Origin of the sequence: Haliea sp., from assembly GCF_040221975.1 — a bacterium.
In the GTDB taxonomy this organism is placed as follows: Bacteria; Pseudomonadota; Gammaproteobacteria; order Pseudomonadales; family Halieaceae; genus Haliea.
The window spans coordinates 1-57671 of record NZ_JAVJWR010000004.1; the positions used below are offsets into that span (position 1 = coordinate 1).

45 protein-coding genes and 2 pseudogenes (1 of these 47 running past the window's edge) are annotated in these 57671 nt (G+C 64.3%); 32 read left to right on the plus strand and 15 right to left on the minus strand.

Annotated features, from left to right (window positions below; genetic code table 11):
- The coding region (locus tag RLO07_RS00875; RefSeq protein WP_462290243.1) for a choice-of-anchor K domain-containing protein at positions 1–2374 on the plus strand (2374 nt) is incomplete at its 5' end.
- Between the two features lie 66 nt (positions 2375–2440).
- Complete coding sequence (locus RLO07_RS00880) at positions 2441–2755, plus strand: hypothetical protein (RefSeq protein WP_462290244.1); 315 nt, start codon at positions 2441–2443, stop codon at positions 2753–2755.
- A gap of 50 nt (positions 2756–2805) precedes the next feature.
- On the opposite strand, the gene RLO07_RS00885 is transcribed toward RLO07_RS00880, so the two are convergent.
- Positions 2806–4728 (minus strand): bifunctional diguanylate cyclase/phosphodiesterase, encoded by a 1923-nt coding sequence (locus RLO07_RS00885; RefSeq protein ID WP_462290245.1) that lies wholly within the window; start codon positions 4726–4728, stop codon positions 2806–2808.
- Between the two features lie 26 nt (positions 4729–4754).
- A complete protein-coding gene (locus RLO07_RS00890) occupies positions 4755–5432 on the minus strand; it encodes a transglutaminase-like cysteine peptidase (protein ID WP_462290246.1) in 678 nt (225 codons plus the stop codon).
- Positions 5433–5679: 247 nt separating this feature from the next.
- Between RLO07_RS00890 and RLO07_RS00895 the strand changes: the two genes are divergently transcribed.
- Positions 5680–7503, plus strand: coding sequence for a TolC family outer membrane protein (locus RLO07_RS00895; protein ID WP_462290247.1), 1824 nt, complete (start codon positions 5680–5682; stop codon positions 7501–7503).
- 96 nt (positions 7504–7599) lie between these two features.
- Here RLO07_RS00895 and RLO07_RS00900 read toward each other — a convergent pair whose 3' ends face one another.
- From RLO07_RS00900 to RLO07_RS00910, 3 genes and pseudogenes are all read right to left on the minus strand, one after another.
- Positions 7600–9477 (minus strand): TonB-dependent receptor, encoded by a 1878-nt coding sequence (locus RLO07_RS00900; protein WP_462290298.1) that lies wholly within the window; start codon positions 9475–9477, stop codon positions 7600–7602.
- 180 nt (positions 9478–9657) lie between these two features.
- A pseudogene (locus RLO07_RS00905) lies at positions 9658–9810 on the minus strand (TonB-dependent receptor plug domain-containing protein); the annotation flags it as partial.
- 71 nt (positions 9811–9881) lie between these two features.
- Positions 9882–10193, minus strand: a complete 312-nt coding sequence (locus RLO07_RS00910; protein ID WP_462290248.1) for a hypothetical protein — start codon at positions 10191–10193, stop codon at positions 9882–9884.
- 353 nt (positions 10194–10546) lie between these two features.
- Between RLO07_RS00910 and RLO07_RS00915 the strand changes: the two genes are divergently transcribed.
- The 6 genes from RLO07_RS00915 to RLO07_RS00940 all read left to right on the plus strand — a co-directional run bounded on the left by RLO07_RS00915 (position 10547) and on the right by RLO07_RS00940 (position 16238).
- On the plus strand, positions 10547–11938 hold the full coding sequence (locus tag RLO07_RS00915; RefSeq protein ID WP_462290249.1) for a lyase family protein: 1392 nt from the start codon (positions 10547–10549) through the stop codon (positions 11936–11938).
- A gap of 93 nt (positions 11939–12031) precedes the next feature.
- Positions 12032–12883, plus strand: a complete 852-nt coding sequence (locus RLO07_RS00920; protein ID WP_462290250.1) for a hypothetical protein — start codon at positions 12032–12034, stop codon at positions 12881–12883.
- A 71-nt stretch (positions 12884–12954) separates the two neighbouring features.
- Positions 12955–13287 (plus strand): hypothetical protein, encoded by a 333-nt coding sequence (locus tag RLO07_RS00925; protein WP_462290251.1) that lies wholly within the window; start codon positions 12955–12957, stop codon positions 13285–13287.
- A gap of 98 nt (positions 13288–13385) precedes the next feature.
- On the plus strand, positions 13386–13682 hold the full coding sequence (locus RLO07_RS00930) for a hypothetical protein (protein WP_462290252.1): 297 nt from the start codon (positions 13386–13388) through the stop codon (positions 13680–13682).
- Entirely contained in the window at positions 13657–14334 is a 678-nt protein-coding gene (locus RLO07_RS00935; protein WP_462290253.1) for a C39 family peptidase, read from the plus strand. Before RLO07_RS00930 ends, RLO07_RS00935 begins: the two co-directional genes overlap by 26 nt.
- Positions 14335–14444: 110 nt before the next feature.
- On the plus strand, positions 14445–16238 hold the full coding sequence (locus RLO07_RS00940; protein WP_462290254.1) for a DUF885 domain-containing protein: 1794 nt from the start codon (positions 14445–14447) through the stop codon (positions 16236–16238).
- Between the two features lie 48 nt (positions 16239–16286).
- Here RLO07_RS00940 and RLO07_RS00945 read toward each other — a convergent pair whose 3' ends face one another.
- The 3 genes from RLO07_RS00945 to RLO07_RS00955 form a co-directional block, all read right to left on the minus strand.
- The gene (locus RLO07_RS00945; protein WP_462290255.1) at positions 16287–16802 is read right to left on the minus strand and encodes a fasciclin domain-containing protein; all 516 of its coding nucleotides are present in this window, start codon (positions 16800–16802) and stop codon (positions 16287–16289) included.
- 111 nt (positions 16803–16913) lie between these two features.
- Positions 16914–18554 carry an acetolactate synthase large subunit gene (locus RLO07_RS00950; RefSeq protein ID WP_462290256.1) on the minus strand — a complete coding sequence of 547 codons (1641 nt, stop codon included), beginning with the start codon at positions 18552–18554 and terminating at the stop codon, positions 16914–16916.
- 91 nt (positions 18555–18645) lie between these two features.
- Positions 18646–19986: a sigma-54 interaction domain-containing protein gene (locus RLO07_RS00955; protein ID WP_462290257.1), complete on the minus strand. Its 1341-nt coding sequence runs from the start codon at positions 19984–19986 to the stop codon at positions 18646–18648.
- A 223-nt stretch (positions 19987–20209) separates the two neighbouring features.
- On the opposite strand from RLO07_RS00955, the gene RLO07_RS00960 reads away from it, so the two are divergent.
- From RLO07_RS00960 to RLO07_RS01015, 12 genes are all read left to right on the plus strand, one after another.
- Complete coding sequence (locus tag RLO07_RS00960; RefSeq protein ID WP_462290258.1) at positions 20210–21562, plus strand: cytochrome ubiquinol oxidase subunit I; 1353 nt, start codon at positions 20210–20212, stop codon at positions 21560–21562.
- 2 nt (positions 21563–21564) lie between these two features.
- Positions 21565–22557, plus strand: coding sequence for a cytochrome d ubiquinol oxidase subunit II (locus RLO07_RS00965; protein ID WP_462290259.1), 993 nt, complete (start codon positions 21565–21567; stop codon positions 22555–22557).
- Positions 22558–22598: 41 nt separating this feature from the next.
- Positions 22599–23495: an MBL fold metallo-hydrolase gene (locus RLO07_RS00970; RefSeq protein WP_462290260.1), complete on the plus strand. Its 897-nt coding sequence runs from the start codon at positions 22599–22601 to the stop codon at positions 23493–23495.
- A 43-nt stretch (positions 23496–23538) separates the two neighbouring features.
- Positions 23539–25212, plus strand: coding sequence for a bifunctional protein tyrosine phosphatase family protein/NAD(P)/FAD-dependent oxidoreductase (locus RLO07_RS00975; protein ID WP_462290261.1), 1674 nt, complete (start codon positions 23539–23541; stop codon positions 25210–25212).
- A gap of 4 nt (positions 25213–25216) precedes the next feature.
- Positions 25217–26971 carry a SulP family inorganic anion transporter gene (locus RLO07_RS00980; RefSeq protein ID WP_462290262.1) on the plus strand — a complete coding sequence of 585 codons (1755 nt, stop codon included), beginning with the start codon at positions 25217–25219 and terminating at the stop codon, positions 26969–26971.
- 101 nt (positions 26972–27072) lie between these two features.
- Positions 27073–29133, plus strand: a complete 2061-nt coding sequence (locus RLO07_RS00985; RefSeq protein WP_462290263.1) for an SDR family oxidoreductase — start codon at positions 27073–27075, stop codon at positions 29131–29133.
- A gap of 61 nt (positions 29134–29194) precedes the next feature.
- On the plus strand, positions 29195–30310 hold the full coding sequence (locus RLO07_RS00990) for a PilT/PilU family type 4a pilus ATPase (protein WP_462290264.1): 1116 nt from the start codon (positions 29195–29197) through the stop codon (positions 30308–30310).
- Between the two features lie 199 nt (positions 30311–30509).
- The gene (locus RLO07_RS00995) at positions 30510–33062 is read left to right on the plus strand and encodes an autotransporter family protein (protein WP_462290265.1); all 2553 of its coding nucleotides are present in this window, start codon (positions 30510–30512) and stop codon (positions 33060–33062) included.
- Positions 33063–33110: 48 nt separating this feature from the next.
- Complete coding sequence (locus tag RLO07_RS01000) at positions 33111–35009, plus strand: calcium-binding protein (protein WP_462290266.1); 1899 nt, start codon at positions 33111–33113, stop codon at positions 35007–35009.
- Positions 35010–35055: 46 nt separating this feature from the next.
- Positions 35056–36789, plus strand: coding sequence for a type I secretion system permease/ATPase (locus tag RLO07_RS01005; RefSeq protein ID WP_462290267.1), 1734 nt, complete (start codon positions 35056–35058; stop codon positions 36787–36789).
- Positions 36786–38084 (plus strand): HlyD family type I secretion periplasmic adaptor subunit, encoded by a 1299-nt coding sequence (locus RLO07_RS01010; protein WP_462290268.1) that lies wholly within the window; start codon positions 36786–36788, stop codon positions 38082–38084. Before RLO07_RS01005 ends, RLO07_RS01010 begins: the two co-directional genes overlap by 4 nt.
- A gap of 30 nt (positions 38085–38114) precedes the next feature.
- Entirely contained in the window at positions 38115–39344 is a 1230-nt protein-coding gene (locus tag RLO07_RS01015) for an MFS transporter (RefSeq protein ID WP_462290269.1), read from the plus strand.
- Positions 39345–39353: 9 nt separating this feature from the next.
- On the opposite strand, the gene RLO07_RS01020 is transcribed toward RLO07_RS01015, so the two are convergent.
- Positions 39354–40868 carry a succinylglutamate desuccinylase/aspartoacylase family protein gene (locus RLO07_RS01020; RefSeq protein ID WP_462290270.1) on the minus strand — a complete coding sequence of 505 codons (1515 nt, stop codon included), beginning with the start codon at positions 40866–40868 and terminating at the stop codon, positions 39354–39356.
- Positions 40869–41103: 235 nt separating this feature from the next.
- On the opposite strand from RLO07_RS01020, the pseudogene RLO07_RS01025 reads away from it, so the two are divergent.
- From RLO07_RS01025 to RLO07_RS01035, 3 genes and pseudogenes are all read left to right on the plus strand, one after another.
- Positions 41104–41151: pseudogene (locus RLO07_RS01025) on the plus strand (large conductance mechanosensitive channel protein MscL); the annotation flags it as partial.
- A gap of 52 nt (positions 41152–41203) precedes the next feature.
- Entirely contained in the window at positions 41204–41512 is a 309-nt protein-coding gene (gene mscL, locus RLO07_RS01030) for a large-conductance mechanosensitive channel protein MscL (RefSeq protein ID WP_462290271.1), read from the plus strand.
- Positions 41513–41569: 57 nt separating this feature from the next.
- Positions 41570–42304: a GGDEF domain-containing protein gene (locus tag RLO07_RS01035; protein WP_462290272.1), complete on the plus strand. Its 735-nt coding sequence runs from the start codon at positions 41570–41572 to the stop codon at positions 42302–42304.
- On the opposite strand, the gene RLO07_RS01040 is transcribed toward RLO07_RS01035, so the two are convergent.
- Positions 42296–43177 carry a hemerythrin domain-containing protein gene (locus tag RLO07_RS01040; protein ID WP_462290273.1) on the minus strand — a complete coding sequence of 294 codons (882 nt, stop codon included), beginning with the start codon at positions 43175–43177 and terminating at the stop codon, positions 42296–42298. The genes RLO07_RS01035 and RLO07_RS01040 overlap by 9 nt on opposite strands.
- On the minus strand, positions 43174–43623 hold the full coding sequence (locus RLO07_RS01045; RefSeq protein ID WP_462290274.1) for an RrF2 family transcriptional regulator: 450 nt from the start codon (positions 43621–43623) through the stop codon (positions 43174–43176). Before RLO07_RS01045 ends, RLO07_RS01040 begins: the two co-directional genes overlap by 4 nt.
- Before the next feature lie 395 nt (positions 43624–44018).
- On the opposite strand from RLO07_RS01045, the gene RLO07_RS01050 reads away from it, so the two are divergent.
- From RLO07_RS01050 to RLO07_RS01065, 4 genes are read left to right on the plus strand one after another with little or no spacing between them, the layout of a single operon-like run.
- Complete coding sequence (locus tag RLO07_RS01050) at positions 44019–44471, plus strand: c-type cytochrome (protein ID WP_462290275.1); 453 nt, start codon at positions 44019–44021, stop codon at positions 44469–44471.
- A gap of 48 nt (positions 44472–44519) precedes the next feature.
- Entirely contained in the window at positions 44520–45863 is a 1344-nt protein-coding gene (locus tag RLO07_RS01055) for a cbb3-type cytochrome c oxidase subunit I (RefSeq protein WP_462290276.1), read from the plus strand.
- Positions 45860–46678, plus strand: coding sequence for an AAA family ATPase (locus RLO07_RS01060; protein ID WP_462290277.1), 819 nt, complete (start codon positions 45860–45862; stop codon positions 46676–46678). The genes RLO07_RS01055 and RLO07_RS01060 overlap by 4 nt, the downstream gene beginning before the upstream one ends.
- A 25-nt stretch (positions 46679–46703) precedes the next feature.
- Entirely contained in the window at positions 46704–48641 is a 1938-nt protein-coding gene (locus tag RLO07_RS01065) for a nitric oxide reductase activation protein NorD (RefSeq protein ID WP_462290278.1), read from the plus strand.
- A gap of 27 nt (positions 48642–48668) precedes the next feature.
- Here RLO07_RS01065 and RLO07_RS01070 read toward each other — a convergent pair whose 3' ends face one another.
- The 3 genes from RLO07_RS01070 to RLO07_RS01080 are packed head-to-tail and all read right to left on the minus strand — an operon-like array spanning position 48669 to position 51572.
- A complete protein-coding gene (locus RLO07_RS01070; RefSeq protein ID WP_462290279.1) occupies positions 48669–49085 on the minus strand; it encodes a DUF4870 family protein in 417 nt (138 codons plus the stop codon).
- A 44-nt stretch (positions 49086–49129) separates the two neighbouring features.
- Complete coding sequence (locus RLO07_RS01075) at positions 49130–51220, minus strand: TonB-dependent receptor plug domain-containing protein (protein WP_462290280.1); 2091 nt, start codon at positions 51218–51220, stop codon at positions 49130–49132.
- Position 51221: 1 nt separating this feature from the next.
- Positions 51222–51572: a hypothetical protein gene (locus tag RLO07_RS01080; RefSeq protein WP_462290281.1), complete on the minus strand. Its 351-nt coding sequence runs from the start codon at positions 51570–51572 to the stop codon at positions 51222–51224.
- 103 nt (positions 51573–51675) lie between these two features.
- Between RLO07_RS01080 and RLO07_RS01085 the strand changes: the two genes are divergently transcribed.
- The 3 genes from RLO07_RS01085 (at position 51676) to RLO07_RS01095 (ending at position 56351) form a co-directional block, all read left to right on the plus strand.
- Positions 51676–53229: a 4Fe-4S binding protein gene (locus RLO07_RS01085; protein WP_462290282.1), complete on the plus strand. Its 1554-nt coding sequence runs from the start codon at positions 51676–51678 to the stop codon at positions 53227–53229.
- An 85-nt stretch (positions 53230–53314) separates the two neighbouring features.
- Complete coding sequence (locus tag RLO07_RS01090; RefSeq protein ID WP_462290283.1) at positions 53315–55054, plus strand: cytochrome D1 domain-containing protein; 1740 nt, start codon at positions 53315–53317, stop codon at positions 55052–55054.
- Positions 55055–55112: 58 nt separating this feature from the next.
- Positions 55113–56351: an alginate export family protein gene (locus tag RLO07_RS01095; protein ID WP_462290284.1), complete on the plus strand. Its 1239-nt coding sequence runs from the start codon at positions 55113–55115 to the stop codon at positions 56349–56351.
- 3 nt (positions 56352–56354) lie between these two features.
- On the opposite strand, the gene RLO07_RS01100 is transcribed toward RLO07_RS01095, so the two are convergent.
- Positions 56355–56717, minus strand: coding sequence for a hemerythrin family protein (locus RLO07_RS01100; RefSeq protein WP_462290285.1), 363 nt, complete (start codon positions 56715–56717; stop codon positions 56355–56357).
- 91 nt (positions 56718–56808) lie between these two features.
- Here RLO07_RS01100 and RLO07_RS01105 point away from each other — a divergent pair, with 91 nt between their 5' ends.
- Positions 56809–57671, plus strand: partial view of an acetyl-CoA hydrolase/transferase family protein gene (locus RLO07_RS01105; RefSeq protein ID WP_462290286.1) — the 5' portion only. 421 nt of this gene lie beyond the right edge of the window; the window shows 863 of its 1284 coding nt (coding positions 1–863); it begins with the start codon at positions 56809–56811; its stop codon lies off the right edge, out of view.

Consider the following 57671-nt stretch of genomic DNA (forward strand, 5'->3'; position numbering starts at 1 on the left):
AACCAGCGGTGCCTACGAGTTCACCCAGAACGCGGCCTTCGGCCACGCACCGGGTGCGGACAGCGCCAGCGGCCTGGTCAGCATTACCCTCACCGACAGTGACGGCAGTGTTGCCAGCCCGACCCTGACCCTGACCATCAACGATGCTGGCCCGACGGCAGTTGATGACACGGGAATCAGCGTCGACCAGGGGACCCCGATGATCATTGATGTATTCGCCAATGATACTCAGGGCGCGGATGGTGTTGACCTGGTAGCCGGTGTCTCGTTGGCAACGGCGCCGGGCAAGGGAACCGTGGTCTACAACGAGGATGGCACGTTCACCTACACCCCCGATGCCGGGGAGGAAGGTGAGGACAGCTTCACCTATACCATCGTCGACAGCGATGGCGATGAATCCACTGCCACGGTGACCCTGACCATTGAGGCGGATTCAGAGCCGGTGGTTACCCTGTCAACCGGTTCCCTGGTGGATGAGGACGGCTTGCCCGCTGGGGTAGGCGATGCCGCGCCCGGTGATGACGTGCCGGTATCCGCTGGCACCATAGCGTTCAATACCGGGACGGTGGGTCTGGGGTCGATCGCGCTGGCGGCCTCCGCTGGCGGTCTGACCACCCTGGATGGCTCGGTGGTGAATTTCGCCTGGAATCCGGCCGGTGGTGCCGCGGGTGCCGGAGCGCTGCTGGGCTATACCGGGGCCATCGCACCGGATGATGCGGGCTTTGATGCCGGTAACCTGGTGGTGTCGGTGGCGCTGGATGCCTATACGCCGGGAGCAACAGGAGAGGGCAGCGTCGGCTACAGCGTGACGCTACACCAGCCCGTGGCGCACCCGCCGGTGAACGATGCCGGCGAGCCCGTGGCAGCCTGGGAAAACAACCTCGGCTTCGAGGTGACGGCGACCGTGACCAACAGCGACGGGGTGGCCTCCGCCAGTGGCCCCGACAGCGTGTTTACCGTCACGATTGACGACGACATGCCGGTCGCCAACCCGGTGGGCCAGATCCTCGAGGTTCCGGTCAGCGACACCGCCGTGGGCTCGCTCGCGGCAGGCTGGGACAATGTGGTGGCAACCAGTGGCAGTGGCAGCATCAATGCCAGTGGCGATACCGATGGTGTCTATCTGCAGTGGGGGGGGAGCAACGGTTCCGGCTACGATTTCCGCTACGCGGACGAGTTTACCGGCAGCACCGAGGTGCCGACGGATGCCCTGTTCACTCTGGGTACCCTGACCCACAACAACTTCCCGATCTCCGCGAGCAGCAAAGTTCTTGACTCTGTGGACCTGGATGTCACGTTTACCCTGGTGATAGACGGCGCGACGACCCAGGTGACCACGACCATCAGGCTGGATCACACGGAGACGCCCAATAGCGGGCCGAATTCGAACCCGGCCAACGACGACATCGTGCAGATCAGCAACGCCAGCCAGGTGCAGACCATCACTGTAGGCGGTCGCGAGTTCGAGCTGCGCATCCGCGGGTTCCTCGATGGCGACGGCAACCTGGTCAGTACGGTCAGGACGCCGGAGGGCGCTGCCACCAGTTTCCCCCTGGTGGCGGAAATCGCCTCAACCGATGATGTCCCGACGCTGAATGGGGTGCTGGAGCCGGTCTGGGGCGCGGATGGTCCCGCCATCGCGAATGCCATTACCTGGGATACCGGTAGTGGTACCACCAGCAGCGGGGTGATCCAGGGCAGCCACGGCAGCCTGACGGTGAGCCCGGACGGCAGCTACAGCTACAGCATGAGCCACGCTGGTCGCGATGCGATGGAAGCGGATGCCGAGGTCACCGAGACCTTCACCTACTACCTGACCGATGCCGATGGCGACCGGGTGGAAGCCAGCCTGGACGTGGTGTTGCAGGGTGTGCCCAACGCTCCTGCGGGCGAGATTGAAATCGCGCCGCGCCAGGTCCCGGAACCTGTCCTGAAACCTGCTGTGGTGTCGGAGGAGGTTGTTGAGCAGCCCGCGGTCGACGCACCGGGAGAGCCGGTAGCGGGTGGCTTGGTGCTGGCGACCCCGGAGGACGATGTGTTTGTGTTCACCCTCGACGAACAGCCGGAATCGGGTGCGACGACCATCGTTGGCTTTGGGGAGGGCGGTACCGACTCTCTGGACCTGCGCGATCTGCTGCAGGGCGAGGAGGCGGACGGGGTTGACCTGACCAGCTACCTGAAAGTGTCCTATGATGGCGCGGATACAGTCATCGAGGTCAGCAACAGCGGCCGCTTCCAGGACAATCCGGGTGACTTCGCCAAGATTGACCAGACCATTACCCTCGAGGGCGTGGACCTGGTTAGCGAGCACGACGACGTGGCTTCGGTGATCGCCAGCATGCTCAAGTCGGGCCAGCTGTCTATCGACCAGTAAGCCTCTGGGCTATGATCCATCCCCGGTACCCGCAAGGGTGCCGGGGATTTTCATGGGAGTGGAACAATGCCTTACGTCAAGCGCGACAACAGCGGCCGGATTGTCGCTGTCAGCCAGCTACCGGGGGAGTGTGACGAGGCTGTCGCGCCGGAGGACGCCGATCTCAGGGCCTACCTGGATGCCCTTGGTCGCCACCCCGGCGAACTCAGTTCGACCGATCAGGACTTTGTCAGGGTACTGGAGGACGTTGTCGAGCTGCTGATCGAGCGCGGCGTCATCCTGTTCACGGACCTGCCGGCGTCGGCACAGCAGAAGATGTTGCTGCGCCAGCGGCTGCGGGAGCACATGGCGACAAGCCTTGACCTGCTGGGTGACGACTGAGCGGCAGCCTGTCGCTGTCAGTCCCGCTGGCGGCCACGGGCAGTGGCTTGTCATTGCTCGTCGTCTCGTACCCCGGGCCCGGTGACACCATCGAAACCCAGTTGCGCCAGCTGCTGCTGCTCGGCGGCGGTGCGAACCCCTTCCGCGATGACGATGACTCCGATGGCGTGGCCGACTGTACACAAGGTGCGCAGCAGGGCCTGGTTGCCCGCATTGGTATCCACGTCGCGGACAAAGGCGGCATCGACCTTCAGATAGTCGAGGCCCACATCGTGCAACTGGCCAATGTCCGCCAGCTGGTGGCCGACATGTTCAATCCCGACCTTGCAGCCGAAGCGTCGCGCACTTGCCGCCAGGCGCTTGAACGCCTGCAGGTGACGGAAGGCCATGGATTCGGGGAGCTCCAGCCACAGATTGCCGGCAGCCGTGCCTGCGGTCGCCAGGCGATCGCTCAGCCACAGGGGGAAACTCGGCTCGACCAGTGCGCCCACGGACAGGTTTATGGCCAGTGGTTGTTGCTGTACCGCGGCAATGCGCAGCGCCAGGTCGACCACGTATTTGTCCAGTTCGCTTGACAGCTCCAGGCGGTTGATCCAGGGCAGGAAGACGCCGGCTGGCAGTTGTTTATCGGCCTGCTGCAGGCGTACCGGCGCCTCAAGGTGCAGAAGGCGCTTGTCCATGTCCTGGACCGGATAGGTGGCGAGGCTGAAGCCCTGCTCCGCGAACGCCCGGTCAAGGACTGTCTGCCAGTGGTCCATCTGGTCCCTCACCGGCATCGCCCGGATGTCACCCGCCCGGGTAATGCTGACGCCGGTGCTCTCGCTACTGTTCGCGGCCAGCAGCGCCCCATCCAGTCGGGTCAGCAGGGTCGCCTGCGTATCGCCGTGGTTGTAGACGGTGGCAGCGCAGGGCAGGGTGCAGTCTTCCAGCATGTTGCGGCTGGCGATGACTTCCCTGAACGCCGCCCGAACCTGTCGTGCCAGCTGCTCGGGCTCCAGGTTGCGGGGCGCCAGCAGGGCAAAATCCGAGCCATTGAGACGGGAAGCACTCCAGCGGCTGTGCTGGCGCGCAAGGGCATCCAGTGCTTTGCCAGCATCCCGCAACAGTCCGTCGACAACGTCGTGGCCGTAGCGCTGGTTGAGCGGGCCCAGCCCCCCGATACGGATCAGCACCACGGTGCCGGTGGCGTTGACATCGTCGCTCTCCAGGGTTGCGACAAGCGTGTGCATGAAGGGTTCGCGATTGGTCAGACCAGTCACCGCGTCCCGGTGGCTGGCGCGCTGCATCTGTTCAAGTTGCGCGCCCTCCCGCTGCAGGACCGTCTTGATCCGTTGTGACAGGGCATTCATGGCGCTGACGAGCCGCCGAAACTCCAGGGTGCGGGGTTCGGGGATCGTCACGAACCGGCGCTGGCCGATCGCTTCGGCCTGCTCGACCACTGCGTTAAGTGGCCGCAGGATCACCCGCAGCAGATAGCTGCCGAGAATGCCGCCAATCAGCAGGGTGACCAGGAAGACCAGCGCCAGCAGTTGCGCGCTGTCCCACAGTTCGCGGTAGGCAAAGCGCGAGTGGCTGCGCAGGGTCAGGGTGCCCACCTGCTGCCAGCCCTGCTGCACCTGGGCATGCCCAGGTTCCACCTCAATGGGCAACAGGCGAACGAACCAGGCAGGGGCATCGCTGACCTGCCGGGTGTCCTCCCGGCGGATGACGGGGTTTCCATCCGGGTCCACCAGCTCGATCAGTTCGTAGTGGCCGGTGTCAAACTGCGCCGCCAGCGTGAGTTCCAGCAATACCGGGTCCGCCTCCTGCTGGGTCAGTGACAGCGCCAGCGCAGCCGCGTTGTCGACGTTCTTCATGTACAGCTGCTGCTCGAGATAGCGCTTTGCCGACAGGCTGCTGACCACGAAGGTACTGCCAAATACCAGGGTCAGCAGGAGAATGATTGCCAGCCAGAGTTGTTTGAAAAGTGACATGCCGGTACTCCTTCAGTATTCCTGGTTCAGCCGAGCCCGTCGGCCGCCATGCGTTGCAGCACGTCGCGCCAGCGCGAGAGTCTGGCCCCGGGGTCGCGGGTAGCGGGTGCTGCGGCGCCGCCCACCCACAGGCCCTGACTGTTGAAGCCGAAAACCGGTTGCAGGTCTGCCCGGCGGGAGGCGGGGCGGATCTCGGAAACCATATTATCCAGAATCAGCGGCTCTGCGGAGGGGGTGGCGTAGTAGGCCAGAATCATGTGCGCTTCCGTGGCGTTGCTGTAGCCACCCCCGACCTGAGCCTTGACGTAGGTGATGCGCATCTTGCCGATATCCACGCCAGCGAGCAGCAGGGTCATGTACTTGGCGATGCTGAAATCCTCGCAGTCTCCCTCGCGTCGGGCCATGGTTTCCAGCGGTGTCGCCCAGTAGTCCTGCTGCTGCCAGATCGCGATATCGGTGCGCCAGCGTACCAGGCTGTTGAAGAAGTCGTTTACCCGGGCAAGCTTCTGCTCTTCGGGCAGGGGCCTGATCTCGTCGACGAGCGTGCGCCAGCGGGCAACCGTGACGGCGGTCTCGGTACCGTGGCGGGCGAGGGCGAGACGTTCCATGCGGTCCAGGTCCGCCTGGGCAAGCACCAGCGCACAGCCCAGCAGGGCGACGAGCATCGCCACCGTGAACGCGGTCATTCTCTTTCGCGCTGCCATTGCTGATATCATTGGTCCAGCCTGACGCCGGTGTCAAAGGTGGATGTTACGGTATTTTGTTCGCGTGTACGGTAGCGAAGTCAGCTTTCCGTGGAATTGTCGGCCGGGGCGGGCAATTCTGTGACGCGGTTCATGGAATCTGTTTGCACACGGCAAATTTCAGCCCTGTGTGCCTTATAATCGCTGGCGCAGACGAAGCTTATAGGCAGCACGGGACTGCTGTCGTGACAACAAGGGAAGAAAACGTATGAACAGGAAATTGGGGATGATCGGTGCGGTGGTTGCTGCCTGCGTTCTGCAGGGCGGCGCCGTACAGGCGCAACCGGTGGGGGACTTTCGTGCGGCCGTGACCCAGGCGGTGATGACCAATCCCCGGGTCAACGCGGCCTGGTACAATTTCGAGGCGACGCGCGAGGCCCAGCGCGCAGCCAAGGGTGGTTATTTCCCCAGCGTTGATATCAGCGCCGAGATAGGCCGCGAGGAACGTGAGACGCCGCTGGTGGACCTCGGCAGTTATACCCGCGACGCGACCCGTTTCACCATCACCCAGATGCTGTTTGACGGTTTTGCCACCCGCGAGGATGTGCGGGCTCTCGGCTTCGAGAAGCTGAACCAGTACTACGAGCTGCGCCGGGCCTCCGAGGAGATTGCCCTGGAGGCGGCCCAGGCCTACCTGGATACAGCGCGTTACCAGCATTTGGTCAGGCTGGCTGAAGACAACTACGTGTTTCACCGGCAGGTGTTTGACAAGATCGCCGAGCGCACTGAAGGCGGTGTCAGTCAGGGCGTGGACCTGGATCAGGCCTCGGCCCGGGTTGCGCTTGCGGAGTCCAATCTGCTGACGGAGCTGACCAACTTGCATGATGTGCAGGCCCGCTTTCAGCGGGTGGTCGGTGACATGCCGGCACCGGACCTGACCATGCCGACGGTGCCCGCGGGCATGATTCCCGAGCTGCGGACCGCGGCTCTCAATGTGGCCTATGAGCGCAGCCCCGAGATCAATGCGGCGATTGAGAACCTGCGCGCCACCCAGGCGCAGCTGAATCGCAGCAATGCCGCGTTCATGCCGCGGGTCGACCTGCGCTACCGCAATGAAGTCGAGCATGATACCGATGGCCTGGATGGGCGCTACGATGAAGAGGCTGTCGAACTGGTACTCAACTACAACCTGTTTCGCGGTGGCGCCGACAGCGCCCGCAAGCGCGAGTTCTACAATCGCTACAACTCGGCCATGGAAGAGCGCAAGCAGGCCTGTCTCAACGTGCGCCAGAACACCATGATTGCCTTTAACGACATCGGGGTGCTGGAGCAGCAGGTGGAGCTGCTGGACCGGAATCGCCTGGCCCAGGACAAGACCCGCCGGGCCTACCAGGACCAGTTCGATATTGGCCAGCGCACCCTGTTGGACCTGCTGGATTCCCAGAACGAGTATTTCGATACCCAGCGCGCCCATGTCAGCGCGCAATCCGCCCTGCGCCAGGCCCAGGCCCGGACCCTGGCCAACATGGGCCTGCTGCTGTCCGCAATGGACGTCAGCGACCTCAACGAAGAGCAGATCAAAGAATACAATCTGGACCTGGCGCGCGGCGATGACCCGAACGGCCAGCCCCTGTGCCCGCCGGAAGCACCGGCGGCAATGACAATCGACCGTGAGGCCCTGCTCGCACGCCTGGCGAACTCCGGCGCAGACAGCAGCCGCTATCGCGAGGTGAGTGAGAATCGCGTGGCGGTATCACTGAATGTCCAGTTCGCACACAACTCCTCGGTGATCACCCGCGAATACGATGCGGAAATCGGTCGTGCCGCGGATTTTCTGCGAGACAATCCTGCGGTGGTGGCAATCGTTGAAGGCCATACCGACATCACTGGCACCGCAGAGTACAACCAGTGGCTGTCGGATCGCCGGGCCAATGCCGTGCGCGAGATGCTGATCGACAAGCATGGCGTGCGTGCGTCCCAGATCACCGCCGTCGGTCACGGCCAGAGCATGCCGATCGCGGACAATAACACCGCCGAGGGGCGCAGCCTCAATCGCAGGGTAGATCTGGTGCTGGACAGTAACGGCGACTGAACCGGCTGCCAGGCAGCAGGAAAAAGCCCGGCGCCTCACAGCGCCGGGCTTTTTTTGGTGCCGGGTCACGGTTGGCCAGGGGCCAACCGCATTTCCTCAGAACGAGTACTTGGCGCGAACGCCAACGATGCGCCCCTCGTCAATGAACTGGCTGTGGGTTCCCGCCAGTACCGGGGTGTCAAAGCTCTGCACGAACACTTCCTTGTCGAAAATGTTGCGGCCGTAGGCCATGAGCTCCCAGTTCTCCCCGCGCAGACCCAGGCGCAGATTCACCTTGGAGTAGGAGTCCATGGTGTCGATCGGGTCATTGTCGCCACCCGGCTCGAAATCGTCGCGGTAGTTCGCCTCACCGGAGACAAAGGCTTCGAGGCCGTTGTTCAAGGGGTGGTTGTAGTCGGCCAGGAAAGAGGCGGTGTACTCGGGGGCGAACATGGTGCTCTCTCCCGACAGGTCGTTGTCGGTAAAGCCCAGGTCGGTGCCGCAGGCGGGATCCACATCCAGCTGGATCGCGGTGCAGGGCGCGTTCTCGAAGCTGTCGTAGCTGGCGTCGAGCCAGGCTGCATTGATCCCCAGCCGCAGGCGGTCGGTAGCCTGCCACAGCACATCCAGTTCCAGCCCCTTGATCTCCGACTTGGCGGCATTGGTTACCCCGAAGCTGATGCCCTTGAAGATCGAGGTCTGCAGGTTGTCGTAGACGGTGTAGAACGCGGCCCAGTTCAGGGTCATGCTGCCATCGAGCAGAGTGTGCTTGCCACCTATCTCGAAGGCATCCACCTCCTCGTCCTCAAACTCGAACTCATCGTTGGGGACGGTGGGGTCGTAGCACTCCGCCAGCGGTGCGCCCGGTGCGCAGGGAGAGCTGCCCGCATCCAGCTGCCCCGGCTCCTGATCGTCGGCATCGGTGAAGCCGCCGCTCTTGAAGCCCTGGGAAAAGCTCGCATACAGCATGCTGTTCTCGGTGGCGTCCCACTGCAGGGTGGCGGAGGGGATCCACTTGTCGGTCTTGCGGCTTTCACGGTAGTCGAAGGGATAGGTGTTGAAGCTGGTCGCTTCGATGAACAGGGCGAAATAGTTTTCCGTGGGATTGTCCAGCCCGGTGAGGTCGTCGCTGACAAACTGGGTGCTCACCACGTCTTTCTGTTCCTCCGTGTAGCGCAGACCCAGGGTCAGGCGCAGGTCGTCCCGCAGGTTGAAGGTACCCTGGCCGAACAGCGCCCAGGACTCCGAGTCCTGCTGGTGGTAGTGGTTGCGGGCGAGCTGGTTGGCGGGATAGGCGCCCCCGGTCAGCAGGGTGAAGAGGCTGTTGACGCCCAGCAGCTGCGGCACCAGGCCATCCGCGTTGAGGTCGATGGTGACCCGGCGGTCGATTTCCAGGTCGCTTTTCTCGAAGTAGCCGCCGACCACGTAATCGAAGAACTCGCCGCCAGGGGACACAAAGCGGAACTCCTGGCTGAACTGCTCGAAGTCCTGGACATCGTCGCGGTGGATAAACTGCAGCGGCAACCAGTCCACATCGACGCCGTCGATAAAGGTGTATTCGGACCAGCCGGTGACGGAGGTCAGGGTGCCGCCCGGCAGGTCGTAGTCCACCGTCAAGGCAAAGTTGTCATAGTCTTCATCGCTGCCGTCGGGGTACTGGCCGATACCCTGGCCGTCGGTAATGCTGTTGCCGTAGCCATTGTCCTTGTAGACCACGAATTCGCGGTTGCCGATTTCGGCAAAGTCCGGGAAGAAGGCGTCCATCAGCGCGTAGCCGATGCTGGCGAACGCGGAGCGGTTGGGGAACAGCCGGTCCCGTTCGGCGGGGTCGTCCAGGTAGAGCGTGGTGGTGGAGGGTGAGCCGATGCGCTCATACTCGGTGTTGCTGTACTTGAAGTTGACGTTGAGGTTGTCGCCGGGTTGCCAGACCGTGGTCAGCCGGAACCCGGTCTCGTCGATCTCGCCCTCGGAACGGTCGAGGAACTCGTTGTCCATGTAGCCGTCGGTCACCCGGTGCTTGAAGCCCAGGCGGGCGGCGAAGGTATCGGTGAGCGAGCCCTGCACGAAGCCCTCGTAGATCTGGCCGTCGTGGGATTCCAGGGACACGCCGATTTCGCCGCTCAAGCCCTCGCCGACCTTGGGCGAGGCGGTGATGATGTTGATCGCGCCCGCGACCGTATTCTTGCCGAACAGGGTGCCCTGGGGTCCGCGCAGGACCTCCACCCGTTCCAGGTCCATGAAGCCGGCGCGGTACTGGCGGCCGCGGCCCATGTAGATGCCGTCGATGTACATGCCCACGGACTGCTGGTACAGGGCGCTGGGGAGGCGCTGTAGACCGCGCTTATGGTTATCTGCGGTCTGTCAGGGTTGGGAGCTGCATTCGGCCCTTGCGGGCGATCTCAGTTCGTGGCCAGCATGTTTTCCCGCTGGCGGAAACTGTGCAGGGCGCTGTTCCAGGATTCAGCCGCGGTTTCCGCCAGGTAGACCGCGCGGTTGTGCTGCAGAGGGTGCAGACTGGCAGACCGGCAAGCGAGGTAGGCTTCGACGCCGGCGACATAGTGGCTGACCGCTTGCCGGGCTGCGTGCATCTCCTCAATGCTGGCAGTCTGGCCGTTGGGGATGGCCGGGGCGTCCTGTGGCATCGGCGCGGGGCAGCTGGCCCAGGTGCTGGCGGCCAGGAACAGGGCGGGAAGTACGAGCAGTTTCTTCATGACAATGACCTCGAGTGACTGTGGCTTGGACATTGGATGTTACCCAATATGTTACTAATATCCACATAAAGAGGAGGCCGCGCAACCCCGAATGCCTCCCGTCGCCAAATTTATTTGCCATTAAAATCAATAATATAAATTCCACGAAAGCATCGCGCACCAGAATGTTACTTTGTGTAACCCGATGTTTCGGGCAGTTGTGCGATGGTGGTGCGTCGCCGGCTGCAGAATGCTGGCCGCCGGCAGTCGTCGCCCCGGATTCGTGCGCACAATCCCGACCGGCGCATTACACTGGGGCATAGCCGCTGCAACGCGGAAATTCTCGACAGACCCTGGAATCCGGAGGTTGGATCATGTCCCAGCGAATGGAAAAGGACACCATGGGGGAGATTGCCGTGCCCGCGGCAGCCCTGTACGGCGCGCAGACCCAGCGCGCCCTCGACAACATCGCCATCGCCCCGCAGCGGCAATTGCCGCCGTCGTTTCTGCGGGCCCTGGCGCTGGTAAAAGCCGCCGCGGCCACGGCCAATGCGCAAGTGGGGGTACTGGACGACGCGATTGCGGCGGCCATTGTGTCGGCGGCAGAGACTGTCGCGGCGGGGGAGCACCCGCAGGCATTCCCGGTCTCGGTGTTCCAGACCGGCTCCGGCACCAGCAGCAACATGAACATGAATGAGGTGCTGGCCACGCTTGCCAGTCGCGCAAGCGGGCAGACGGTGCATCCCAATGACCATGTCAACTGTAGCCAGAGCAGCAACGATGTCGTGCCCACGGCGATCCAGGTCGCGGCGACGCTGGAACTGGAGTCGCTGCTGCTGCCCGCTGTCACTGCCCTTGAGGGTGCCCTGCAGCAGCGGGTGCCGGAGCTGGAGGCCGTGGTCAAGACCGGGCGCACCCACCTGATGGACGCGATGCCGGTGACCCTGGGCTTTGAATTGCGCACCTGGGAGCTGCAGTTGCAGGAGTGCCGGCAGCGGCTTGCGGACCTGCACCCGAGGTTGCAGGCACTGCCCATAGGCGGCTCTGCGGTGGGCACCGGGGTCAATGTGCCCGCGGGTTACATCGACGCGCTGCTGCAGGCGTTGCAGGTAAATTCCGGCGTCACCTTTACCGCCGCCGCCATGCCCTCTACCCGGATGGCGGCCCAGGATGTGAGCGTCGAGTGTTCAGCCTGCCTGCGCAGTGTGGCACTGGTGCTGATCAAGATGGCCAATGATCTGCGCTGGATGGGTTCCGGTCCGCTGGCGGGGCTGGGCGAGATCCAACTGCAGGCGCTGCAGCCAGGCTCCTCCATCATGCCCGGCAAAGTGAACCCGGTGGTGCCCGAAGCGGTGCTGATGGCCGCGACCGAGGTACTGGGCAATGACGCGACCATCGTGCTCGCCGGGCAGTCGGGCAGCTTCCAGCTCAACGTCATGCTGCCGCTGATCGCGGACAAGCTGCTCGGCAGTGTGGCCTTGCTGGCAGGTGCCTGCGCTGCCATGGGGGGCTGTATCGGGGGCCTTGAGCCCTGTACCGGGCACGCGGGCGATACGGTGGCCCGCAACCCTGTCCTGGTGACGGCGCTGAACCCGATTATCGGCTACGAAGCCGCCGCCGCGATTGCCAAGCGCGCCTATCGGGAGGGGCGCCCGGTGCTGGAGGTGGCACTGGAGGATACGGATCTGTCCCGGGATGAGCTGGCCAGGCTGCTGGACCCGATGCCGCTCGCCCGGGGCAACCGGAAGGATTTGCCGCACAGATGATGGCTTTCGGCTTGATCCGATGTACCCCCGTCAGCGGATTTGCGCGATGCTGTCAGCTCGCAGTTGCCAAGGACTGGCACGGGAGGACAGGGAATGTTTGCCACAGGTCACCACATTGCCGGCGCGATCCTGCTGGGGGCAGCCGTTGCCGCCGGCCCCGCGCAGGCACAGTTGCCGCTGAGCATTGAGGAGTTGCTGGTCGAGCAGCGCACACTCAAGCTGCAAACGTCGTTCACCTACAGAAACAGTAACACTGCGGGGTCCGCCGCAGCCGGCGCCATCGCAGCGGTGGCGCCGGCCTGGCAGCAACGGCAGCTGCAGGTGAGCGCGGTCACCAGCCGCATCCGCTACGGCTTGCGCCGCGACCTGGAGATCAATGCCAGCGCCACCCGGGCGCAGATTGACTGGCGCGGGCCCGCTGGCGCCGGGGGTTCTGACCAGCATGCCCTGGCGCTGGGGGCGAACTGGCTGCTGTCTGCGGACAACCGCAGCCCCGCGCTGCTGCTGACCGCGGCGGTGGATGTGCTGGAGACCAGTTGGCTGCAGCCCGGGGTGCGTCACCATGGCAGGACAGCGCGTCTGGGCGCGCACCTTTACCGCGCCATCGATCCGGTGGTGTTGTCGCTCGCAGTCAGTCAGGAGTGGCGCCTGTCGCGGGATTTTGCCGACGGCACGCTGGAACCGGGTAATCTGCTGAGCGTGCGTCCGCAAGTCAATTTTGCCGTCAACCACCGGGTGACGCTCACCGGCGGGGTCTCCTGGCAGCGCCGTGCGCGCGATCAGTTCGACGGTGCCACCCTGGCAGGCAGTCGCCATCAGACCGGCCTCTCCATGGGCCTTGGGCTGCAGGCCAGCGCGCGCTCGACGGTGTTTGTCGACAGTCATGTATCTACCAGCGGTGACAGCGGCGCCAGCCTGTCACTGGAATGGTTGTATCGGTTTTGATGTGGGAGCGGGAACGGGCGCGCCAGTCCGGCGTGCCATTGGATGCAATCTTGCCTACGAGGAGAAGTACCATGAAAAAACTATCTGGAATTGCAGCGGGCATTGCGCTTGCTGCCCTGATCAGCCAGCCGTTGGCCGCCAGTGCGGCGCCGGCGGCAGCCCCGGAAAACGCCTGGGTGAGCGCTGCGTTTGGCGATGTCGGCCCGGTCGCCTCCGGGGCGGCAATGTTGACCGACGCCGAACTGGAAAGCGCCAGCGGGCGCATTGCCCCGATCTATTTTGCCTTGTCCGTTGCGGGCTTTGACCTTGCGCTTATGGGTTTCTACTGGGGCGTTTATGTACCGCATTACGGCGGTGCTGGCAGCTGTGCGGGCTGCAATGACGCGATGCTCAATCAGCACTAACGCGGCACCGGCCCTGCGGCTGCAACTGATGAGGCAGCCGCGGGGCATGATCCCGGTATTTGACTAGACTGGAAGCAGAGAGCCGGACAGGAGGCCGCATGAAATATCCGCCACTGGAAAACAAGCTCAGGACTTACCGCTTCGAGCAATTGCAAACACGGTACATGCTGCGCTACTGGTTGCAGGGCATCATTGCCCTGCTCAGCGTGATGGCGTTGCTGGTGGCGCTGTTCCGGGAGCAGGCCCTGCCGGCTGCATTCCTGGTGCTGGCCGCGGCGGGCTTTGGCCTGGTTAGCCTGGCCGCAGGGTACCTGGGTCACAAGCGGGCCCTGGAGGCGCTGCGTCGCGAGCTGCCGCCAGGGGAGAGCTATGAGCCGCCACGGGAATGGTTTTGACGCAGTGGGCAGGGTGCTGCTGGCGAGCTGCCTGCTTGTCGCTGCCAGTCAATTGTTGCCGGCAGCAGTGGTGCGCGCGGAGGCGGGTGGTTTCCGCAACTGGGTAACCCTGCGCGATGCCGGTGTGGTCCGCCAGGCGCGTGATTTCTCCTGCGGTGTGGCGGCGCTGGCAACCTACCTTACCTACTATCTGCACAGTCCGGTGACCGAGGCAGAGCTGCTGACCCTGCTGGATCAGCATGGCGACGACTGGGGCTTGCCCGCGGACTGGCGCGAGCGGGGTGTCTCCTATGCCGTGCTGCAGCAGTTGGCGCGGTATCACGGCCTGCAGGGCGCGGGTATGGCGGTAACGCCAGAGCTGCTGGAGTCGCTCAGGGTGCCCGCGCTTGTGCGCCTGGAGGTCCACGGGGTCCCGCACTTCAGTGTTCTCAGAGGTGTCGGTGAGGGCGGCCAGGTGCAGTTGGCGGACCCCTCCTGGGGCAACCACCGCTTGAGTCGGGAGGCGTTCCGGGCACTGTGGCTGGACCCGGAGCATGGCGGGGACTCTGGCACCCTGATGCTGTTCCAGCCGATGGCGGGCAGTTCTCTGGAGCCGGATCCGGGCTACTTCCGCCTTGACTCTCCCCAGGCCCTGCTGCGCCCGCCGGCTTGAGCCTGCAGCACCAACAGGCATTGCTGTGGCGTTGACAATCTCGCCACGCTATTAAACTATGCTGCGTTCCTCTTTGCTGTTGCAGCGACCTCTGGGGTATCTGTCTGCCGATGAAGATTAGCCGTGCGATCCTTCTGGTAACTGCCGTTTGCCTGGCAGTTGGCAACACTCACGCATTGTCCGCAGCCGCGCAGGCCGCAGCCGCGCAGGCGCCAGCTGCAGACGCAGACCAGCGCCTGCAGCAGCTCTACGAAGCCGAATACGCCTGGCGCCAGCAGGAACTGGGGCAGGTGCGCGATGGCAAGGGCGGCTGGCGTGCCGGCGCCGTGCTGCCGCGGGTGGACGCCGCCAGCCAGGCCCGACGCCTCGCCCGCTGGGAGCGCAGCCTGGCGGAGCTCGCGGCAATCCCGGCCGCGGAACTGAGTCCGGAGGCGGGCATCAACGCGGCGGTGTTCAGGCAGATCGTGACCACACTGGCCGACGAGGTTCGCTACCGGACCTATGAGGCGCCGCTGAATTCCGACACCTTCTTCTGGACCGGTTTGTACCCGCGGCTGGGCGGGTTCGACAGCGAAGCGGCCTGGCGCGATTACCTCGCCCGCTTGCGCGACCTGCCCCGGTTTTTTGCCGAACACCGGGCCAACATGCGAACGGGCCTGGCCCGCGGCTACAGCGTCCCGCGGATTGCCCTGCTCGGGCGCGAGAATTCGATCGAACCCTATCTGCAGCCGGGTGAGGGCAATCCGTTCTGGTCGCCCATGCACTCGCTGCCGGCATCGATCCCAGCGGACCGGCAGGCAGCGCTGCGATCGGCCCTGCGCACCGTGATCGATGAAGCGGTGGTACCTGCCTACGCGGACTTGTTGCAGTTCATGCGCGAGGAATATCTGCCACGGACCCGGGAGACGCTGGCGGCCCGCGACCTTCCCGACGGGGCCGCCTTCTATGCTGCCCAGATCCGGACATTCACCACCCTCGATCTCACGGCGGAGGAGATTCACGCGGTGGGTCTGCAGGAAGTGGCGCGAATTCGCGCGGAAATGGAGACGACCCGCGAGGCGGCGGGATTCGAGGGCGACATGCCGGCCTTCCTGGAGTTCCTGCGCACCGACCCCCGGTTCTACGCGAAAACCCCGCGTGAGCTGCTGTCGTTCACGGCCTGGGTGGCCAAGCGGGTGGACGGCAAGCTGGCTCAGAACCTGGGGTTCCTGCCGCGGCGCCGCTTTACCATCCTGCCAGTGCCCGATGCGATCGCGCCCTTCTACACCGGTGGCCGCGGCGGACTCGACAGCTGCCTGTTCAACACCTGGGACCTGCCGTCGCGGCCCCTTTACACGCTGACCGCGCTCACCCTGCACGAGTGCGCACCGGGCCATTCCCTGCAGGCGGCCATCGCCCGGGAAGCGCCGGGCGCGATTCCGGAATTTCGTGCCAACAACTACTTCTCTGGCTACGGTGAAGGCTGGGGCCTGTACACAGAGTGGCTGGGAGTGGAGATGGGCGTCTACGACACGCCCCATGAGCATTTCGGGCGCCTCTCCTACGAGATGTGGCGCGCAGCCCGGCTGGTGATCGATACCGGCCTGCATCACTATGGTTGGACCCGGGAGCAGGCCCAGGCCTACCTGCGGGACAATACCGCGCTGTCCGAGCACGAGCTGACCACGGAGATCGATCGCTACATCTCCTGGCCCGGCCAGGCACTGGCCTACAAGCTCGGGGAGATGCTGATCCGGCGCAAGCGGGCGGAAGCGGAGACGGCACTCGGGGAGGCCTTCGACAAGCGCTATTTCCACGACGTGATCCTGGGTTTGCGCTCGGTGCCGCTGCCGGTGCTTGAGCAACAGCTGGACCAGTGGATCGCCGCGGGTGGGCCGGATCCCTATGCAGGCATGAGTCTCTGACAAAAAAACGGCGACCGCGAGGTCGCCGTAGTCAACTCAGGGGAGAATTCAGGAGGCAGGCAGGATGACGGTGTCGATGACGTGGATGACGCCGTTGCTGGTCTTGATGTCCGTGGTGACGACGGTGGCGTTGTTGATCTGGACGCCGCCGTCGGTCACAGCGATGCTGATGTCGGCGCCGTTGACCGTGGTAGCCTCGGTCAGCTCAACCACGTCTTTGGCGTAGACCTTGCCCGCGACGACGTGGTAAGTCAGGATGTCGACCAGCTGTTGCTTGTTGGCTGGCTCGAGCAGGCTCTCAACAGTGCCCGCGGGCAGCTTGGCGAAGGCGGCGTTGGTGGGTGCAAAGACGGTGAAGGGGCCTTCGCCGGACAGCACATCAACCAGGCCCGCTGCCTGGATGGCAGCCACCAGGGTGGAGAAATCTTCATTGTCGGCCGCTACCTCGACGATGTTGGACTTCTTCATGTCACCGTCGCTGTGGTGTTCAGCGCTGGCGGTAGCTGCGCCCAGGAGGCTGGCGCAGAAGGCAAAAATCGTCAGAAAGCGTGTTGCAGTAAGCATGGTTGGATCCTTTCGTGAGAGTGGGCTCGGCGTGCACTGGATATGCACATTGTGGATACGGTCCGGGGTCGGGCCCGGACCGCCACTGTCACGATTGTGCCCACCTCTGGCTCAGATGGCCTTGCTGCGCTCGCGGATGGTGACGTTCAGGGTCTGGTCGTTGAGGCTGTAGTCCACCGGTACATCAATCAGATGCACCGCAGGGTCCTCGAGGCAGGCCCTGATCCTGGGCTGCAGTTCCTCGGTGGCGCCCACGCGCCAGCCCTTGGCGCCGTAGGACTCGGCATAGGCAACAAAGTCCGGGTTGCCGTAGTCCAGGCCGTAGTTGGCAAATTGCATGTTGGCCTGCTTCCACTTGATCATGCCATAGGCGTCGTCGCGCAGGATGATCACCACGACATGCAACTTGAGGCGGACGGCGGTTTCCATCTCCTGGCTGTTCATCATGAAGCCGCCGTCGCCGCAGACCGCGATCACCGCGCGCTCCGGGTAGACCATCTTGGCGGCCAGGGCTGACGGCAGCCCGGCGCCCATGGTTGCGAGGGCGTTGTCCAGCAGCAGCGAGTTGGGGAAGGCCGCCGGATAGTTGCGCGCAAACCAGATCTTGTAGACCCCGTTGTCCAGGGTCACGATACCGTCCCTGGGCAGGGCGCCGCGGACATCTTTCACGAAGCGCTCAGGCAGTATCGGGAAGCGGTCGTCGTCCTCCAGCTCGCGGCGATGGGTCAGGTAGGCCGCGTGTACTTCGCGAAAGAAGTCGAAGTCCCACAGGGACTGTACCGTGACCTGTTCCTTGAGCTGCCAGATGCTGTTGGCGATGTCGCCGACCACTTCCAGTTGCGGGAAATAGACCGGGTCCACCGCCGCTGACTGGAAGTTGATGTGCACGACCTTGGCGCCACCGGGACGCATGAAGAAAGGAGGCTTCTCCACCACATCGTGGCCCACGTTGAGGATCAGGTCTGCCCTGGCCAGCGCCCGGTGAATGAAGTCGTTATCCGAGAGGGCGGTGTTGCCCAGGAACAGCTCGCCGTGCTCGTCCAGCACGCCCTTGCCCATCTGGGTAGTGATGAAAGGGATGCCGGTCTTGTCGACAAATTCCCGCAACATCTTGCAGGTCAGCTTGCGGTTGGCGCCGGCGCCGATCACCAGCACCGGGCTTTTTGCCTGCTCGATCATCGCCACGGCGGCGTTGATGGCCTTGTACTCGGCGATGGGTCGGCGCACGGTGCTGGCGGGAATCAGCGGGGCGCTGGTTTCCTCTGCGGCAATGTCCTCGGGCAGTTCAATATGCACCGCGCCCGGGCGCTCCTCCGACGCCAGCCGGAATGCCTCGCGCACCACCGAGGGAATGCGGTCGCCGCTGACGATCTGGGCAGTGAACTTGGTGATCGGCCGCATCATGTCAACCGCATCGATGACCTGGAAGCGGCCCTGCTTGCTGGTCTTGATCGGTTTCTGGCCGGTGATCATCAGCATCGGCATGGCGCCGAGCTGGGCGTAGGCTGCGGGGGTGACCAGGTTGGTGGCGCCGGGCCCGAGGGTGGACAGGCACACCCCCACCTTGCCGGTAAGGCGACCGTAGGTGGCGGCCATGAATCCCGCGCCCTGCTCGTGGCGGGTGAGGATGAGCTTGATTGAAGACTGTCGCAGTGACTCCAGCAGGTCGAGGTTCTCCTCCCCGGGAATGCCGAAAATGTACTCCACTCCCTCGGCCTCGAGTGCCTTGATCATCAGGTCCGATGCTTTCATTCTTCGTCTCCCTTGCGTGGGCTTGCCCTGTATCCGGTGTGGTTGTCAGGGAGCAGAGTTCACCATAGCACCAGTTCAGCGCTCGCGCCTGCTACGGCGTCGAATTCCCCGTCTCCAGCTTGCGGTACAACGATCTCAGGCTGATGCCGGCGATCGCGGCTGCCCGCTCCTTGTCGCCATGGCAGTGTCGCAGCAGATCGCGCAGGTAGCGTCGCTCCCGGGTCCTGAGGTCGGTCCATGTTTCGGGCGGGTCGGGCGCGGGGGTGCTGTCCGCAGCGAGCGTCGGAGTCGGTACGGCGAGGCAGCGCTCGATAACGCGGGCATCAATGACATTGCTGTGGGCGAAGATGATGGCTCGCTCGAGGATGTTGCGCAGTTCGCGGATATTGCCGGGAAAGGACTCCCGGCCGAGCCGGCGGATGGCGGAGTCGGTCAGGTGCAGGCGTTTTTCCCCCGCCAGCTTGCCCAGTATGGAGCGGGCCAGCAGTTGCAGGTCATCGTGCCGTTCGCGCAGGGAGGGCAGATGTACCGGGAAGGCATTGATCCGGTAGTACAGGTCACGGCGGAATTCGCCGCGTTCTACCATCGCCGCCAGGTCCTTGTGGGTGGCGCAAATGAGACGGAACTCGGCGCTGCGCAGCTGGGTGCTGCCCACCGCCCGGTAGCTGCCGGTCTCCAGCAAACGCAGCAGTTTGACCTGCATGCCCAGGGGCACGTCGCCGATTTCATCCAGGAACAGGGTGCCCTGGTGAGCCGCTTCGAGCAGGCCGGGCTTGTTCTGGGAAGCGCCGGTGAAGGCGCCTTTCGCGTGCCCAAACAGCTCGCTTTCAAACAGGGTTTCGGTGAGGCCTGCGCACTCCACCGTGACCAGGGCCCGGTCCCCGCGGTGGCTGGCCCGATGGATGGCCTCGGCGGCGAGTTCCTTGCCGGTGCCCGACTCGCCCAGCAACAGCACCGAGGTGTCGTGGGGGGCGACCAGGTTGAGATTGTTGATCAAGGCATTGAACGCCGGGCTGCGCCCGACCATCTGCTGTGTGCTCAGCTCGGCACTGGCAATGTGCACGGGTTTAAGCAGTTCGACGAAGTAGAGCAGCTCGCCGTCGTCGTCGTGAATGGGCAGCATTTCCACATCCACGTGCTGGCGCCCGGTCGCTGTCAGGTGGACGTGCAGCACGCGCTCCCGATGGCCGCTGCCGCGGGCCTCGGCCAGGGGGCAGCTTTCGCCTGCCTGGTCGCAGGGAACGCTGTAGCCGTGGGATATCTGGAAGCAGTGCGCATCGCTGTCCGCGGGGATGGCGCCGAAACTGTCGCAGTAGGCATCATTGGCCGCGAGTATCCGGTAGTCGGCATCGACCAGAATGGCTGGGCAGTCGTGGCCCTCCAGCATGTGGGCCAGACGCTGATCGGTGTCGCTGGCGATGATTTGTGACATGTCAAATCCGGCAGAATTTTTGTCAATATTGGCATAAACAGGCCGGGGTGACCACCCTGGGCTTGTGACGTGCGCGATCCCTGTCTGAAAAAAGCATATAAAACAAAAGGGTAGTGTGCTCTATGGTGATGTGGGCGACTTGGCACGCGCCTTGCAAATTTGCATGTGCGTAGCCCCTTCTGTCAGCGGCTACACCAACCAGACCTGTTGCCGGGAGAGGCCGATGCTCGACGATCCTGTATTGCTGGCGCGAATCCAGTTCGCTGCCAATATCAGTTTCCACATCCTGTTTCCCGCCATTACCATCGGCCTGGCGTGGGTATTGCTGTACTTTCGCTGGCGCGGTCTGCGCAGCGGCGACCGGGTCTGGGATCACGCCTACGCCTACTGGGTGAAGATCTTCGCCCTGACCTTCGCCATGGGCGTGGTGTCCGGCATCACCATGAGTTTCCAGTTCGGCACCAACTGGCCAGGGTTCATGGAAAAGGCCGGCAATGTCGCCGGGCCGCTGCTGGGGTACGAGGTGCTGACTGCCTTTTTCCTCGAGGCCTCCTTTCTCGGCATCATGTTGTTCGGTCGCAATCGTGTTTCCGAGCGCATGCACTTTGTGGCGACGCTGTTGGTCGCAGTCGGTACCACCCTGTCGGCATTCTGGATCCTCAGCCTGAATTCCTGGATGCAAACCCCCGCCGGCTACCGTCTGGAGAACGGCGTGGTGATGGTGGAAAGCTGGTGGGCAGTCATATTCAATCCCTCGTTTCCCTACCGTCTTGTGCACATGTTGCTGGCGTCCTTCCTGACCTGTGCCTTCCTCGTCGCCGGGGTCAGCGCATGGCGCCTGCGCGGGGGCGTTGGCGGCCCCGGAACGGTGCGGGTACTGCGCACGGGCCTGCTGCTGGCAGCCGTGGCGGCGCCCCTGCAAGTGATCACCGGCGACCTGCACGGCCTCAACACCCTCGAGCACCAGCCGGCGAAAGTGGCGGCGATGGAAGCGGTCTGGGAGACGCAGCGGGGGGCGCCTTTTACCCTGTTGGGGTGGCCGGATGAAGACCAGCGCCGCAACCGCCTGGCGCTGGAGATTCCCTACGCCGCCAGCCTGATTCTGACACACGATACTCAAGGCGAGGTGCGCGGTCTCAACGATTTTGCCGGGGAGCACCCGCCGGTGGCCGCCGTCTTCTGGTCCTTCCGCATCATGCTGGGTCTCGGTACGCTGATGTTACTGGTGGCGTGGTGGGGAACCTGGCAAACCCGGCGTGGGCGGGAGCCCTCGGCGATGCTGTTGATGACCCTGTCGTGGATGACCTTTTCCGGCTGGGTTGCGGTGCTGGCCGGCTGGTACGTCACCGAGGTCGGCCGCCAGCCGTGGATCGTGCAGGGACTGCTGCGGGTCGCGGATGTCGCCGCGGACCACGCACCCGCGACGGTGGCCAGCACCCTGTTCGGCTACCTGCTGCTGTACCTGCTGTTGCTGGCGTCCTACATCGGCGCCATCCGTCATCTGGCGTTGAAGCCGGCCGCGTCGCTCGGCCAATCGTTGCCAGGCCCGAACCGCCTCGTCACACCCGGAGCATGAACATGGAATACTGGTTGCCCGTTGTCTACATGATGATCATGGGATTTGCGTTGCTGGTCTACGTGATACTCGATGGCTATGACCTGGGCGTTGGCATGTTGCTGCCGCTGGCAGACGAGGGCGAGAAGGACACCATGGTCGCCTCAATCGGGCCCTTCTGGGATGCCAACGAGACCTGGATTGTGCTGGGTATCGGCGTGCTGCTGATCGCCTTCCCGCTGGCCCATGGCATTATCCTCAGCCATCTGTACATTCCGGTGACGCTCATGCTGATGGGGCTGATCCTGCGAGGGGTTGCATTCGACCTGCGGGTGAAGGCCGGCGATCATCGCAAGCGGCTGTGGAACAAGGCTTTCTTTGCGGGCTCGCTGCTGGCCTCGTTGTGCCAGGGCTGGATGCTGGGAGCCTGGGTCACCGGGCTGCAGGGCGGGGCCGTCGGCCTGTTCTTTGCCGCGCTCATTGCCCTGGCGTTGCCGGCACTGTATCTGCTGCTGGGTTGTGGCTGGCTGCTGATGAAGGCCGAGGAGACCTTGTTGTTGAAAGCTGTCCGTTGGGCGCAACTGGCGGTCTGGCCGATGGCTGCGGGACTGCTGCTGGTCAGCATTGCGACTCCCCTGGTCAGTGACGCCATCGCCGCGCGCTGGTTCACCCTGCCGAACATGATCCTGTTGGCGCCGATCCCGCTCGCCACGGCTGCATGCCTGGCCCTCATTGCCTACCTGTTGGGGCATCCGCGCCTGCTGTTGGAGGGACTTGGCTGGGCGCTGTTTGTGGCGACGGTGCTGATCTGCATATTGGCAACGCTCGGCCTGGCCTACAGCGTGTTTCCGGATGTGATCATCGGTCGCATGGATATCTGGGAGGCGTCGGCGTCGGTGGATTCGCTGCTGTTCACTCTGGTTGGCATAGTGATAACGCTGCCCGTGATCCTGTTTTACACCGTGTATGTCTACCGTGTGTTCCACGGCAAGGCGACCGCTCTGTCCTATGACTGAGCGCGCCACTGCCATTTTCTTTCCTGAATGAGGTGACTGTGATGCAAGCAAGAGAGACCTGGAAGCTGGACCTCGGCTGCAAGCCCGAAGTAGTACCGTTCTTTGACGAGGACACCAATACCTTTTCCTACGTCGTGCAGGACCCGGGTTCCCCGGCCTGTGCGGTGGTGGACTCGGTGCTGGACATCGACTATGCCGCCGGCCGCCTCAGTACCGCTGGCGCCGACAAGATCATAGCCTACATTCGCCAGCAGAAGCTGCAGCTGGAATGGATTATCGAGACCCATGTACACGCGGATCACCTGTCCGCGGCGCCCTACCTGCAGGAGGAACTGGGCGGCAGGATCGGTATCGGCGAGCAGATCACCACCGTGCAGGAAGTGTTTGGCAAGGTGTTCAACGCCGATACCCGTTTCGCCCGCGACGGGTCCCAGTTTGACCGTCTGTTCGCCGATGGTGACAGCTACCAGGTGGGCGGCATGCTCTGCCACGCCCTGCACACCCCCGGCCATACTCCTGCCTGCATGACCCATGTCATGGGGGATGCGGTCTTTGTCGGCGATACCCTGTTCATGCCGGATGGCGGCACCGCACGGGCGGACTTCCCCGGCGGCGATGCGCGGGTGCTGTACCGCTCCATCCAGCGCGTCCTCAGCCTGCCGGGCGAGGCCCGCCTGTTCATGTGTCACGATTACATGCCCAACGGCCGCGAGGTGGAGTACGAAACCACGGTGGCGGCTCAGCGCGCGGCCAACATCCATGTTCACGAAGGCATAAGCGAAGACGAATTCGTGGCCATGCGCGAAGCCCGTGACGCCACCCTGGACATGCCCAGGCTTATCCTGCCGTCCCTGCAGGTCAACATGCGTGCCGGGCATCTCCCGGAAGCGGACAGTAACGGTACCGTTTACCTGAGGGTACCGATCAACCTACTTTGAACCGCGGAGTGTTCGACCCGGTCTTTACAGCAAGGGAAATCACATGCAGACAAGAGATTTGGACGACGGCCTGACAGTATCCGGCCAGATTGGCAGCGACGACATGCCGGCACTCGCCGCCCGGGGGGTTCGGCATGTCATCTGCAACCGGCCCGATGGCGAGGGCCCGGACCAGCCCGCGTTTGCCGAGATCAAGCGCGCTGCCGAGGCCGTGGGTATCGAGGCGCACTACCTGCCGGTGACCGCGGGCAATGTGCGCGATGAAGAGGCCGCGGAATTCGGCCGTCTGCTGGCGGCGGTCACCGGGCCCGTGCACGCCTACTGCCGCACCGGCATGCGCTCGACTACCCTCTGGGCCCTGTCGCGCAATGCATCGGGTCCGGGGCTGGCGGAGATTGTCCGCCGCGCCCACGAGGCCGGCTACGACATGAGCGGGGTAGCCGCGCGTATCGCCGGCACCGGGGTCAAGGACGGCGGCATGGTGCTGGCGGAATACGATGTGGTGGTCGTGGGCGGCGGTGCCGGTGGTATCGCGGTGGCGTCCAGCCTGTTGGCCCGCGACAGGAACCTGAGCGTCGCCATCGTTGACCCGGCGGATATCCACTACTACCAGCCCGGCTGGACCTTTGTTGGCGCGGGGATTTTCAAGCCGGCGCAGACCGCGAAGACGATGGCCTCGCTGATCCCCAAGGGCGTCGACTGGGTCAAGGCCGCGGTGGCCGCGTTTGATCCCGGCCGGCACTCGGTGATCCTGGAGGGCTGTCGCATTCTGCGCTATCGCCGGCTGGTGGTGGCCGCCGGGCTGAAGTTGAACTGGGATGGGGTCGAGGGCTTGACCGAGACTCTGGGGCGCAATGGCGTGACCTCCAACTACCGCTTTGATCTCGCCCCCTATACCTGGCAGCTGGTGCGCAATCTGCGCGGTGGCCGGGCGCTGTTCACCCAGCCCCCCATGCCGATCAAGTGTGCCGGCGCTCCGCAGAAGGCGATGTACCTGTCCGCTGATCACTGGCGCCGGGAAAAATGCCTGGACAGTATCGAAATCGAGTTCTACAACGCTGGCGCGGTGTTGTTCGGGGTGCAGGACTATGTGCCGGCACTGATGGAGTATGTCGAGGCCTACGGCGCGCAACTCAATTTCAACCAGCGTCTGGTCCGGGTGGACGGCGACCAGCGCACCGCCTGGTTCGAGCACACGGATGCCGACGACAAGGTGGAGCGTGTCTCCCGTTACTTCGACCTGCTGCATGTAGTGCCGCCGCAGACAGCGCCCGATTTCATCCGCGCCAGTCCGTTGGCAGACGACAACGGTTGGGTGGACGTGGACCAGACCACCCTGCGCCACAAGCGCTTCGAGAATATCTGGGCCCTGGGTGATGTCATGAACGCGCCCAATGCGAAGACCGCCGCGGCGGCGCGGATGCAGGCCCCGGTGGTGGCCAACAACCTGCTGGCCGACATGGGCCGGGTGCGGGGAGTGGCTCACTACAACGGCTACGGCTCCTGCCCGTTGACCGTAGAGCGGGGCAAAATCGTACTCGCAGAGTTTGGCTACGGTGGTAAGCTGTTGCCGAGCATGCCGCGCTGGCTGATAGACGGTACCCGTCCCAGTCGCGCGGCGTGGTTTCTGAAGGAGCGGATGCTGCCACCGATCTACTGGAAAGCGATGTTGCGGGGCAAGGAGTGGCTGGCAAGCCCGGTAATTGGCGAGGATTGAGTATTTGCACACGCTGAGGCGCTACCTGCCGATACTGGACTGGGGTCGTCGCTACAACCGCGGCGCGCTCATGGACGATGGCCTCGCGGCACTGATCGTTACCGTGATGCTGATCCCCCAGTCCCTGGCCTACGCCATGCTGGCGGGGTTGCCGCCGGAGATGGGGCTGTACGCCAGCATGCTGCCGCTGGTGGCCTACGCCCTGTTCGGCACCAGCACCACGCTGTCGGTGGGTCCGGTGGCCGTGGTGTCGCTGATGACGGCCTCGGCCGTGGCGCAGATCGCCGAGGCGGGTTCCGGCGCCTATATCGAAGCGGCGATCCTGCTGTCCCTGATGTCCGGGGGCATGCTGCTGTTGTTCGGCTTTTTCCGCCTGGGCTTTCTCGCCAGCTTTCTTTCGCACCCCGTGATCGCCGGCTTTATCACCGCCTCCGGCGTGATCATCGCGATCAGCCAGGTGCGCCATATCCTCGGTATCGAGGCACACGGGGACAACCTGCTGCAGCTGGTGACCAGCCTTGCCGGCACCGTTGCCACTGCCCACCTGCCCACCCTGGTCACGGGGGGGGCGACGCTGCTGTTCCTGCTCTGGGTGCGCAGTGGCCTGAAACCGGTGCTGGTGCGGCTGGGCATGTCGGACTACTGGGCCGGCATGCTGACCCGCACCGGGCCGGTGTTTGCGGTGATCGGCACCAGCGTCGCGGCTTATTATCTTGACCTCGGCGCCCGGGGCGTGTCGCTGGTGGGGCATATCCCCGCCGGCCTGCCGGAATTTACCCTGCCGGTGCTGGTGCATCCGGCCTGGCGCGAGCTGCTGGTATCGGCGCTGCTGATTTCCATCATCGGCTTTGTCGAGTCAGTGTCGGTGGGGCATACGCTGGCCGCCCGGCGCCGCCAGCGCATCGTGCCGGACCAGGAACTGATCGGTCTCGGCGCCTCCAACATGGCCGCGGCCTTCTCCGGCGGCTACCCGGTCACTGGCGGTTTTGCCCGCTCCATCGTCAATTTTGATGCCGGTGCCGCCACTCCGGCGTCCGGCATCCTGACTGCGCTGGGGATAGCCCTGTCAGCCGTGTTCTTTACCCCGTACCTTGCCTACCTGCCCAATGCCACCCTGGCCGCAACCATTATCGTCGCGGTGCTGTCGCTGGTGGACTTTTCCATTCTCAAGCGCACCTGGGACTACGGTGTCTCGGATTTCGTGGCGGTCGCGATCACCATCTTTGTCACTCTGGGGCTCGGGGTGGAGACCGGGGTGGCCTGCGGTGTGCTGGCGTCGCTGGCGCTGCACCTGTACAAGACCTCGCGGCCGCACATGGCGGTGGTGGGTGAGGTGCCGGGTACCGAGCACTACCGCAATGTCGACCGCCACGAGGTGATTACCCGCAGCGATATCCTCTCCCTGCGCATCGATGAAAGCCTGTACTTCGCCAATGCCAGCTTTGTCGAATCGCGTCTCTACACCCTGCTGGAGGAGCGGCCGGAAGCGCGCCACGTGATCCTCATGTGCACCGCGGTCAACGAGATTGACCTGAGTGCGCTGGAAGCCCTGGAATCCATCAACCGCCAGTTGCGGGACCGCAACATCACCCTGCACCTGTCGGAGGTGAAAGGGCCGGTGATGGACGTGCTGCGCCACACCCATTTCCTCGAGGAATTGTCCGGCAAGGTATTCCTGTCCCAGCACCACGCGTTCCAGCACGTGATGGCGGTGGAGGACGAGACCCACAGGGACCAGCCACACAACTGGGTCATCTGACACCCGGGCCGCGATGTGCGTCGCCTGTCGCCCTGGCGGCGGTGACAAGCGGGCTCTTTGCCAGTAATGTGGACCGGTACTGAGTCAGCGGAGATAACAACATGAACTACTTCGTTACCGGCGGTACCGGGTTTATCGGCCGCTTCCTGGTGCCCCGGCTGCTGGATCGGGGCGGGCGCGTCTACCTGCTGGTGCGCCCCGGCTCCGTGGCCAAGGTGGATGGGCTCCGGGAACTCTGGGGGGCGACCCGGCAACAGGTGGTCGCGGTGGAGGGTGATCTCGGCCTGCCCAAACTCGGGGTGAAACCCGCGTGGGTGCGTCAGCATGCGGGCAAGATCGATCATTTCTTCCACCTCGCTGCCATCTATGACATGAAGGCCAGTGCCGCCAGTCAGCGAACCAGCAACGTCGAGGGAACCCGGCAGGCGGTGGCGCTGGCGAAGTCGCTGAAGGCCGGCTGCTTCCACCAGGTCAGTTCGATCGCGGCGGCCGGACTCTACGAGGGCACCTTTACCGAGGACATGTTCGAGGAAGCGGGGGCGCTGGATCATCCCTACTTCCAGACCAAGCACGAGTCCGAGGGTATCGTGCGCGCGGAAAAGCGCCTGAAGTGGCGCATCTACCGCCCCGGCATGGTTGTCGGCCACTCGCGCACCGGCGAGATGGACAAGGTCGACGGCCCCTACTATTTCTTCGAGACCCTGCACAACCTGAGCAGCGTCGTGCCGGAAGGCTTTCCGCTGCTGATGAACAAGGCCGGCCTGCTCAATATCGTGCCGGTGGATTACGTGGTCAAGGCCATGGACCATCTGGCCCACCTGCCCGGTCACGATCGCGAGTGTTTCTTTCTCACCGATCCGGACGGGATTCGGGTGGGCGATGTGCTCAAGACGCTGATGCGTGTCTCCCACGGCCCCCGCCTGCACGCGGTCAACGCCTCCCTGGTGGATGCCGCGACGCGCCTGGCGGGCAAGGGCATTGGCCGCATGCAACCGGTGAAAAAGCTGGGAGAGCGACTGCTGCAACGTATGGGCATACCGCCCCAGGTGGTTGCCTACATCAACTATCCGACGCGGTTTGATTCCAGCCGCACCCGCGCCCTGCTGGAACCCGCGGGCATCATCTGCCCGCCCTTCGAAGAGTACGCCCAGCCGATCTGGGACTACTGGCAGCATTTCCTGCGCAAGGACTCGGCGTCCGTGGTGGCGGAGGTCGACAGCCTGTTCGATCGACTGGTCGGCCGTCCCACCCTGGCGGCCCTGCGGCGGCGCGTGCGCGGCAAGGTTGTCGTGGTCACCGGAGCCACTTCGGGCATAGGCCGCGAGTGCGCCCTGCGGCTGGCGCGGGCCGATGCCCAGGTGGTCCTGGTGGCGCGCACGGTGGCAAAGCTGGACAGCACCCTGGCGGAGATCGCCGCGGCAGGTGGAACGGCCAGGGCCTATGCCTGTGACGTCGCCGATCTCGCGGCCTGTGACCGCCTGGTGCGCGATGTCAGCGCCGATCTCGGCGGTGCGGATATCCTGATCAACAACGCCGGCCGCTCCATCCGCCGCTCGGTGCGCTACAGCTATGATCGCTTTCACGACTTCGAGCGCACCATGCAGCTCAACTATTTTGGCGCACTGAGGTTGATTACGGGCTTCCTGCCCGGCATGGAGGCGCGTCAGGAGGGGCAGATCATCAACATCTCCTCGATTGGTGTACTCACCAGCCCGCCGCGCTTCTCCGCCTATGTGGCCTCCAAGGCGGCACTGGACGCGTTCAGCCTGTGCGCGGCGCCGGAGTACCGGCACTGCAATATCGAGTTCACCACTATCCACATGCCGCTGGTACGCACGCCCATGATCGCGCCCACCGGGCTCTACAGGGCCTTCCCCACCCTCTCTCCAGAGCAGGCGAGGGACCTGGTGATGCGGGCCATCGTGACCCGGACCAAGAAGGTGTCGACATCGCTGGGTGTGGCCGGGGCCCTGGCCCAGGCGACCATGCCGGGTTTCACCGAGGCCTTTCTGAGCCAGGCCTACGAACTGTTTCCCGACTCACCGGCGGCCCGGGGGCTGAGCGAAGAAGAGGCCACCGCGGAGCTGGCGGATCTGCCTTCATCGCGCCTGGCCCTGGCGCGCAAGCTCTTTTCCCAGGTCATGCGCGGCGGCCACTGGTGATACAGTAGCCACTCGGCGCCGCACGCCGCATGCGAACACACGCCTCCAGGAGAAGTGACTGATGGCAGTAACCGATCTCGAAATAGCGCCCTACCTGTCGGTCATGGTGACCAAGGGCGGTGAGGACATGTACCTGCACACGGGCGCGAAGATCCTGTTCAAGGGTCCCGGCGGTTTCGCCTGGATGGGCGATGAGCTGGAGCCGGGACACGTGGAACGGATATTCCGGTCCCTGGCCACGGACGTCAAGATCAGGGATTTCGAGGAGCACGGAGAGGTGGACTTCGGCGTCAGCATCCAGAAGGTGGGCCGCTTCCGCGCCAATGCCTTTCGCCAGCGCGGTGAAGTGTCCCTGGTGTTCCGCTACGTGCACAGTGAGATCCCCACCATTGAAAGCCTGTCCCTGCCGAAGGTCCTGCAGGACCTGGTAATGCAGAAAAACGGGCTGGTGCTGGTGGTCGGGGCCACCGGCAGCGGCAAGTCCACTACCCTGGCGGCGATGGTGGACCATCGCAACAGCAACGCGGCGGGACACATCCTGACGCTGGAAGAGCCGATCGAGTATCTGCACAAGCACAAGAAGTCGGTGGTGGCGCAGCGCGAGATCGGTGTGGATACCGAATCCTTCAGCACCGGCATGCGCTCGGCAATGCGCGAGGCCCCGAACGTGATTCTGGTGGGGGAGATTCGCGACACCGAGAGCATGGAGTACGCGCTCAAGTTTGCCAACACCGGGCACCTGTGCCTGAGCACCCTGCACTCGAACAACTCGGTCTCGGCGATCGAGCGCATGATCAGTTTTTTTGCCATAGAGAACTACAACCAGGAACTGCCACGCATTGCCGACAACTTGCGGGCGGTTATCTGCCAACGGCTGGTACCGACCGTGGATGGAAAAAAGACCGCTGCCACGGAAGTGCTGATCAACACCCCGCGGGTCAAGGACCTGATAGAGCGTCATGAGTTCGGAGACATCCACGAGGCCATCAAGGCCGGGCACAGTTACGGCATGCACACCTTCGACCAGTCACTGATTGCGCTCTACGAGGCCGGCACCATCAGTGCCGACGTGGCGGTGGAGTTCGCCGACTCGCGCAACAATGTGTCCCTGCATATCCGGGTCAACAGAAGCGGCAACGACGGTGACATGGACGACATGCAGCTGGAGAAGATCTAGCGCGACGGCGCATCCAGCAGGGGATTCGCCCGTTTGCGAATTCCGCGTTGACGGGCGGCAGGTCAGACACGATACTTGTGCGTCGTCGCTGTCCGGCTCGAAAGGGTAATACCCGGGCGAGGGCATACCAACAAAAGCACAGTTTGCCCAGAATCTCCGGAGAAGGAGATCGGCAGAAGGCTGCGGGGGAGTTTCGAGCATGGATAGTCGCCGTTGGGCCGGGATTGTTGCCACAATCCTGCTGAGTGTGATTTCGGCGGCAGTCAATGCCGCCACTGTTGCCGTGGGTCGCGACCAGGCCCTGGCTCTGTCGGATCCGGCTATCGTCCGGGTCGAGGTGCTGGGAGCGGATAATGTGGCTCCGGGAGATCCGGCCGCGCTGGTGGTCGGGTTCAGTGGCCAGAACGCCTGCCTGGTCTATGTCTACGATGACACTGCGACTCTCAACCAGGATGTGCGCCTGGCGCTGTTCGACGCCAACGACAATATAGTTGGCCTGCCGATCATCAGTGTCACCAACACCTATTACAACACTGTCGACCCAAGCTGTGGTCCGGTAGTGGTCCCGGCCACCAATGCCGCGCCGGTTGCAGTGAATGACAATTTCGGCAGTGACTATGCCGGCCGCAATGTGCTGGCCAACGATTTCGACGCCGACGGCGATCCGATCACCGCCAGCCTGGTGTCGGGGCCCCAGAACGGCAGCCTGACCCTGAACCAGAATGGCAGCTTTGCCTACGTGCCCAACGAGGGTTTCTTCGGCACCGACAGCTTCAGTTACCGGGCCGGTGACTTTGAGGTGCTGAGCAATGTGGCCACCGTCACCCTGGTGGTGCCGGAACCGGTCAACAACAGCCCGGTTGCCGTGGACGATGATTTCGGTACCGGCTTTGCCGATGCCAGTGTCCTGGCCAATGACTCGGATCCCGATGGTGATACTCTCAGTGCGGTACTCGAGCAGGGGCCCGCCAACGGTAGCCTGAGCCTCAACGCCAACGGCAGCTTCAGCTACGCGCCGGCCCCGGGCTTCGTCGGCCAGGTGACCTTTACCTATCGCGCCTCCGATGGCCGGGCCCTGAGCAGCGTGGCCACGGTCAGGTTCGTGATCAGCCTGGACGCCTCCGCGCCACCGGTCGCGGTGGACGATGACTTCGCCGCTGACTTCAGTGCCGGCAATGTGCTGGACAACGATCTCTTTTTCAACGCCGGTGACCTGACCGTGGTCAAGGTCACCGATCCCGTCGGCGGCGAGTTGCAGCTGAACGCGGATGGCAGCTACGATTATCGACCCTTCGCCGGGTTTACCGGCACCGACTCCTTTACCTACCTGTTGCGGGACCTGGCTGGGCGCGATTCCAATGTGGCGACGGTGGTCTTCAGTGTCGACGGCGATGAGGCCGGTGAGGAAGGTGTGACTGGCAAAGAGGACGAGGACGGCACCAGTGTATTGGCCAACGCCTCGCGCAACGAGCTGCGCATGTCGCGCCGTATCGACAGCATTTGTACCCGTTTGCAGCCGGACAGTGCCGACCAGGAGGATCTGCTCACTCTCTGTACCAATCTGCGCAAGCAGGGGACCACGGCGAAGCAGGCCCTGGAGGCGCTGCGCGCGCTGACGCCGGAAGAGCTGGCGGCCATGGGCAAGTCCGTGCGGGTGCTCTCTTTCTCCCGTTTCCGCAATATTGGCGCGCGCATGGCGCGGGTCCGCGAGGGCGGTTCCAAGGGCCTGAGCCTGGCGGGCTTGAACCTGAAGTACGGCGATACCGTGGTCTCCGGGGAGCAGCTTGATGTACTCCTCGACGAGTCTCGTAGGGCCCTGGGCATGGGCGCAAGCGGTGACGCGGATGTGGAGACGGGCGGGGGCGAGCTGCTCGCCGGCAGTCGCGCCGGTCTCTGGGTCCGCGGTGATCTCAGTTTTGGCGACCAGGATCGCACCGCCCTGGAATCCGGTTTCGACTTTGACGCCCAGACCCTGACCGGCGGCCTCGATTATCGCATCAGCGACAATCTCTTCGTTGGAACCTCGCTGTCGGTGGGAAAGACCGAGGTTGAATTCGAAGACAACGCGGCCACCACCGATACCGACAATTACGCGCTGGCCTTCTATGGGAGTGTCTATCGCGGCGCCAGCTACATTGACGGGGTGGTCAGCTACGGTTGGTCAGACGTTGAGACCGAGCGCAATATTGTCTACCAGGATTTCGGCGGCAGCGTCAGCCGCCGTGCGCAGGCGTCCACTGATGGCAACGAGTATTACATCAGCCTGAACGTGGGCCATTCGCTGGACTTCAGTGGCATCAAGTTTGACCCCCTGGTGCGGTTCTTCTATCTGGACGGGGAATTCGACGGCTTCACTGAAACCGGCGCCGGCGGTCTCGATCTTATCGTCGACAAGCAGGGTTTCGAGTCCATGAGCCTGACCGCCAGCGGCCAGCTCAGCTATACGTTCCTGCCGTCCTGGGGGGTGGTGACGCCCTATGTGCGTCTGGAGTACACCAGTGAATTCGAAGACAGCGCCGACGGCGTGCGCTACCGCTTTGCCAACGATCCCTTTGCCGGGGCGGCTGGCGAAGAGTCGCTGCTCATTGACGTCGATGACCCGGACAGCAGTTACCTGATCTATGGCGCCGGCGTGGCGGCACAATTCGCCTTCGGTGTCAGTGCCTTTGTCTCGTACCAGGCGCTGGGCAGCTATGAGAACCTGAGCGGCGAGATCATTTCGCTCGGGATGCGCTGGGAAATGGCGTTCTGACGCGGTTAGCGGCGACCCAACCAACAACAGGATTGACAGGGCAGGTATATGGCATCGTTAAAGCTTTCTGATTCCGCCTTTGGCTCGGTAGGTCTTAGCATCACCGAGAATCTGGATCTGGCGGCGCTGTCGGCGTCCCTGACTGCACTGCTGGGCCAGAACTACCAGTTCGACAGCCTGGACGTCTCCAGCGTCACTGTGGAGGGCTTGCCAAGTTTTGATCCCCAGTTGGGTGCGGACGGGCTCATCGCGACGGGGCTGGGCCTGAGCGGAAGCCGCATCACCGTCGGCGGTTTCGACGCCTTTTTTGCCAGTTTTCAGCTTGGAGACCCGCTGTCGTTCACCGGCTTTGAAACCCTGGCGTTGACGCCGCAGACTATTGCCGATGTTACGCAGTTCACCCCTTCCTTCACTATTTTTGACGGCATCATTGATGATGCATTTGAACGCTCCCTGACCTTCGACGATACGCTGCTTGCGTTTGATTTTTCAGCGCTGGGGACAGGGCCGCTGGAGATTCGTCTCCAATCGGTGGCCCCCGGTGATACCGACGCAAGCCCCCCTTTCTCTGGCTATCAGATAACAGGGAATGACGGCGACACCGTCATCTACGGTACTTCCGGGCTTGAAGTGTCCTACTTCGGCAGCAATACCTATCTCCTGGGTGAAGGCAACAATGCCTTCTTCGGTGGCTCCGACAACGCTGCGGTAACCGGCGGATCTGGCCGTGACCTGTTGTTTGGTGGCTTTGGTGACGACATCCTGCTGGGCGGCGCAGGCAATGACATCCTGTTCGGGGGTGAGAGCTTCAACTTTGGTACCAGTACGCTGGATGCTGGGGCCGGGAACGACATCCTTTTCGGCAGCAGCGGCAACCATGAACTGACGGGCGGTACCAACGGTGACCGGTTTGTATTTGCCAACGGCTACGATATTTCCGTCACCCTGGAAGGTGGCGGATCCACTGTTAATACTGGATTCAACGTCTCTGATGGTGAGTCGGGTAGCAATCGACTGATGGATTTCGACCCGACCCAGGACCTGATGGCTCTGGCGCTGGACGATGTCATGCTGGACCCGCAGTCGGGCTCCCTGATCCTGAACGTAGGGCAGCAGACGGGCAATCTCGGGGAGTCGCTGTTGAGTTTCTCCATCAACTTCATCTCGCAATTTGACTCCTTCACTGTCGAGGATGTCCTTGGTGACATGGGCCTGGCCAGCACCATCTACATGGTGGAGCAGTCGACCGCGCTCATCGTGGACCGGCAATACCTCGATCAAACAGTTTTCAACCCCAGCCAGGAGCAGTCCTTTGACGGCGCCTTTGAGCTTGTGTATCGCTCGGCCGACCAGTCCCAGGGTGCGAGTTACGATGTATTCGAAGGGCTCAGAATCCAGCCCGTGAACTTCACCCCCGATCCACCCGAGGGGCCGATCGGTGGTCAGGACAAATTCGATCTCACCGCTCTGGGACTCACCGACTTTGCGGTAGGGGCGGGCGGCACTGATAGCCGCGAGATCGTCGATGCCCAGGGCGGCTTCACGACCGTCGCGGGGACCGAGGTCGCCGTTGAGGATATCCTCTTCACCAACGCGGACTTTGACTATCTTCTGGACCGTTTGCTGCTGGATGGATCCCAGGAAGACACCAGCGATTTCTTCCTGGACGGCAGCGACCCCGACAACCCGGTGTACCGCGCCATGCACGTAGAGTATACAAATACTGAGGGCGAGGAGTTCATTACCTATATCGATGCCGATCGCAACGGCGGTTTTGACCTGGACACCGATATGGCCTTTTTTGTGCGGCTTGGATTTGACGGCAGCCCCGGTCTCGACGATGTCACTGACCTGTACAATCCGCTCGCGGCAGGCGGTGGCACCGGCATCTTCATCTTTGACGAGGGTCAGTACGATTTCTGGTTGAATGATGAGTATCTGGGGTAACTGATGTTCCATGTCCGGGCAGAGCCGAATCTGGCGCTCACCTGATGTGAGTGCCTCCCGCCCACGCTCCGAGCTTTACCAGGCGCTGGCAAGCTTTCGACCCTCCCTGTTGGTGTTGGGCCTGTTCAGCCTGTGTATCAACCTGTTGTTGTTGGCCCCCGCCATCTACATGCTGCAGGTGTACGACCGGGTGATTACCAGCGCCAGTGTGCCAACCCTGGTGATGCTGACCCTGGTGGTGCTGCTTCTGTTTGCTACCATCGGCGCGCTGGAATGGGTGCGCTCCCAGATTCTGCTGCGACTGGGGTTGCGGCTGGAACTGGCCCTGGATGACCGGGTGTTTGATGTCTCCTTCCGGGAGGCCCTGTACTCCGGTGGCCGGTCCGCCCAGGGCGAGTCGCTGTCGGACCTGGCGGGCCTGCGCCAGTATCTGGCCAGCCCGGCTCCCAATGCCCTGTTCGATGTTCCCTGGTTGCCGGTATACCTGTTCGTCATGTATCTGCTGCACCCCCTGTTCGGGTTGGCGGGGCTGGTGTCCGCCGCGGTGTTGATCATTCTGGCGCTGCTCAATGCCCGCCTCAGTCGGCAGCCGCTGCAGGAGATCAGCGACGCGACCACAGACAGCACTGCCTTTGTCGCGAGGAATCTGCGCAATGCCGAAGTGGTGGAGTCCATGGGTATGCTGGATGATATCCGCCGCCACTGGCAGCGGCGCCATTACCACCTGCTCTCGGCCCACGGCCGGGCGGGCGGGCGCAGTGCCGTGCTGGGGTCAATATCCAGGGTCTTCCGCCTGGCGGTTCAGTCGCTGGTGCTGGGCCTGGGTGCCTGGCTGGTAATTGAACAGCGTATCACCCCCGGAGTGATGATCGCGGGCTCTATCCTGCTCGGGCGCGCGTTGGCCCCGGTTGACATGCTGATCGGCGGCTGGCGCCAGTGGGTGCAGGCGCGTTTGCAGTACCGGCGCCTGCAGGCGGCGCTGGCGCGTATTCCACCGCGCCGTGAACGCATGTCGCTGCCCGCGCCCGAAGGGGTTATCACGGCGGAGAATGTCTCCATTGCCCCGCCCGGCAAGCGGGTGATGGTGGTACGCAACGCCACTTTCCGCATCGATCGCGGCGATGCCGTCGCCATTATCGGCCCCAGCGCATCGGGCAAGACCTCGCTGGTTCGGGCCATGCTGGGGATCTGGCCCACGACCTCGGGCAAGATGCGGCTGGATGGAGCCGAGGTATTCAGCTGGGACCGGACCGAACTGGGCCCGCATGTGGGGTACTTGCCCCAGGATGTGGAACTGTTCGAGGGTACTGTCAGCGCCAATATTGCCCGTTTTGGCGAGGTGGATCCGGCCCGGGTAGTGGCGGCGGCCAAGCTGGCCAGTGTGCATGAAGCCATCCTGCGCCTGCCGCTGGGCTATGACATGGACATCGGCGATGCCGGCAGTGCTCTCTCGGCGGGCCAGCGCCAGCGTCTGGCCCTGGCCCGCGCGCTCTACGGCAGCCCCCAGCTGCTGGTGCTGGATGAGCCCAACTCCAACCTGGACGATGAGGGCGAGCGCGCGCTGATCAACGCCCTGCAGGCAGAAAAGCGGCGCGGCGCTACCATCGTTGTCATTTCCCATCGCAATAGCATCCTGGCGGCGGTGGACAAGTTGCTGGTGCTGCGCGAGGGTGCCATCCTGGTTTATGGGCCCAAGGCCGAGGTGCTGCAGCAGATGGAGGCGGGGCGCAAGCAGGCGCAGGCAAAGCGCCAGGCTCCGGAGACGGGAGCGGCGCCATGAGCACTGCGCCTCCGGACAGTTCCGACCGTCGCTATCGCCTGATCGGCATGCTGGTTGTTTTTGTCACCTTCGGAGTTTTTGGCGGCTGGGCCAGTCTCGCGCCGTTGCAGAGTGCCGCGCTTGCTCCGGGCGTGGTCACGGTCAAGGACGCCCGCAAGACCCTGCAGCATCTGGAGGGCGGCATCGTCGAGGAAATCCTGGTGGCCGAGGGCAGCGCGGTACAGGCCGGTGATCCGCTGGTGCGGCTGGATACCACGCAACTGCAAGCGGAGCGCTCCCAGCTGCGGGGCCAGTATGTCAGTCTCCAGGCCCTGGAGGCGCGACTGCTGGCGGAACGGGACAATCTGGATGCGGTGGTGTATCCGGTGGAGTTTGCGGGTTTGCAGGACTCCCGTGTGGACGCGGCCATCGCCGGCCAGAACGCGGTGTTCAACGCCCGCCGCGAGGCCACTGCCGGCGAGCGCGAGGTGCTGGAGCAGCGCATAGAGCAGCTCAGCTCCCAGAGCGACGGCATTCGCGCCGTGCGCGCCAGCAACGCCCGCCTGCTGGAGTCATTCGAGACCGAGATTCGCGACCTGCGGCGCCTGCAGGAGCAGGGTTTCACCGGCAAACAGCGCCTGACCGAACTGGAGCGGGAGCGGGCCAGCCTGATGGGTGAGAACGCCGAGGCGCTGTCGCGAATTGCCGGCAACGAGATCCGCATCGGCGAGACCCGGCTGCAGATTATCCAGCTCGACCGCCATCGCCACACCGAGATCGTGAATGAACTGGAGACTGTGCAGGGCAGGCTCTACGACCTCGGTGAGCGTTTGCGCGCGCTGGAGGACCGCCTTGCACGGGGCATCATCCGGGCGCCGGTCAGCGGTGTCGTGCTCGGACTTGCCGTGCATACGGTCGGCGGCGTGGTGCGCCCGGGCACCGCGCTGATGGATATCGTGCCGGAGCAGCTGCAGCTGTTGATTGAGGCGGAAGTGTCACCGCTGGATATCGACCGCATCCAGGCTGGAGACCGCGCGCGGATCCGCTTCAGTACGTTCAAGTCGGCAACCACGCTGGTCGCCGAGGGCACCATCATCACGATCTCCGCCGACAGGCTGCTGCGGGAATCCAGCGGCGCCCCCTACTACCTGGCGCAAGTGGAAGTGGATCCCGCCAGCCTGGCGCGCATGCCCCACGTCCGCCTGCTGCCGGGCATGCCCGCCGAGGTGCTGATCAATACCGGCAGCCGCACCCTGCTGCAGTACCTGCTGCAGCCGGCCAGCAACGTGATCGCCCGTTCTTTCCTCGAGGAATAAGCTGGTGAAACCCGCGGAGAACCCAGTGACATGACGACACCAGTGCGGCCCGGGTTGATTCTTTTGCTGGTGCTGGTGGGTCTGAACCTGCGCCCGGCGCTGTCGTCCCTGGCCCCGCTGCTGGCCCGGGTGCAGGCGGAAACCGGGTTGTCGGCGGCCGCCATCGGTGCCCTGACCACGCTGCCGGTACTGTGCCTTGGGCTGTTTGCGCCGCTGGCACCCTGGCTGTCGCGCCGCATCGGGATCGAACGAACCCTGTCCCTGGCCCTGTTGTTGCTGGTTGTGGCACTGGCGCTGCGGGCCAGTGCCAGTGTCTGGCCCCTGTTCGCCGGCACCGCCATGGTGGGCGCGGCCATTGGCATTGCCGGCACGGTGCTGCCGGTACTGGTGAAGCGCGACTTGCCGCGGGGGGCAGACCTGATGACCGGCGTCTATACCATGGCGCTGTGTCTCGGCGGTGCCCTGGGCGCCGGCCTCAGCATACCGCTCGCCGACTGGCTGGGCAGTTGGCAGCGGGCGCTGGCGAGCTGGTCACTGCTGGCCCTGCTGGCGCTGGCGTGTTGGCGCCTGGGCGTCCCGCATCCGATCCCGGACCGGGTCGCCCGACAGCAGGTCAAGCCCGGTCGCGGCCTGCTGCGTTCGCCTTTGGCCTGGCAGGTGACCCTGCTGATGGGCTCCCAGTCATCGCTGGCCTACATCGTATTTGGCTGGCTGCCGATGCTGCTGCAGCGCCGCGGCGTGGGTGAGGCCGAAGCCGGTGTGCTGCTCGGAGCCTCGGTGTTCGTGCAGTTGTTCGCGGCCCTGGGCGCTCCCTGGCTGGCGCGACTCGGGCGTGACCAGCGCCCGGCCCTGGTGTTCCTGCTGCTGCTGATCGGCATCGGTTTCTACTGCTTGCTGCAGGGGCCGCCAGTGCTGCGTTGGCCCGGCGTGGTGGCGCTGGGCCTGGGCCAGGGCGGCAGTTTCAGTCTGGCCCTGACACTGCTGGTGCTGCGCAGCGCCACGCCGGCGGTGGCCGGCCAACTGTCGGGAATGACTCAGGGGATAGGCTACTGCCTGGCGGCACTGGGGCCCCTCGGGGTTGGCATCATGCTGCAGCTGCAGGCACCGCTGACAGTCATCTGGGTGGCCCTGACAGCAGTGGTTGCACTGGCGATTGCCCTGGCGCTGCTGGCGGGTCGACGCCTGCTGCTGGATGTGGATGAGGGCGGGCGCATCGTGACTCGTAGCCACACGGGGCGCTATAAGGGCCCAGCAGGGTGATGCACTACCCTAATCTTCCTCGAGTTCCTCATCTTCCTCTTCGGTCTGCCCCAGCGTCTGTGCATGGCTGTCCTCTGGTGCGACCGGGGCGGTCGGCGATGGCGTCGGAACGGCGATTACCCCGGAGCCGTTGTCGCCATCGTCGCTGCCCGCCGTTGTCTCTGCAGCAACGTCCCCGGGGGGCGGGGCGCCGGTCGGGCTGAGCTGGCCCCTGGGGGCGGCAATGCCAATGTGGTGCGTGGCAAAACCGGGCTGAACCACCTGGTTCAGGGCCATGCCAATGATACGGCCGTCATAGCTGGAGACGATGCGGGTGCGGACGTTGGTGATGGGGTTGGTAACGGTGCCCAGCAGGTCGCCCTTCCTGACGGATTGCCCCAGGGTGACGCGGCTGAAGACGATGCCGCCCACAGGCGCCCGCTGCCAGACTGAATTGTAGTAGACCGGCTCCGGGTCGCCCCAGAGGCTGAAGCGGGTGGTCATGCCCAGGTGGTTGAGCAGCGTGCGGATACCCTTGACACTGTGGCTGACGCTTTCCTCATCGAGCACCGACGGCGCGCCTGCTTCCAGGGTCACGGCGGGAATGCCGGCTTCGACAGCCGAGCGCCGCAGGGTACCCGAAGTGCCCTCGCTGTGTACCACTACCGTGGAGCCGAAGCCCTTGGTCAGGTCCACCACCCTGGGATTGCTGAGGTCGCCGCGCAGCTGTGGCAGGTTGGTGCGAAAGAAGGATCCTGTGTGCAGGTCCACCAGCGCGCTGCAGTGCGCTACCAGTTCATTGAAAAAGGAGTAGGCCAGGCGCGAGGCAGAGCTGCCATTGGGATCTCCCGGGAAGAAGCGGTTGAGGTCGCGGCGATCACTGAGGTAGCGTGAGCCGGAGTGAAATCCCTGCAGGTTGACGATGGGTACGCCGATCACGGCGCCCTTGAGCTTGCCCGGATCGAGGTTGTACAGCACCCGGCGCACGGTTTCGATGCCGTTGAGTTCGTCGCCATGCAGGGCCGCTGTGAGGCACAGGGTCGGACCGGGTTCCACGCCGTTGACCACCAGTACCGGGGTGGCGATGTAGATGCCCTCGAAGGACTGCGTGGGAGCCCAGGCGAGCCGGGTTGATGTCCTCGGCGGCACTTCGGTGCCGAGCAAAACCAGGTTGCGACCGGTCTCCGGTTCTTCCGCCGTCGCCGGTTCGACAACGGTGACGGGAGTGATCGGCTCGTCCAGGGGCATGTTGCGCGCCTTGGGCAGCTCGCCGCGGCCTGTCGCGCCTGTCTCTGTCTCCGCTGCTTCTGCGTCCGCTTCCCCGGATTCCGTGTCCATGGCCGACTCCGGATAGGGTTCCGGCGCCTGTTCCTCCGCGCCGATGGCGACAGTGTCAGGCAGACTGCCGATCTCTTCCGTGACCGGGGCCTCGGCCACCTGCGCCCGGACCGGGCCCGTGAACAACAACAGTGACCACAGCGCCGCGGTTGCAAGCCGTCCCGTGGTGGAGGCCATGCGGAGATTGCTGTCAATGGGGCGCTGCAAAACGGGCTTCCTGTTCAAATCTGGCCGCCAGTCTAGCAGATTTGCTGCCCCGCGAAGGCAGGTATTGACAATGTGCTTGTGTTTCCGGCGCGGCAATGCAAAATTAGGGTCATGCAGTCGCGGCAATGGGGTCGGGTACCTGGCAGCCAGTGCTGCAGCCATCAACAATAACCCGGGGGAAGTCGCAATGTTCAAGGAATTCAAGGAATTCGCCATGCGCGGCAATGTCGTGGACATGGCCGTGGGCATCATTATTGGCGGCGCCTTTGGCACCATAGTAAAAAGCCTGGTCAACGACGTGATCATGCCGCCGATAGGCTTGGTGTTGGGGGGGCGTGGATTTCTCCGACCTGTTCATTACCCTGAAGCAGGGCACAGAGGCGGGGCCCTATGCAACCCTGGCCAGTGCCCAGTCCGCGGGCGCTGTCACCATCAGCTACGGCCTGTTTATCAACGCCGTGATCAGTTTCCTGATCGTTGCCTTCGCCGTCTTTCTGCTGATTCGCGGCATCAACCGCCTGAAACGGGAGGAAGAGACGCCGGCGGCGGCGCCCAGCGAGAAGGAATGCCCCTACTGTTTTTCCAACATATCGATCAGGGCCACTCGCTGCAGTCACTGCACCTCAGAGCTGGAAGCAGCCTGACTGCCTGTGGCGTCCGCGACGGTAGACACAGGGAGACGGTGGCGCCACTCGCCTGCGGTGGGCGGGTGGTGGGCGCTGCCGCTGCTCCTGTTCGCCCCGGCCGCAGCGGCACAAATGCTGCTGGGCGCCACGGTCACCGAAACGACCTTGACTGTGCTGCTGGCAATGATGGCTCTGACCCTGGCTGTCGTTTTGGTGCTGTACCGCCGCCAACGGCTTCTGACGGCGCTGTTGCGGGAGGAGTCGCGCACCGATCATCTCACCCATATTCCCAATCGGCGCTACTTCTTCGAAGTGCTGGACAGCAACATTGCAATGGCGTCGAGGCATGGGCAGCCGCTGTGTCTGGCGGTGCTGGATGTCGACCATTTCAAGGAGGTCAACGACACCTACGGCCACACCGTGGGCGACAAGGTCCTGGTGGACATCGCCGATAGCCTGCAGGCCCGGCTGCGACGGTCGGATAGCGTGGGGCGCCTCGGTGGTGAAGAGTTCGCCGTGCAGCTGCCCATGACCACCCTGGGGGCCGGGGCGCTGATTGCCGAGCGCTTGCGTCAGCATATAGCCGCGCTCGAGTTTCCGGAACTGGACCCGCCCCTGACAGTCAGCTGCAGTATCGGGGTGGCGCTGTTCGCCGCCGACATGTCGGCAGAAGCTCTCTATCACCAGGCCGACAGTGCGCTGTATCGGGCCAAGGGTGGGGGGCGCAACCAGATCGTGCTGGCGGAGGAAGTGCCAGAGCGACAGTCATCCTCTGCGCTGGCGGCCCCGGCGACGGCTGTCTCAGGCTGACTTCAGCTTTTCCAGCTGCCGGCGTCGCTCGCGCTTGATCCGCGCCAGGTCCGTCACGGCGTCACCGGCGATATCAGTCACAGTGCCCAGCCAGCGGCCGCCGAGGCGGGTGTTGTTGATGGCGCAGCGGGGGACGGCGGTCAGCGGCGTCTCGCGCAGAATGCGCAGTGAATCGCTCAGCGATGTGCGCAGCGTCTCGGCGGTTGCCTGCGCTGCGCTCTGATTGGCGATACCCAGCACTTCCAGCGATTCCAGCACGGCCTCCAGGCCAGTCCACTCCGCCAGCACCCCCTGCTCGATACGCCGACGTGCCCCGCGGCGCAGCTTGCGTCTCAGGTTCCTGAACTCGCGGTCGATTCTGGGCCCGAACACCGGGTCGCTGGCGGGGCGCAGGCGATCATCCAGCTCCAGCTCCAGCCAGTCCGCTGCGGTCAGCACGGCTTCGATCCGGGGGAACACCAGCTCCTCTTCACTGCGCATGTGGGCAAGGCTGTGGTCAATGTAGGCGCGCCCGGCAGCGACCACTGCGTCACTGTCGGCAGCCCCCCGGCGCCAGTCGGCGATCAGCTGCTGCAGGGCCAGCGCCTTGTCGGCCATGGCGTCGTGCTGGCGCTGCAGGCTGTCGACGTCATCGGCCAGCTGCCGGTCCAGTTCCGCGGCGCGGCCATAGATCAGGTCCTCCCGTGGATGGTGGTAGCGATCGGCCCAGTCGACCATGTAGGACATGATTTCATAGAGCACATGGCTGTCGGCTGGCGCGTCGCTGGCAAGGGCCTGCAGCTGCGCGGCCATCAGTTCGGTGATGTGCGTCAGGTGCACATGCTCTGCCAGCAACGTGGCGATCAGGGGGGGGCTGTTGTGTCGGTCGTTCATGGGCGCTCCACAAGGGGAATACGGAGAAGTTCCCGCAGTTGGCGTTGCCGGTTGTCAACAAGATCTTCCAGGGTGTAGCCGTCCAGTGTCGTCACGAACGCCTCCAAGGCTTCGCGCAGGGCCCTGGTCAGGCCGCAGTTGCCCTGTATCGCGCAGTTGCCATTGCGATCGAAGCATTCCACCAGTGGGCTCGGGGTCTCCATCTTGCGGAATACGTCTCCCACCACAATGTCCGCCGCGGGACGCGCCAGGGTCAGGCCACCGCCCTTGCCGCGGGCGGCATCCACGAAACCGTGGTGGTGCAGGTGCTGCACTACCTTGGTCAGGTGGTGCCGCGAAATGCCGTAGGCATCCGCCACATCGCGAATGGTGTGGCGGCGGCCGGCGTCCACCGCGAGGTAGATCAGGGTGCGCAGGGCGAAGTCGGTGTATTGGGTCAAACGCATCTGTGAGCCTTGCCGTGAAACAGGCCACCATCGTCGGTGGCTGTGGCCGCTGGAAAGGGAGCGGGGTTGGGGTCATGCCCGCGGGCTCGACCGCCGGGAAGCGGCATTCTAGCGGCAATATTGCACCAATAACAGCGAGCCACTCCCTGTGCTGCTGCCTCCACTGTGCATCATCGCGCCTCTGGGTCCGGCAACGGGTTGATCTGGATCAGGCTTTTGGCGGATAGCCGCTGGCGGCCTGCCAGGCCGGCCGGCTGCATGATGGGCAGTGGTTGACCGCTGCCGGCCATCGGTGTGAAAATCCATAACATGCATATAAAATACGAGTTATCGACAGCAGCTCTGGCGGCGACCTCCCATTCCGGGAAGTTCAGCGGGAGCAGGGGGAAGGTACCATGATGGATTCGCTGACACGCTCGGCGGCGCGCAATATCTTTTTTGGCGGCTCGCTGTTTTTCTTTCTGGTCTTTGCTGCACTCACTGCACACAGCCACTGGTACATGGTGAATGTCTCCACCGACAGGGAGGGGCTCACGGACACCGTCGCGGCCGGCAAGCATGTGTGGGAGCAGCACAGCTGCATCAATTGTCACACCATACTCGGTGAAGGGGCCTACTTTGCGCCGGAGCTGGGCAACGTCTGGACCCGCTACGGCGGCCGCGACAATCCCGCGGCGGCCCGCGCCGGCATCAAGGGCTGGATCAAGGCGCAGCCCCTGAATGTGCCAGGGCGCCGACAGATGCCCTATTTCGAGATAAGCGAAAAAGAGCTGGACGACCTGGTGGACTTTTTCCGCTGGGCCGACTCCATCGATACCCAGGGCTGGCCGCCACACCCGGCGGGCTGAATACATGACCCGGCAGATCGGGCAGGCAAGCAGGCAGAGGACACAACGATGAAATACGAAACCCAGCGGGTGGCTTTACCCTTTTTCGCAGTGGCCATGGCGCTGTTCGCGCTGCAGGTGATCTTCGGCATTCTTGCCGCCATGGTCTATGTCCTGCCCGAGTTCATGGTGGATCTGGTACCGTTCCATGTCATGCGCATGAGTCATACCAACCTGCTCATAGTCTGGTTGCTGATGGGCTTCATGGGCTGTACCTATTTCCTGTTGCCGGAGGAGGCCGAGCGGGACATTCACAGTCCGATGATCGCCTATGTGCAGTTGGCGATCTTCGCCGTGGCCGGCGCCGGTGCGCTCATCAGCTACCAGTTCGGTATCCACGAGGGCCGGGAGTTTCTCGAGCAGCCCCTGTGGTCCAAGATCCTGATCACGATCTCCTTTCTGCTGTTTCTCTACAACACCAGCATTACCCTGTACCAGGGGCGCAAGACGGCGATCAACACCATCCTCATGCTGGGCCTGTGGCTGGCGGCGATATTCTGGTTCTTCGCCTTCTACAACCCGTCCAATCTGGCTGTGGACAAGTTGTACTGGTGGTGGATCGTGCATGTCTGGGTCGAGGGTGTGTGGGAGCTGATCATGGCGTCCCTGCTCGCCTACCTGCTGATCAAGCTCACCGGGGTGGATCGCGAGATCATTGAGAAGTGGCTGTACGTCATCATCGGCCTGGCGCTGTTTTCCGGCCTGCTGGGCACCGGACACCACTACTACTGGATCGGCGCGCCCGGGTACTGGCAGCCTGTCGGCAGTTTCTTTTCCACCCTGGAAGTGGCGCCGTTCTTCGCCATGGTGATGTTTGCCTTCTACATGTTCTGGAAGGGCCGTCGCAATCACGCCAACAAGAGCGCCATGCTCTGGACCCTGGGCAGCGCCACGGTGGCCTTTTTCGGGGCCGGCGTCTGGGGCTTCATGCACACCCTGCACTGGGTCAACTACTACACCCACGGCACCCAGGTCACCGCGGCTCACGGCCACCTCGCTTTCTACGGCGCCTATGTGATGATGGTCCTCGGGGTCATTACCTACGCCATGCCCCAGCTGCGCCGGCTACAGCCCTTCAACCAGATTCTCAACATGTGGAGCTTCTGGCTGATGACTTCGGCCATGTGTTTCATGACCTTTACCCTGACCTTCGCCGGGGTGGTCCAGACCCATCTGCAGCGGGTGCTGGGCATGAACTACATGGAGGTGCAGGAGCAGCTGGTTCTGTTCTACTACATGCGCCTTGGCGCCGGTGTGGTGGTGGCCATCGCCGCGATGCTGTTCCTGTATGCGGTGTTCGGACCCGCGCGGGAAGAGCTGCCCGAAGGCGATACCGCGCTGACGGCAGCGTGACAGTGAAGGTCGCCGCGATGCCGGAGCAAGCGGGGGAGTTGCCGTATTACGAGCCGGTGGGCGACGAATGCGCATTGTTCGAGCACGCCTGGCGCCACGGCCTGCCGCTGCTGCTGAAGGGGCCGACCGGCTGCGGCAAGACCCGTTTCGTGGCGCACATGGCGGCGCGGCTCGGGCGGCCCCTGTTTACCATTTCCTGCCACGACGATCTTACCGCCGCGGATCTCACCGGCCGTTTCCTGTTGCTGGAAGGGGAAACCCGCTGGGTCGATGGCCCCCTGACCCGCGCGGTGCGCGAAGGTGGTATCTGTTACCTGGACGAGGTGGTGGAGGCGCGCAAGGACGTGACCGTGATCCTGCACCCGCTCACCGATGACCGCCGCCTGCTGCCGCTGGAGCGCACCGGTGAACTGTTGCAGGCGCCGCCGGAATTCATGCTGGTGGTGTCGTACAACCCGGGCTACCAGAATGTCCTCAAGTCCCTGAAGCCCAGTACTCGCCAGCGTTTCGTTTCCAGCACCTTCGATTTTCCGCCGCTGGACCAGGAGGTGGCGATCGTGTCCCGGGAGAGCGGGCTGGCAGCGGCGCGTTGCCGTGCCCTGGTGGGCCTGGCGCAGCGCCTGCGGGCGCTGAAGGGGCAGGACCTCGAGGAGGGGGTGTCCACGCGGCTGCTGATCTACTGTGCCACCCTGATCGCGGCGGGGCTGCCGGTCATGCAGGCCGCCCGCGCTACCCTGGTGGAGCCGCTGACCGACGAGCCCGACGTGCAGGAGGCTCTGCTGGAGCTTGTCACCATGGCCTTCGGCGGCGACTGAACCGGCGCGCCCGGGGGCGGATTCCATGTTGCACTTTCTCGAACTGGAAGAGCTGGTCGGGCGCTACTGGCATCGCTGGGCCTCCGCCGCCGGTTCCTGGCCCCACCATGCCGCGGCCGCGGTCAGCCTGGAGGAGACCGCCCCGGTGCTGGCCGTTTTCTTTCGCGCCGTGGGCGGTGAAGGCAGTGCTGCGCTCGGCGCCATGGCGGCCCGCGAGTCGGGCCACCGCCTGCGCCTGCGACAGCGCCTGGGCTTCGACCGGGAGCGGCTGGACCAGGCCCGTATCGACGAGGAATCCCTGCTGCTGCCACCCGTCATCGGCCTGTTTCCCGAGCGGGCCCTGAACCGGGAACTCTATTTCTGGCTGGCGGCCCACGCGGCGGCGCTGGAACCGGTCGACGCCACCACCGACCCCCTGCAGGCCGACCTGCTGGCGCTGCGCGCGGCCCTGCTGGCGGCGGAGCGGGTTTGCAGCGAGCTGCCCGGTTTTCGCGCACGCTACCAGCGTCTCCGCGAGGCCCTGCTGGCAATTCGCCCGCGGCGTCCGCTGCCGGTCACGGAACAGGCACTGGAGTTTGTCATCCGCCATGCCCTGGGCGACCGCGGCGAGCAGCCGGCGTTGGCAGCGCAGCTGGTGATGCTGGTGTCCAGCCCGTCGGTACCGGTAGCGGGTGTACAGGCGCCCAGGGGCTACCGGCCGCCGCTGCCGGTGCCCCTGTGGGCCACCAGTTTCAGCCTCGGTACCCGCGCCATCGCGGAGCAGGGGGAGGAAGAAGAGCAGCAGGATCAGGCCCCTGCCAGCGGCGACGACAATGGCGGCAAGCGCAAGGCCAGTCGCCGCCACCAGGACCAGGCGGAGCGCGACGACTCGCTGATTTTCAATCGCTTCGAAAAAATGCTGTCCTTTGCCGAGATGGTCAACGTCAACCGCCTGGTGGATGACGAGGAGGACGAGGATGCGGGCAAGGCCGCCGAGCAGCTGGAGGAAATCACCCTCAGCCCGCACCGGCAACAGGCGGCGGCGCGGCTGCGCATGGAGCTGGACCTGCCGCCGGGAGAAGTGACCGGTGCCCCCGCGCAGGCGGCGGTGACCTACCCGGAGTGGAATTATCGCCTGCAGGCGCACCTGCCGGACCATTGCACCGTGCTCACCGGCCAGCAGGAAGCCGCGGCGGAACCCTGGCAACCGGACGCGGCCATGCAGCAGCGTATCCGCCGGGTGCGGCGCCAGTTCGAGGCCCTGCGTCCGCGGCGGGTCTTGCTGCGCGGCCAGCTCGACGGCAGCGAACTGGACATCGACGCCGTGGTCAGGGCCCACGCCGACCAGCGGGCCGCGGGCAGCAGCAGCGACCGCCTGTTCGCCGATGCCCGCACCCTGGAACGCGACCTGGCGGTATCCATCCTGGTGGATGTCTCCCTCTCCACCGAGGCCTGGGTGGATGACCGCCGGGTGATCGACATCGAACAGGAGGCGCTGCTGGTACTGGCCCATGGCCTGAGCGCCTGTGGCGACGAGTACAGTATCCACAGTTTTACCTCGAAGCGCCGCGACCGGGTCTGGCTGACGACCCTCAAGGACTTCCGCGAACCGATGGGGGGGCAGGTAGAGCAGCGCATCGCCGCCCTGCGGCCGGGCCACTACACCCGCATGGGCACGGCGATCCGTCACCTCACCCGCGGCCTCGCCGACTGCGGCAACCGCCACCGACTGCTGTTGCTGCTGACCGATGGCAAGCCCAATGACACGGACTATTACGAGGGCCGCTACGCGGTGGAGGATTCCCGGCGCGCGGTGCTGGAGGCACGCCGGGCGGGAGTGCGGGTATTCGCCGTGACCATCGACCGCGAATCCCAGGGTTATTTCCCGCGCATTTTCGGCCGCGGTGGCTATGCCGTCGTGTTCCGGCCCGAGCACCTGGCGACCGCGCTGCCGGCCATCTACCGGCAGCTGGTGACCCACTGAGTGCGTGTTTGTGGTCCCCGGGCGGACTCAGCCGAATAGCGGGCTGTAGGGTTTGGCAATGGGTTCGTTGCCGGTGAGGCGGTGAATGCCGGCGCCGCAGCGGCCGATGTACCAGGCGACCGCGGCGGTGATATACAGGTAGCCAAAAGTCCACGCCGTCAGCGGCGGTACCGCCAGTTTCCCCAGCAGCTGCCAGATCACCACGGCGCCAGCGGATGCCAGCAGCAGCAGCCAGAAGGTGAGGATCTGGAAGCGCAAGTGGGAATCGACCCAGGCGGCCCCGCGCCCCAGCTTGTAGTGCGCCAGCAGCGCGCCCACTGGCAGCGTGACGACCGTCATGATGGCGCCGAGGTAGAGGCCGTAGATGATGATGGCTGCGCCTCTGCCCGGCGCATCCTTGGCGCGCCTCTCTAATCCTGCGCCGCTGTTGTCCGCTGCTGTCATGTCACCCCTTTATTGCCGTTGGCCCGCCGATCGTGTTTCCGCGGTCAGTTGATGTGCCAGGTGGCTTTGAGCGAGATCCCGCGGCCGGGGGCCAGCAGGTTTTCGCTGGACTCCCGATAGCGGCGGTCCAGCAGGTTGTGCAGTTCCAGCGCCAGCAGCAGGTCCTCTCCCGGCCCCAGGTTCATGCCCAGGGCCGCGTTCAGCGTGGCCCAGCCGCTGCGCTCGCTGACCACGATCCCGCGCGAACCTGGCTCTTCCAGTCTGGAAGCGCTTTCGCCGCGCAGGTACAGGTCCGCCCACAGGGAGGACCAGTGACCACCCAGCCCGGGTTCCAGCACCACCCCCGCGCGGCCGGCCACCGCGGGGATGCCGGTGTCCCGGGTCGCGAAATCGCCAAAGTCATTCTCGCGCTGCATCCAGGTCAGGTTGAGATAGGGGCGTGTCCGCCGGTCGGGACTCTGCCAGCTGAGGTACAGCTCCAGTCCGCTGGCACTGGACGCGCCGATATTGCGGTAGATCTTGTCGCCCGCGTCCGGGCACTGGTCCTGCGGGCGGCAGAACAGATGGTCGATATAGTCGCGGGAATCCGAGTAGAACAGTGCCGTGTCGACGGTCCAGGAGCCGCTCATCAGGCGCCAGCCGAGTTCGTAGTTGATGCTGGTCTCCGGTTCCAGGGTCCGCGCCGGGTTGACGAAGCTGGAACCGGCATAGGCCCCGGTGGCGAGTTGCATCAGCGACGGGTACAGGTAGCCCTCGGAGATATTGAGGCGCCAGACGCTGTCCGGCTGCGGGGCCCAGTTGAGGCCGGCGGAGGCGACCAGGTGGCGGTCGGAGTCCAGTGTGGTCGCCACCAGCTCGGGGCGGTCGCTGTAGTCAAGCTTGCCGTCGACCCGGTAGTAGCGTGCGCCGATGATGGCGGTGAGGTGGTCGCCCAGGGCCCAGCGGTCCTGGACAAAGGCCGCCACGGTGCGAATGGTGGCGGCGTCGTCAATCCGTTCGCTGCCGCTTGCGGCGATCGCGGGCACCCAGGAGCGGGTTGCCACCGCGCGTTGCTGGCTGACATTGTCATCGCTGTACTGCAGTCCGGTGATCAGGCTGTGCCCGCCCAGCGGTTGCCAGTCTGCCTGCAGCAGCAGACCGTCGCTGCGCAGCGTGCCGCGAGTGTCGATGTCGCGCTGGTACCAGACGGTTTCGGTATTGCTGATGAAAGTGCGCAGGCTTTCCTGGGTAAATGTGGACAGGGTCAGCAGGTCCAGCGGGCCCTGTCCTGGCTCAAACTGGTAGTCGAGGCTGAAGCGTTCCCGGTCCCGCTGTGGCGTGCTGAGGGCAAAGTCGGTCAGCGGGAAGGTGGTTCGCGCTGCCTCTTCCACGAATACCTCGGAGCTGGATTCGAAGCGGTCCCAGGTCAGTCCCAGGCTGTGGCTGCCGGCGGTCTTCTCCAGGAAGCCGTAGTAGCCGCGGTGGTCGAAAGCGGTGTTTTCGGCCCGCCCCGCCGCAGTGCGGCGCTGGCCGTGCTCGCTGTTGGCCGCCGCCAGGCGATAGCTCCAGCCGTCACGGGCGCCGTGGACGCTGGCAAACAGGGTGTCGCCGCCGGTGGTGCCATCGTAGCCGCCCTTGATCGTCGCCTGCAGGGGGGCACTGCCACCCTTGAGCGTCATCAGGTTGGTCACCCCACTGAGCGCCTTGGAGCCATAGAGGACCGAACCCGAGCCGCGGATCACCTCGATGCGTCCCAGCATGTCCGGGTGAATGGTCAGCGGGGTCCCGACCTCGCTGTGATCGGACAATTCCTGGCTGTCGATGAGGATGGCACTGCGCCGGGAGGCCTCGCCGCGAACGCGAATACGCTTGAGGCCGGCCTGGCCGGAGTCGGTGACCTGCAGCCCGGGCACGTCGCGCAGGAAGTCGGCGACGCCGGTGCCGGTCATGCGCGCGAGGTCCTCGCGGGTGAGTACGCTGATACTGGCACTGCTGTCCAGCAGACGCTCCTGGACCCGGCTGGCGGTCACCACCACTTCTTCCAGCAGATTGTCGGTGCCGGCGGCAGCGCCCAGCTCCGGTGCCAGCAGAAGCGCCGAGGCCAGTGTCAGTGCACGTAGCCCGGGCGGATGCGCGCCGGATGCTCGCTCAGTCATGTTAGTGGTCACCTGCGGGTCGTGGGTACGGGCAGCGCTGTGCGCCGCGGAGTGCCTGTTGCAGCGCTTCATTGTCATTGCTCCGGTAAGCGGCGAGGAGGGCCCGGTAATCCGGGCAGTTCTCCACTTCCGCGACCCCGGGAGGTTGGTGAATGAACCGGCATTTTGTCAGTGCCTCCTCAATCTCTGCGCTGTTGGCGGTGCCTTCATGCAGCGTCGCCAGGGTTGCGCGGCAGTTCACACCCCAATGCGCCTCCCTGGCCGCGACCGAGGCAGTGAGGCGCTCGTTCACCAGGTCGCTCGCCGTCGCGGTCAGGGGCGCGCAAAGCATGAATACAAGCCACAACGTCATGCGCACAGTAAACCCCAGGCTCTGCTGCAATAAAATGATGCACATCATTTGCATCTTAAAAGAGCCTGTCTATGATGGCTACAGCTTGTTCATGGGAGCTTGCATGCGGAATCATTGGCAAAGTGTGCGTGTCTGCCTGCGTTTGTCAGCCCTGCTGTGGTTGCTGCTGGGGTCATCGTGGTCACTGGCGGCGCTGACGCTGGCCGATGCGCGCCAGCTGCTGCCGGCGGCGGCCGCGCTGGAGCCGGTTGTCGCTGTTCCCGGTCTGTACCGGGTGGCGGGTGCCAGCGGCGCGCCTGCGCTGCTGTTCCAGACCGACGACTTTGTCCACATTCCCGCCTACTCGGGATCCCCCGTCAACCTGCTGGTCAGCGTGTCTGCCGACGGCCTGATTCGGGGTGTCCGGGTGCGATCGCACCAGGAGCCGATTCTGGTCATCGGCATCACCGATGCCGATCTGCAGGCCTTTGTCGCCCAGCTCGAGGGCAAGCGCGCGGACGACCGTATCCGGGTAGGGGCGCAGGGACGCACGGGTTATGTCGGCATCGACGGCTTGAGTGGCGCCACCATCACCGCAATGGTGATTACCCGCACCGTCACCCAGGCCGCCGCCAATGTCCTGGCGGCCTACCGGGAACAGCTGCCGCAGACCCCTGCGGCACCGGTGTCGGGCCCCGCGGCCGCTTCCGTCACTGGCCCCGCGGCTGCCGCAGTGCCGGATTGGCACTGGAGCTGGCAGCAGCATCGGCTGCGGGTGATCGTGCTGGCGGCAGCGCTGGTGGTGCTGCTGCTGGTGCTGTTTCTGCAGGACTGGCTGGTACAGCACAAGACGTTTTTCCAGCGCCTGCGGGTGGGGTACCTGGTGTTTACCGTGGTGTTCATCGGCTGGCTCTGGCACGGCCAGCTGTCGGTAGTGAACCTGCTCGGCTTCGCCCGCAACCTGGCGGGCGGATTCTCCTGGGACAGCCTGCTGCTGGACCCGGTGGTATTCCTGCTCTGGGCCTTTGTCGCCCTCAGCATCCTGCTGTGGGGGCGGGGGGTGTACTGCGGCTGGCTGTGCCCCTTCGGCGCGGCCCAGGAGCTGCTGTCAAAGCTTTCCCGGCGGCTCGGTTTCGCCGGCTACATGCTGCCACAGGCCCTGCATGAGCGCCTCTGGGCCATCAAGTACCTGCTGTTGATCGCGATCTGTGGCCTGGCCCTGGATTCGATGGCCAATGCCGCACGCATGGCGGAGATCGAGCCCTTCAAGACCGTGTTCGTCATGCACTTCGAGCGTCCGCCGCTGTACGTTTTTTATGCCCTCGCGCTGCTGGCAGTCACTGTGTTCAACAGCAAGTTCTACTGCAAATACCTGTGTCCACTGGGTGCCGCGCTCAGCTTCGTCACCCGGTTCCGGGTCTTCGACTGGCTGCGCCGGCGGGTGGAGTGTGGTCACCCCTGCCAGACCTGCGCCAATGAGTGCCAGATTGCGGCCATCCGGCCGACGGGGGAGATCGTCGACAACGAGTGCCACTACTGCCTCGAGTGCCAGGTGACTTACTGGGATGAACACCGCTGCCCACCCCTGGTGCGCAAGCGCAGGAAGCGCGAGGTCAACCGCATCGGCGCCGACAGGGTGATTGCCTCGGATGCCACGGCGGAAAGCCCTCCGGGTTGACCTGCATCATGTCCTGAACTAAAACAGGACTATAAAATGCATCTTATGGCGGCGAATTTGCCGCTGCGGAAAAGGAGAGCTGACGATGAAAAAGCCCGGAAACGACTGGAAGCAACGGGCGGGTGCCTGCCTGCTGTCCGCCGCGCTGGGGCTGGGAGTGGCCGCCGCGGTGGCGCAGGAGGAGACCGATCACCCGGGCGTCACGCCCGGTGAAATGGCCTACAAGGGCGCGCCGACAACTTTGGGTGACGTCAAGCGGGTAATTTCACCCGGGGCGCCGGACATGACCCAGGCGGAGTACGATCATGCCACGCAGCTCTACTTCGAGCGCTGTGCCGGCTGCCATGGTGTGCTGCGCAAGGGCGCGACCGGCAAGCCGCTGACACCGGACATCACCCAGGAGCGCGGCACCGAATTTCTCAAGGTGTTGATCAACTACGGTTCCCCGGCGGGCATGCCCAACTGGGGTACCTCCGGTGATTTTACCGACGAGCAGATCGACATCATGGCGCGCTTCCTGCAGCACGAGCCGCCGGCCCCGCCCGAGTGGGGCATGGCCGAGATGCTGGACAGCTGGGAAGTTCTGGTCCCGGAAGCCGCGCGTCCCGACCAGCCACAGCACGACTACGATACCGACAACATCTTTGCGGTGACCCTGCGCGATTCCGGCGAAATCGCCCTGATCGACGGCGACAGCAAGGACATCATTGCCGTACTGCAGACCGGCTACGCGGTGCACATTTCGCGCGCGTCGCATTCCGGGCGCTATGTCTACACCATCGGCCGTGATGCCAAGATCGACATGATTGATCTGTGGATGAACCCGCCGCGCCAGGTCGCCACGGTGAAAATCGGCCTGGAGGCGCGCTCGGTTGAAACCTCCAAATTCCCGGGTTTCGAGGACAAGATCGCGATTGCCGGCGCCTACTGGCCGCCGCAGTATGTGCTGATGGACGGTGCCGACCTGAAGCCGCGCAAGATCGTCTCCACCCGGGGGATGACGGTGGACACCCAGGAATATCACCCGGAGCCGCGGGTGGCGGCTATCGTCGCCTCCCACGAGCATCCCGAGTTCATCGTCAACGTGAAGGAAACTGGCAAGATCCTGCTGGTGGACTACAGCAACCTCGACGCGCTGTCGGTGACCACCCTCGAGGCGGCCCGCTTCCTGCATGACGGCGGCTGGGATTCCACCCACCGCTATTTCCTTACCGCCGCCAACCAGTCCGACAAGATTGCGGTAGTGGATTCGAAGGCGCGCAAGATCGAGGCCCTGGTGGATGTCACCAAGATTCCCCACCCCGGCCGCGGCGCCAACCTGGAGGACCCCGAGTTCGGCCCGGTATGGGTAACCTCGGCGCTGGGCAATGAGAACGTGACTTTCATCGGCACGGATCCGGCGGGTCACCCCGAGCACGCCTGGAAAGTCGTGCGCACCCTCTCTGCCCAGGGGGGCGGCTCCCTGTTCGTGAAGACCCACCCCAAATCCCGCAATCTGTGGATCGACAACACCCTGCATCCGCAGGAGAGCGTCAGCCAGTCGGTGGCGGTCTACAACATCGACGATCTCGGTGCCGGCTACGAGGTGCTGCCGATCGCCGAATGGGCCGGGGTGGGCGAGGGTCCGGCGCGAGTGGTTCAGCCCGAGTTCAACGCCGCTGGCGACGAAGTCTGGTTCTCGGTCTGGAACGGCATGGAGCAGGTCTCCGCGATCGTGGTGGTGGACGACAGGACCCGCACCCTCAAGCACGTGATCAAGGATCCGCGCCTGGTGACTCCGACCGGCAAATTCAACGTGTACAACACGCGCCAGGACGTCTACTGACAGGAGGGTCTGTATACGGGCCTGCCGCTGCCAGCGGCAGTCCTGTGTGCGCTACTGCATGCTGAAATTCAATGTTTGTGCGCTGGTCGCAACTCTCGCGATCGGCGCTGCCTGCCCCCAGCTCGCGCGGGCCGCCCCCGATACTGATGCCGATAGTCTCTCGGGGATGGTACGCAACGGCTCGACGGCGCTCAACTTCCGCTACCGCCTTGAGCATGTGGACCAGGATGGCGTGCCCGAATCGGCCCTGGCATCCACCCTGCGTTCGCGGATCAGTCTCGCCTCCGCGCCACTGGCGGGGTTCGCCCTTGAACTGGAACTGGACGACGTCACCGCCGTCGGCAGTGACCGCTTCAATTCCACCCGCAATGGCCGCGGCCGCTATCCGGTTGTGGCGGACCCGGAGGGTACCGAGGTCAATCGTGCCCAGCTGGATTACCGTCGCGGCGCCCTGCACGCCACCGCCGGCCGTCAGCGCATTCTCCACGGCAGCCAGCGTTTCGTTGGCAATGTCGGCTGGCGCCAGAACGAGCAGACCTATGACGGCCTGCGTCTGCAGTGGCGGGACGATTTCGCGACGCTGGATGCCAGCTACGTGTACCGGGTGCAGCGGATTTTCGGCCCCGATGACGGCGCCCAGCCCGCGGATTGGGACGGTGACTTCGCCCTGCTGCGCGGGAGCTGGAAGCTGCATCCGGACCATACCCTCTCCGCCTTAGCCTACCGGCTGGACATCGACCCCAGCGGTTCATTCAGCAGCGCGCTGACGGTCGCCAATGCCAGTGAAACTGTCGGACTCGAGTACAGCGGCCAGTGGCGGGCACTGAACCTGGCGGCGACTTGGGCCAGCCAGGGGGATATCGGTACCAACCCTGAAAACTACCGTGCGCGCTACCACAACCTGGAGGCCGGGTGGGCGTTTTCCGGGGCCCAGCTGCGGGCCGGGCAGGAGGTGCTGGGGGCGGACAATGGCATGAGCTTTCGCACGCCCCTGGCCACCCTGCACAAGTTCCAGGGCTGGGCGGACATGTTCCTGGTCACCCCCGGCGACGGTCTGCGCGATCGCTGGCTGGGGCTGTCGGGAGACCGGGGCAGGCTCAACTGGGCTGCCGTCTACCACGATTTCCGCAGCGACCGGCGCAGCGGCGACCTCGGGCAAGAGCTGGATCTGCTGCTCGGCTGGAAGGTGAGCCCGCGGCTGTCGCTGCAGTTCAAACTGGCGCTGTTCGACGCCGCTGGCGGCTCCGGCTATCGCGATACCGACAAGGCCTGGTTGCTGGCCGAATTGCGTCTGTAGCGGCTACTTCAGCTCGGAGGCGAGGATAAACGCCTCCAGGTCCTTGTCGATACCGAGGACGTGGCGTTTCAGCCATTCGGTCAGGAAGGTCGAGACGGCGGCGCGGAAGGCCGGGTCGTCTTCGCCCAATTCCAGCAGCGAGCCGATTTCTTCCCGGAACTGGTCGTGAGCCTTGATGTGGTCTGCGGTCCAGGGGTAGTCGAGGGCGAGCATATAGTGCTCTTCCAGGGCAAAATGGTGCTCGCTGTAGTCGTGCAGGTGGCGCAGAACTTCATCGCCCGCGTCCGGCTGGGCAATCAGGTCCAGGATCTCGAACAGTACCTGGTGCTGGGCATCCTGCCAGAGGATGGCGCTGGTCTTCTTCATGTCTCAAGAATAGTCGCTTTCAGCCCTCCGCGCCCGGAATCCGGTATGATGTCGACAACCGATCCAGGGTTCAGCATCCACGGAGCCGTCAGTGACCCGATTTGTCAACAGTGCCGCCGAGGCCGTCGCCGCGATCGGCTCCGGAGAGTTTCTCTGGAGCCACTCCATGGCCGCAACGCCGACCGTTTTGCTGGACGCGATCGCTGCCCGGGCGCAGGAGCTGCAGGATGTCAACATCATGCAGCTGCACCTGGAGCACGCGGAAGCGCTGGCCGATCCGGTGCTGGAAGGGCATCTGCGCAACCGCTGTTTCTTCGCCGGCAAGGTGACCCGGGACCTGATCAACCAGGGCCGGGCCGACTATGTGCCGATCTTCCTCTCGGAAATCCCCAAGCTGTTCCGCCGCGGTGAACAGCGGGTGGACACGGCCATCATCCAGGTGTCGAAACCGGATCACCACGGCAACTGCTCGCTGGGCATTTCCGTGGAGGCCACCGCCGCCGCCTGCGACATGGCCGGCCGCATCATCGCCCATATCAATCCCAACATGCCGCGTACCCATGGCGACAGCTTCATCAACCTCAAACGGATCGACTACGCCTACGCCGAGGCCGCGCCGCTGATTCTGCACGAGAGCCGGGAAATTTCCGAGGTCGACCGGCAGGTGGGAGAGCACGTCGCCAGCCTGGTGGAAGACGGCAGCTGCCTGCAGATGGGGATAGGCGCCATTCCCGACGCGGCCCTGGCGTGCCTCGGCGATCGCAAGGACCTGGGCGTCCATACGGAGATGTTCTCCGACGGTGTGCTGGACCTGCTGGAGAGCGGGGTGGTCACCAATGCCCACAAGAAGATCGGCCGCGGCCGCGTGGTGACGAGCTTTGCCATGGGTTCGCGGCGGTTGTACGACTATGTCAACGACAACCCGGAAGTGGCCTTCCTGGATGTGGAGTATGT

Coding starts and splice junctions, on each gene's coding strand:
- RLO07_RS01050 (WP_462290275.1), top strand. CDS start 44,019: ATGATGGATTCGCTGACACGCTCGGCGGCGCGCAATATCTTTTTTGGC.
- RLO07_RS00900 (WP_462290298.1), bottom strand. CDS start 9,477: ATGGACAACGAGTTCCTCGACCGTTCCGAGGGCGAGATCGACGAGACC.
- RLO07_RS00895 (WP_462290247.1), top strand. CDS start 5,680: ATGAACAGGAAATTGGGGATGATCGGTGCGGTGGTTGCTGCCTGCGTT.
- RLO07_RS00990 (WP_462290264.1), top strand. CDS start 29,195: ATGGCAGTAACCGATCTCGAAATAGCGCCCTACCTGTCGGTCATGGTG.
- RLO07_RS00910 (WP_462290248.1), bottom strand. CDS start 10,193: ATGAAGAAACTGCTCGTACTTCCCGCCCTGTTCCTGGCCGCCAGCACC.
- RLO07_RS00960 (WP_462290258.1), top strand. CDS start 20,210: ATGCTCGACGATCCTGTATTGCTGGCGCGAATCCAGTTCGCTGCCAAT.
- RLO07_RS01055 (WP_462290276.1), top strand. CDS start 44,520: ATGAAATACGAAACCCAGCGGGTGGCTTTACCCTTTTTCGCAGTGGCC.
- RLO07_RS00920 (WP_462290250.1), top strand. CDS start 12,032: ATGTTTGCCACAGGTCACCACATTGCCGGCGCGATCCTGCTGGGGGCA.
- RLO07_RS00965 (WP_462290259.1), top strand. CDS start 21,565: ATGGAATACTGGTTGCCCGTTGTCTACATGATGATCATGGGATTTGCG.
- RLO07_RS00995 (WP_462290265.1), top strand. CDS start 30,510: ATGGATAGTCGCCGTTGGGCCGGGATTGTTGCCACAATCCTGCTGAGT.
- RLO07_RS00885 (WP_462290245.1), bottom strand. CDS start 4,728: ATGTCACTTTTCAAACAACTCTGGCTGGCAATCATTCTCCTGCTGACC.
- RLO07_RS00955 (WP_462290257.1), bottom strand. CDS start 19,986: ATGTCACAAATCATCGCCAGCGACACCGATCAGCGTCTGGCCCACATG.
- RLO07_RS00970 (WP_462290260.1), top strand. CDS start 22,599: ATGCAAGCAAGAGAGACCTGGAAGCTGGACCTCGGCTGCAAGCCCGAA.
- RLO07_RS00925 (WP_462290251.1), top strand. CDS start 12,955: ATGAAAAAACTATCTGGAATTGCAGCGGGCATTGCGCTTGCTGCCCTG.
- RLO07_RS00935 (WP_462290253.1), top strand. CDS start 13,657: ATGAGCCGCCACGGGAATGGTTTTGACGCAGTGGGCAGGGTGCTGCTG.
- RLO07_RS01040 (WP_462290273.1), bottom strand. CDS start 43,177: ATGAACGACCGACACAACAGCCCCCCCCTGATCGCCACGTTGCTGGCA.
- RLO07_RS01065 (WP_462290278.1), top strand. CDS start 46,704: ATGTTGCACTTTCTCGAACTGGAAGAGCTGGTCGGGCGCTACTGGCAT.
- RLO07_RS00915 (WP_462290249.1), top strand. CDS start 10,547: ATGTCCCAGCGAATGGAAAAGGACACCATGGGGGAGATTGCCGTGCCC.
- RLO07_RS00940 (WP_462290254.1), top strand. CDS start 14,445: ATGAAGATTAGCCGTGCGATCCTTCTGGTAACTGCCGTTTGCCTGGCA.
- RLO07_RS01100 (WP_462290285.1), bottom strand. CDS start 56,717: ATGAAGAAGACCAGCGCCATCCTCTGGCAGGATGCCCAGCACCAGGTA.
- RLO07_RS00880 (WP_462290244.1), top strand. CDS start 2,441: ATGCCTTACGTCAAGCGCGACAACAGCGGCCGGATTGTCGCTGTCAGC.
- RLO07_RS01095 (WP_462290284.1), top strand. CDS start 55,113: ATGCTGAAATTCAATGTTTGTGCGCTGGTCGCAACTCTCGCGATCGGC.
- RLO07_RS01045 (WP_462290274.1), bottom strand. CDS start 43,623: ATGCGTTTGACCCAATACACCGACTTCGCCCTGCGCACCCTGATCTAC.
- RLO07_RS01000 (WP_462290266.1), top strand. CDS start 33,111: ATGGCATCGTTAAAGCTTTCTGATTCCGCCTTTGGCTCGGTAGGTCTT.
- RLO07_RS01085 (WP_462290282.1), top strand. CDS start 51,676: ATGCGGAATCATTGGCAAAGTGTGCGTGTCTGCCTGCGTTTGTCAGCC.
- RLO07_RS01090 (WP_462290283.1), top strand. CDS start 53,315: ATGAAAAAGCCCGGAAACGACTGGAAGCAACGGGCGGGTGCCTGCCTG.
- RLO07_RS00985 (WP_462290263.1), top strand. CDS start 27,073: ATGAACTACTTCGTTACCGGCGGTACCGGGTTTATCGGCCGCTTCCTG.
- RLO07_RS00950 (WP_462290256.1), bottom strand. CDS start 18,554: ATGAAAGCATCGGACCTGATGATCAAGGCACTCGAGGCCGAGGGAGTG.
- RLO07_RS01075 (WP_462290280.1), bottom strand. CDS start 51,220: ATGACTGAGCGAGCATCCGGCGCGCATCCGCCCGGGCTACGTGCACTG.
- RLO07_RS00930 (WP_462290252.1), top strand. CDS start 13,386: ATGAAATATCCGCCACTGGAAAACAAGCTCAGGACTTACCGCTTCGAG.
- RLO07_RS01080 (WP_462290281.1), bottom strand. CDS start 51,572: ATGACGTTGTGGCTTGTATTCATGCTTTGCGCGCCCCTGACCGCGACG.
- RLO07_RS00945 (WP_462290255.1), bottom strand. CDS start 16,802: ATGCTTACTGCAACACGCTTTCTGACGATTTTTGCCTTCTGCGCCAGC.
- RLO07_RS01070 (WP_462290279.1), bottom strand. CDS start 49,085: ATGACAGCAGCGGACAACAGCGGCGCAGGATTAGAGAGGCGCGCCAAG.
- RLO07_RS00890 (WP_462290246.1), bottom strand. CDS start 5,432: ATGGCAGCGCGAAAGAGAATGACCGCGTTCACGGTGGCGATGCTCGTC.
- RLO07_RS01010 (WP_462290268.1), top strand. CDS start 36,786: ATGAGCACTGCGCCTCCGGACAGTTCCGACCGTCGCTATCGCCTGATC.
- RLO07_RS00975 (WP_462290261.1), top strand. CDS start 23,539: ATGCAGACAAGAGATTTGGACGACGGCCTGACAGTATCCGGCCAGATT.
- RLO07_RS01015 (WP_462290269.1), top strand. CDS start 38,115: ATGACGACACCAGTGCGGCCCGGGTTGATTCTTTTGCTGGTGCTGGTG.